The organism is Parabacteroides gordonii MS-1 = DSM 23371 (assembly GCF_000969825.1).
GTDB classification, from domain to species: Bacteria; Bacteroidota; Bacteroidia; order Bacteroidales; family Tannerellaceae; genus Parabacteroides; species Parabacteroides gordonii.
Genome location: NZ_KQ033919.1, coordinates 3,401,106 through 3,458,776, shown reverse-complemented (window position 1 = coordinate 3,458,776; position 57,671 = coordinate 3,401,106). Strand labels below are relative to the sequence as shown.

48 protein-coding genes, 3 tRNA genes and 1 pseudogene (1 of these 52 only partly in view) are annotated in these 57,671 nt (G+C 41.7%); 30 read left to right on the top strand and 22 right to left on the bottom strand.

Features of this window, described 5'->3' with window-relative positions:
• Positions 1–166: 166 nt before the first annotated feature.
• Entirely contained in the window at positions 167–1,189 is a 1,023-nt protein-coding gene (locus HMPREF1536_RS13025) for a DUF4468 domain-containing protein (RefSeq protein ID WP_028729767.1), read from the top strand.
• The gene (locus HMPREF1536_RS13020) at positions 1,177–1,746 is read left to right on the top strand and encodes a DUF4468 domain-containing protein (protein ID WP_028729768.1); all 570 of its coding nucleotides are present in this window, start codon (positions 1,177–1,179) and stop codon (positions 1,744–1,746) included. The genes HMPREF1536_RS13025 and HMPREF1536_RS13020 overlap by 13 nt, the downstream gene beginning before the upstream one ends.
• A gap of 55 nt (positions 1,747–1,801) precedes the next feature.
• Here the strand turns inward: HMPREF1536_RS13020 and HMPREF1536_RS13015 are convergent, their stop codons facing one another.
• Genes HMPREF1536_RS13015 through HMPREF1536_RS13005 form a run of 3 tightly spaced genes read right to left on the bottom strand, consistent with a single transcriptional unit; the run spans position 1,802 to position 4,483 of the window.
• Positions 1,802–2,917 (bottom strand): endonuclease/exonuclease/phosphatase family protein, encoded by a 1,116-nt coding sequence (locus tag HMPREF1536_RS13015; protein WP_044193352.1) that lies wholly within the window; start codon positions 2,915–2,917, stop codon positions 1,802–1,804.
• Positions 2,914–3,792 carry a rhomboid family intramembrane serine protease gene (locus HMPREF1536_RS13010; RefSeq protein WP_028729770.1) on the bottom strand — a complete coding sequence of 293 codons (879 nt, stop codon included), beginning with the start codon at positions 3,790–3,792 and terminating at the stop codon, positions 2,914–2,916. Before HMPREF1536_RS13010 ends, HMPREF1536_RS13015 begins: the two co-directional genes overlap by 4 nt.
• Positions 3,773–4,483 (bottom strand): rhomboid family intramembrane serine protease, encoded by a 711-nt coding sequence (locus HMPREF1536_RS13005; RefSeq protein WP_028729771.1) that lies wholly within the window; start codon positions 4,481–4,483, stop codon positions 3,773–3,775. Before HMPREF1536_RS13005 ends, HMPREF1536_RS13010 begins: the two co-directional genes overlap by 20 nt.
• A 184-nt stretch (positions 4,484–4,667) precedes the next feature.
• Between HMPREF1536_RS13005 and HMPREF1536_RS13000 the strand changes: the two genes are divergently transcribed.
• Positions 4,668–4,940 (top strand): HU family DNA-binding protein, encoded by a 273-nt coding sequence (locus HMPREF1536_RS13000; protein WP_028729772.1) that lies wholly within the window; start codon positions 4,668–4,670, stop codon positions 4,938–4,940.
• 544 nt (positions 4,941–5,484) lie between these two features.
• Here HMPREF1536_RS13000 and HMPREF1536_RS12995 read toward each other — a convergent pair.
• The 4 genes from HMPREF1536_RS12995 to HMPREF1536_RS12980 all read right to left on the bottom strand — a co-directional run bounded on the left by HMPREF1536_RS12995 (position 5,485) and on the right by HMPREF1536_RS12980 (position 10,620).
• Positions 5,485–6,450, bottom strand: a complete 966-nt coding sequence (locus HMPREF1536_RS12995) for a FimB/Mfa2 family fimbrial subunit (protein WP_028729773.1) — start codon at positions 6,448–6,450, stop codon at positions 5,485–5,487.
• A gap of 256 nt (positions 6,451–6,706) precedes the next feature.
• The gene (locus HMPREF1536_RS12990; protein ID WP_028729774.1) at positions 6,707–8,500 is read right to left on the bottom strand and encodes an Mfa1 family fimbria major subunit; all 1,794 of its coding nucleotides are present in this window, start codon (positions 8,498–8,500) and stop codon (positions 6,707–6,709) included.
• Positions 8,501–8,537: 37 nt separating this feature from the next.
• A complete protein-coding gene (locus HMPREF1536_RS12985) occupies positions 8,538–10,046 on the bottom strand; it encodes a DUF3868 domain-containing protein (protein WP_028729775.1) in 1,509 nt (502 codons plus the stop codon).
• Positions 10,047–10,053: 7 nt separating this feature from the next.
• A complete protein-coding gene (locus tag HMPREF1536_RS12980; RefSeq protein WP_028729776.1) occupies positions 10,054–10,620 on the bottom strand; it encodes a DUF3575 domain-containing protein in 567 nt (188 codons plus the stop codon).
• Positions 10,621–11,212: 592 nt separating this feature from the next.
• Here HMPREF1536_RS12980 and argS point away from each other — a divergent pair.
• The gene (argS, locus tag HMPREF1536_RS12975; RefSeq protein WP_028729777.1) at positions 11,213–13,006 is read left to right on the top strand and encodes an arginine--tRNA ligase; all 1,794 of its coding nucleotides are present in this window, start codon (positions 11,213–11,215) and stop codon (positions 13,004–13,006) included.
• Positions 13,007–13,084: 78 nt separating this feature from the next.
• Here argS and topA read toward each other — a convergent pair whose 3' ends face one another.
• On the bottom strand, positions 13,085–15,439 hold the full coding sequence (gene topA, locus HMPREF1536_RS12970; RefSeq protein WP_028729778.1) for a type I DNA topoisomerase: 2,355 nt from the start codon (positions 15,437–15,439) through the stop codon (positions 13,085–13,087).
• A 157-nt stretch (positions 15,440–15,596) separates the two neighbouring features.
• Here topA and HMPREF1536_RS12965 point away from each other — a divergent pair, with 157 nt between their 5' ends.
• Positions 15,597–15,860 carry a tetratricopeptide repeat protein gene (locus tag HMPREF1536_RS12965; RefSeq protein ID WP_028729779.1) on the top strand — a complete coding sequence of 88 codons (264 nt, stop codon included), beginning with the start codon at positions 15,597–15,599 and terminating at the stop codon, positions 15,858–15,860.
• On the opposite strand, the gene HMPREF1536_RS12960 is transcribed toward HMPREF1536_RS12965, so the two are convergent.
• Both HMPREF1536_RS12960 and HMPREF1536_RS12955 read right to left on the bottom strand, forming a co-directional pair.
• Positions 15,850–16,893, bottom strand: a complete 1,044-nt coding sequence (locus HMPREF1536_RS12960; RefSeq protein ID WP_028729780.1) for an alpha-L-fucosidase — start codon at positions 16,891–16,893, stop codon at positions 15,850–15,852. The two genes, HMPREF1536_RS12965 and HMPREF1536_RS12960, sit on opposite strands and share 11 nt — an antisense overlap.
• A 96-nt stretch (positions 16,894–16,989) precedes the next feature.
• Positions 16,990–17,589: a porin family protein gene (locus HMPREF1536_RS12955; protein WP_028729781.1), complete on the bottom strand. Its 600-nt coding sequence runs from the start codon at positions 17,587–17,589 to the stop codon at positions 16,990–16,992.
• A 245-nt stretch (positions 17,590–17,834) separates the two neighbouring features.
• On the opposite strand from HMPREF1536_RS12955, the gene HMPREF1536_RS12950 reads away from it, so the two are divergent.
• The gene (locus HMPREF1536_RS12950) at positions 17,835–19,952 is read left to right on the top strand and encodes a TonB-dependent receptor plug domain-containing protein (protein WP_167331522.1); all 2,118 of its coding nucleotides are present in this window, start codon (positions 17,835–17,837) and stop codon (positions 19,950–19,952) included.
• Between the two features lie 62 nt (positions 19,953–20,014).
• On the opposite strand, the gene nagB is transcribed toward HMPREF1536_RS12950, so the two are convergent.
• From nagB to HMPREF1536_RS12920, 6 genes are all read right to left on the bottom strand, one after another.
• Positions 20,015–20,827 (bottom strand): glucosamine-6-phosphate deaminase, encoded by an 813-nt coding sequence (nagB, locus tag HMPREF1536_RS12945; RefSeq protein WP_028729783.1) that lies wholly within the window; start codon positions 20,825–20,827, stop codon positions 20,015–20,017.
• Positions 20,828–20,851: 24 nt separating this feature from the next.
• A complete protein-coding gene (locus HMPREF1536_RS12940) occupies positions 20,852–22,045 on the bottom strand; it encodes an FprA family A-type flavoprotein (protein ID WP_028729784.1) in 1,194 nt (397 codons plus the stop codon).
• Complete coding sequence (gene lgt / locus HMPREF1536_RS12935) at positions 22,045–22,890, bottom strand: prolipoprotein diacylglyceryl transferase (protein WP_028729785.1); 846 nt, start codon at positions 22,888–22,890, stop codon at positions 22,045–22,047. The genes HMPREF1536_RS12940 and lgt overlap by 1 nt, the downstream gene beginning before the upstream one ends.
• Positions 22,891–22,900: 10 nt before the next feature.
• Complete coding sequence (locus HMPREF1536_RS12930; protein WP_028729786.1) at positions 22,901–23,797, bottom strand: diaminopimelate dehydrogenase; 897 nt, start codon at positions 23,795–23,797, stop codon at positions 22,901–22,903.
• 306 nt (positions 23,798–24,103) lie between these two features.
• Positions 24,104–28,960: a DUF6383 domain-containing protein gene (locus HMPREF1536_RS12925; RefSeq protein WP_046151790.1), complete on the bottom strand. Its 4,857-nt coding sequence runs from the start codon at positions 28,958–28,960 to the stop codon at positions 24,104–24,106.
• Positions 28,961–29,427: 467 nt separating this feature from the next.
• On the bottom strand, positions 29,428–29,652 hold the full coding sequence (locus HMPREF1536_RS12920) for a DUF4248 domain-containing protein (protein ID WP_052349926.1): 225 nt from the start codon (positions 29,650–29,652) through the stop codon (positions 29,428–29,430).
• Between the two features lie 548 nt (positions 29,653–30,200).
• Here HMPREF1536_RS12920 and HMPREF1536_RS12915 point away from each other — a divergent pair.
• The gene (locus tag HMPREF1536_RS12915; RefSeq protein ID WP_028729789.1) at positions 30,201–30,506 is read left to right on the top strand and encodes a hypothetical protein; all 306 of its coding nucleotides are present in this window, start codon (positions 30,201–30,203) and stop codon (positions 30,504–30,506) included.
• The gene (locus tag HMPREF1536_RS12910; RefSeq protein ID WP_028729790.1) at positions 30,503–30,778 is read left to right on the top strand and encodes a Txe/YoeB family addiction module toxin; all 276 of its coding nucleotides are present in this window, start codon (positions 30,503–30,505) and stop codon (positions 30,776–30,778) included. Before HMPREF1536_RS12915 ends, HMPREF1536_RS12910 begins: the two co-directional genes overlap by 4 nt.
• 56 nt (positions 30,779–30,834) lie before the next feature.
• Here HMPREF1536_RS12910 and HMPREF1536_RS12905 read toward each other — a convergent pair whose 3' ends face one another.
• Positions 30,835–31,827: a sugar phosphate isomerase/epimerase family protein gene (locus HMPREF1536_RS12905; protein ID WP_028729791.1), complete on the bottom strand. Its 993-nt coding sequence runs from the start codon at positions 31,825–31,827 to the stop codon at positions 30,835–30,837.
• A 152-nt stretch (positions 31,828–31,979) separates the two neighbouring features.
• Between HMPREF1536_RS12905 and HMPREF1536_RS12900 the strand changes: the two genes are divergently transcribed.
• The 10 genes and pseudogenes from HMPREF1536_RS12900 (at position 31,980) to HMPREF1536_RS26630 (ending at position 44,381) form a co-directional block, all read left to right on the top strand.
• Positions 31,980–32,927: a hypothetical protein gene (locus HMPREF1536_RS12900; protein WP_028729792.1), complete on the top strand. Its 948-nt coding sequence runs from the start codon at positions 31,980–31,982 to the stop codon at positions 32,925–32,927.
• A 62-nt stretch (positions 32,928–32,989) separates the two neighbouring features.
• Positions 32,990–33,292, top strand: a complete 303-nt coding sequence (locus tag HMPREF1536_RS12895) for a helix-turn-helix domain-containing protein (protein ID WP_028729793.1) — start codon at positions 32,990–32,992, stop codon at positions 33,290–33,292.
• Positions 33,293–33,418: 126 nt separating this feature from the next.
• The gene (locus tag HMPREF1536_RS12890) at positions 33,419–33,832 is read left to right on the top strand and encodes a hypothetical protein (RefSeq protein WP_028729794.1); all 414 of its coding nucleotides are present in this window, start codon (positions 33,419–33,421) and stop codon (positions 33,830–33,832) included.
• A gap of 197 nt (positions 33,833–34,029) precedes the next feature.
• The gene (locus HMPREF1536_RS12885; protein ID WP_028729795.1) at positions 34,030–34,611 is read left to right on the top strand and encodes a DUF3575 domain-containing protein; all 582 of its coding nucleotides are present in this window, start codon (positions 34,030–34,032) and stop codon (positions 34,609–34,611) included.
• A 154-nt stretch (positions 34,612–34,765) separates the two neighbouring features.
• The gene (locus tag HMPREF1536_RS12880; protein WP_028729796.1) at positions 34,766–35,980 is read left to right on the top strand and encodes a hypothetical protein; all 1,215 of its coding nucleotides are present in this window, start codon (positions 34,766–34,768) and stop codon (positions 35,978–35,980) included.
• A gap of 36 nt (positions 35,981–36,016) precedes the next feature.
• Positions 36,017–36,895 (top strand): FimB/Mfa2 family fimbrial subunit, encoded by an 879-nt coding sequence (locus tag HMPREF1536_RS12875; RefSeq protein ID WP_028729797.1) that lies wholly within the window; start codon positions 36,017–36,019, stop codon positions 36,893–36,895.
• Between the two features lie 13 nt (positions 36,896–36,908).
• The gene (locus HMPREF1536_RS12870; protein WP_028729798.1) at positions 36,909–38,354 is read left to right on the top strand and encodes a DUF4906 domain-containing protein; all 1,446 of its coding nucleotides are present in this window, start codon (positions 36,909–36,911) and stop codon (positions 38,352–38,354) included.
• A gap of 15 nt (positions 38,355–38,369) precedes the next feature.
• Positions 38,370–40,364, top strand: a pseudogene (gene fimD, locus HMPREF1536_RS12865) (fimbrial tip adhesin FimD).
• 12 nt (positions 40,365–40,376) lie between these two features.
• On the top strand, positions 40,377–42,518 hold the full coding sequence (locus tag HMPREF1536_RS12860) for a hypothetical protein (protein ID WP_028729799.1): 2,142 nt from the start codon (positions 40,377–40,379) through the stop codon (positions 42,516–42,518).
• A gap of 618 nt (positions 42,519–43,136) precedes the next feature.
• On the top strand, positions 43,137–44,381 hold the full coding sequence (locus HMPREF1536_RS26630) for a tyrosine-type recombinase/integrase (protein ID WP_028729800.1): 1,245 nt from the start codon (positions 43,137–43,139) through the stop codon (positions 44,379–44,381).
• On the opposite strand, the gene HMPREF1536_RS12850 is transcribed toward HMPREF1536_RS26630, so the two are convergent.
• The gene (locus HMPREF1536_RS12850; RefSeq protein ID WP_044193484.1) at positions 44,378–44,623 is read right to left on the bottom strand and encodes a transcriptional regulator; all 246 of its coding nucleotides are present in this window, start codon (positions 44,621–44,623) and stop codon (positions 44,378–44,380) included. The two genes, HMPREF1536_RS26630 and HMPREF1536_RS12850, sit on opposite strands and share 4 nt — an antisense overlap.
• 233 nt (positions 44,624–44,856) lie before the next feature.
• On the opposite strand from HMPREF1536_RS12850, the gene HMPREF1536_RS12845 reads away from it, so the two are divergent.
• From HMPREF1536_RS12845 to HMPREF1536_RS12830, 4 genes are all read left to right on the top strand, one after another.
• Positions 44,857–45,114, top strand: coding sequence for a hypothetical protein (locus HMPREF1536_RS12845; RefSeq protein WP_147337573.1), 258 nt, complete (start codon positions 44,857–44,859; stop codon positions 45,112–45,114).
• A gap of 23 nt (positions 45,115–45,137) precedes the next feature.
• Entirely contained in the window at positions 45,138–45,581 is a 444-nt protein-coding gene (locus tag HMPREF1536_RS12840) for a DUF4352 domain-containing protein (RefSeq protein ID WP_028729801.1), read from the top strand.
• A gap of 45 nt (positions 45,582–45,626) precedes the next feature.
• Positions 45,627–46,298, top strand: coding sequence for a hypothetical protein (locus HMPREF1536_RS12835; RefSeq protein WP_028729802.1), 672 nt, complete (start codon positions 45,627–45,629; stop codon positions 46,296–46,298).
• A gap of 266 nt (positions 46,299–46,564) precedes the next feature.
• Positions 46,565–47,497, top strand: coding sequence for a hypothetical protein (locus HMPREF1536_RS12830; protein WP_028729803.1), 933 nt, complete (start codon positions 46,565–46,567; stop codon positions 47,495–47,497).
• A 453-nt stretch (positions 47,498–47,950) separates the two neighbouring features.
• Here HMPREF1536_RS12830 and HMPREF1536_RS12825 read toward each other — a convergent pair whose 3' ends face one another.
• The 3 genes from HMPREF1536_RS12825 to recO all read right to left on the bottom strand — a co-directional run bounded on the left by HMPREF1536_RS12825 (position 47,951) and on the right by recO (position 49,941).
• Complete coding sequence (locus HMPREF1536_RS12825; RefSeq protein WP_150115623.1) at positions 47,951–48,697, bottom strand: hypothetical protein; 747 nt, start codon at positions 48,695–48,697, stop codon at positions 47,951–47,953.
• A gap of 375 nt (positions 48,698–49,072) precedes the next feature.
• Positions 49,073–49,144: transfer RNA gene (locus tag HMPREF1536_RS12820), tRNA-Arg, on the bottom strand.
• Between the two features lie 71 nt (positions 49,145–49,215).
• Positions 49,216–49,941 carry a DNA repair protein RecO gene (gene recO, locus HMPREF1536_RS12815; RefSeq protein ID WP_028729805.1) on the bottom strand — a complete coding sequence of 242 codons (726 nt, stop codon included), beginning with the start codon at positions 49,939–49,941 and terminating at the stop codon, positions 49,216–49,218.
• Positions 49,942–50,032: 91 nt separating this feature from the next.
• Between recO and HMPREF1536_RS12810 the strand changes: the two genes are divergently transcribed.
• The 8 genes from HMPREF1536_RS12810 (at position 50,033) to HMPREF1536_RS12775 (ending at position 56,448) form a co-directional block, all read left to right on the top strand.
• The gene (locus HMPREF1536_RS12810; protein WP_044193362.1) at positions 50,033–50,422 is read left to right on the top strand and encodes a DUF2721 domain-containing protein; all 390 of its coding nucleotides are present in this window, start codon (positions 50,033–50,035) and stop codon (positions 50,420–50,422) included.
• A gap of 132 nt (positions 50,423–50,554) precedes the next feature.
• Positions 50,555–50,626 (top strand) — tRNA-Glu (locus tag HMPREF1536_RS12805).
• 41 nt (positions 50,627–50,667) lie between these two features.
• Positions 50,668–50,922, top strand: coding sequence for a 30S ribosomal protein S20 (gene rpsT / locus HMPREF1536_RS12800; RefSeq protein WP_028729807.1), 255 nt, complete (start codon positions 50,668–50,670; stop codon positions 50,920–50,922).
• Between the two features lie 11 nt (positions 50,923–50,933).
• Positions 50,934–51,005: transfer RNA gene (locus tag HMPREF1536_RS12795), tRNA-Glu, on the top strand.
• A 172-nt stretch (positions 51,006–51,177) separates the two neighbouring features.
• On the top strand, positions 51,178–53,133 hold the full coding sequence (gene gyrB / locus HMPREF1536_RS12790) for a DNA topoisomerase (ATP-hydrolyzing) subunit B (protein ID WP_028729808.1): 1,956 nt from the start codon (positions 51,178–51,180) through the stop codon (positions 53,131–53,133).
• A gap of 82 nt (positions 53,134–53,215) precedes the next feature.
• Positions 53,216–54,988, top strand: a complete 1,773-nt coding sequence (locus HMPREF1536_RS12785) for a gamma-glutamyl-gamma-aminobutyrate hydrolase family protein (protein ID WP_028729809.1) — start codon at positions 53,216–53,218, stop codon at positions 54,986–54,988.
• A gap of 19 nt (positions 54,989–55,007) precedes the next feature.
• Positions 55,008–56,006, top strand: a complete 999-nt coding sequence (locus HMPREF1536_RS12780) for a M20 family metallopeptidase (RefSeq protein ID WP_374938068.1) — start codon at positions 55,008–55,010, stop codon at positions 56,004–56,006.
• Between the two features lie 10 nt (positions 56,007–56,016).
• Positions 56,017–56,448: a SufE family protein gene (locus HMPREF1536_RS12775; protein ID WP_028729811.1), complete on the top strand. Its 432-nt coding sequence runs from the start codon at positions 56,017–56,019 to the stop codon at positions 56,446–56,448.
• Between the two features lie 86 nt (positions 56,449–56,534).
• On the opposite strand, the gene HMPREF1536_RS12770 is transcribed toward HMPREF1536_RS12775, so the two are convergent.
• A protein-coding gene (locus HMPREF1536_RS12770) for a RagB/SusD family nutrient uptake outer membrane protein (protein WP_028729812.1) crosses the window boundary here: on the bottom strand, positions 56,535–57,671 show its 3' portion. 750 nt of this gene lie beyond the right edge of the window; 1,137 of the gene's 1,887 nt are visible here — the last part of the coding sequence; its start codon lies beyond the right edge, outside the window; the stop codon is at positions 56,535–56,537.

Sequence of the window (57,671 nt, the reverse complement as noted above, 5' to 3'; positions counted from 1 at the left end):
ATCTTGAGTTTATGTTATTACATTATTATTTTTCGTTTTTTCACAGGGTGCAAATATAGGCTTTTTTTCTTTGTCATATAGTAATTAGAATAATTATTTGTCACACTCATAGTTAATTTCGAGTACAATTATATATCTTTGCCAGTAAAAAAACACAGAATTCACCATGAAACATCTCTTATTATTCCTTTTATTTATTCCTTCTCTGCTCATGGCGCAGGAGGATCAGAAGTATTTAGCCGGTGCCGTAACTGAAGATGACGGCAAAGTAGTATTTACCAAAGAGATAAGTATACCATCCCTTTCAAAGGATCAGATTTACGACATCATGTACTCGTGGGCACAGAAATACTTTAGTGAAGACGGACGCCGCCTGGTTTATTCCGATAAAGAGAAAGGCGATATTGCCGCTATCGGCGAAGAATATCTGGTATTCCAGAGCACAGCCCTGTCGCTTGACCGTACATTGATGAACTATCGCGTAACGATCGAATGCGAGAACAATGCCGCCATAATCAAGATGTCGGGCATTCGTTACGAATACAATGTATCTTACCAGCGCGATCCGGAAAAGTACACGGCAGAAGAATGGATCACAGACAAATTTGCATTGAACAAGAAGAAAGACAAGTTGAACCGTGGCAATGGCAAGTTCCGTCGTAAAACCATCGATTTCGCAGACGATATGTTCAAGAGTGCCGATGCAGCCTTCGGTATCCAGCCGGCAGGCGTTGTCGCTCCTGCTTATGCAGTGGCTCCTGTACAGCAGCAAGCAGCTCCCGCAACAGTTCCCGCACAGCAGATAGCTAAAGCTCCCGTCAGCAACAATACCGAAGTATGCCAGGGACTTACCGCTTTTGAACCGGATAAAGTACCGTCTACCTTGCTGAATATGTTACCGGAAAGTAAGATGCAGGTTACTCCGGGCGACAATGATAAATTAGTGGAACATTATGCCACCTGGAAAGAGATGGGCAAAATGTTCGGAAAGGACATCGCTTCGATCTCCATCAGTCCGGACAGCGAAGTTTACAAAGCAGTTAAAGATAACGACTTCTATACAATCTCTTTCTCCAAGAAAGATGATCCTGAAACCTGGTTCATGATCCAGTGTATCAAACAAGGGGAATCAACCGAAGGAACACAAAAGATCATTATCGGCGAAATTCTTAACGTATGGATCAGATAAGTATGAAGATGACGAAGAATATATTATTCCTGTTGTTACTGATGTGTCCCTTGCTCTCGATGGCACAGGGACACAAAGGTTCTGTAGAATCATGCGCTCCCATGAAAAACGGGAAAGTATGCTACAGTGATGAAGTTGATGCAGAAGGCATGAAAAAGGGTGAGTTGTTCAATGCCATCGACAAGTGGGCCAGAAAAACTTACGGAAAGGATGTATTCCTGTCGAGCGTTACGTCCAGCAAATCGAAAGGGACGATCAATATAAACTCGAAAGTCGAATTACTTCTGAACGATACGGATAAAACGATCGTTAAGTACAAAATGAGAATATACTGCCACGACGAGAAATACAATATCGAACTGTCAGATATTTCTTACCAGTACGATCCTATGAATGAAAAGAAATACAAGACCTATCCGGCAGAGAATGTTATTGCGAACAATGGCAAGTCAAACACCATTGCTGTAATTAAAGATCCTCTGCTATTCTGCAATGCAACTTTCTTCTTTGCGGAGAATTTATTCGGGGAAGTATTCGACGCGACACAGGAAGATTAAACACCGCGTCCTATATAATATAATGTAAGGAGATGCCGTAAAAGGTGTCTCCTTTTTAGTTTTCCATTGTCAGATAACACCACAAAGGATAATGGTCTGAATAGCGTATCTTATCGATGGTACAATTTATTGACTTCATATTCGAAGAATGCAGGATATTGTCTATACGGAATAAAAACATATTCTGATTATAGGTTACTCCCATTCCCCGGCCGGATTCGGCAAACGAGTCAACCAATGGCCCCTGGATAGTCCGATGGGCGTAAGAGATCGGCGTATCGTTAAAGTCGCCACAAACCAATACATAATCACCTTTGGCCTTTGCTATTTCGGCAGCCACGGCTTCAGCCTGCTTGGCTCTTATCCTGAAAGCGGGCCCCAGCTTCTGCTCCAAAGCACCTTTTATTCCATCAAAAGTATCCGTACTGATATTCTTGATAAAAGCCGTATACCGGCTGCGGTCTTCCATCGTCAGCTTAAACGACTCAAGATGATTATTGATCAATGTCAGCTTCTTACCTTTCACATTCAGTTCATGCACGGAAGAACAGTTATAATCGCTTTTATAATCTACTCTCCGGGAGTTTGAAATAGGATACTTGGAAAAAACAGCTATCCCTGAGCTCAAATAGCCGGACGAATTAACCGAAATGACCGAACGATACGGATACATATCCAATGCCCGAAACAATTTATTCGGGGTCAGAAACTTATCCGATTTGCTGACTGCATATTCCTGCAAGCAAACAATATCGGCACCTGAAGATGCAATATACTGTATAATCTTATTAGGCGAATCTTTCGTATGATCTTTATAGCCAAAACCCATCACATTATACGTCAGCACCTTCAGCACATTCTCTTTGGGAATATCTTTTGTCTGACTATGATAAGGGAAATACTTTTTCACCGGCCCCCAACAAAGAAGAAAGGCACTCAACCCGATCAACAGGAAACGCCACTCCCACAGGAATAACCAATAAATAATAAAACAAAGGTTCAGGACACACAGAATAGGGAAAGCCAGTCCCAAATAAGAAAAGACAAGAGCTGTATCGGGAGATACACGATCCGACCAGGCCGAAGCGATAAACAGCACAACGATCAGGACATTGGTCAAAACGAACAATGACTTGAATAATAGTTTTAGTGTTTTCAGGCCCTCACTCATTTTTTACTGGCATCAAATAATTGTCTTTTTTCATCTGCTGAAAGGCTTTCATATCCCGAACGTTTCAGTTTGTCCAGAATAGCATCCAGATCGGCCGACTCACGGTTTTTACGGGCATTATACTCGTAATCAGTTTCCGCACGTTTGTATGTCACCTTCATTTTGGGTTTCCTTTTACCCAGGTTTACTACCCAATCCAACAGACGGTTCATCGGAGCAGTCAGATCCTTTCCTTTCTTGATACGCATCGCGAACCAGATACCGAACAGGGCTCCGCCAATATGAGCGATATGACCTCCGGCATTATCGGAAGTGATAGCCAGCAAATCGATCACAAAAGTGAACAACGCCAGATAGATCAATTTGACACGCCCAATCAGGAACAGATTTATCTCAAGGTCTTTCCGGTAAAACGAGACAGCAAAAACAATAGCCATCACCGATGCGGATGCTCCCATCAGATAACTGGAAGAGGCCACAGTCTGGAAATAAGGAAAAATGTTATATGCCAGCATAAACAAGACTGCTCCCGCAATCCCTCCCAACAGATATAACCCGCCCAGTTGCCGCTCGCTGAAGAAACTCAGGAACAGTCCGCCAAACCAGTACAACCACAACATATTAAAAAGAATATGCAGGAAGTCGAAATGAGTGAACATATAAGTAATAACCGTCCAGGGCCGATACAATAACAGTTCGGGCGACGAAGGCATCTGCAAATATTGCAAAAAGGATATTCCGGGAATATTGAAGAGCAAAAAGATCACTCCCATCAACCGGATCAGGATAAAAAGCCCTACATTTATATATATAAGCTTTGCCAGTATATTTCCTGCCCGGAATGTATTCTTCAGATTAGTAAAAATACTTTCCATTGTCTGCATCTTTCTTTTTCCAGTAGCGAACCATAAAATAACCGAACAGCATACCGCCTAAATGGGCAAAGTGTGCCACCGTGTCTCCACCAAAACTGGATACCCCCATAAATAGTTCAGCCAAACCGTAAAACACAACAAAATATTTCGCTTTTATAGGTATCGGAATAAACATCAGGAACAAAGGTACATTCGGGAATAACATGGCAAATGCCAACAAGATACCGAACACCGCTCCCGAAGCTCCGATCGTAACCATCATATTCAGCGACGGATCCATCTTCACCAGTTCGAAAAGCGTCAAACCGTTAGCGCTGGCAAAAGACTGAACCGAATACGCCCAAACCAATTCCTGCACAATACCGGCACCAATACCTGTCACCAGATAAAATGTAAGGAAACGTTTCGGCCCCCAAACATTTTCGAGAACACGTCCGAACATATACACCCCGAACATATTAAAGAAAACATGTCCGAAAGAGCGCGTATCGTGCATAAACATATAGGAAACAAACTGAAACGGATAAAAATCCTTCACACCCGGAAAGTGCAAACCTAAAATCTGCACCAGGTCGATCCCCATCTTCGGTAAAACCAGGCTGGCTACCCAGAAAAGGAGATTTATAATGATAAGGTTTTTTGTAACCGGCGGTATACTATTCAAGAACCCCGAGCTATTTTGATTCATCATATACATATCAATTTGCGGCAAAGGTAAATATATTTTGATTGTTTTTCCGCCAAATAGTACTAAAACATAGTAAATCAATAAAAAAAACAACGTTTTCCTTTGCAGAATATTAAAATAAAACTACATTTGACCCGACCTTTAGGCTATCACAATCATTGTTTAATATATTAATTATCAAACCATCATGAACAAAACAGATTTTATCTCAGCTGTATCGGCAAAAGCCGGTTTAAGCAAAACTGATGCAAAGAAAGCTGTCGATGCTTTCGTTGAAACAGTATCTCAGGAATTGAAGGCCGGTGGCAAAGTCGCTCTCTTAGGTTTCGGTTCTTTCTCTGTATCCGAAAAAGCAGCCCGTAAAGGTGTTAACCCGAAGACAAAACAACCCATTGAAATCGCAGCACGTAAAGCGGTTAAATTCAAAGCCGGTGCAGAATTAAACGATATGATTAAATAAGTAACGTCATATTTTACAATCGAAGAGGCTTTTCACCGGAGAAGTCTCTTTTCTGTCATACAAAAAATAATTCCAGAGAACATCACTGCCCCCTGGAACCCACACTAGTATTAATATTAAACTTACCTGATTAAACAGGTGAGTATCTTCATTACAAACAAAATATGATTACGGGACTTCGGTCCCGTTTCATTTATCACATTACAAAGATCCTGCTTTTCAGCCAATTAACAGCCTAAATTTGGTTCTGATACCACATCTAAGGTGCCTCCGAATACTCTATTTCAACCATTATTCGGCGACCTCTTGTGCTATTCGAAACTTACCGACCGCCATCTTCGTGCAGCTGCCGCATATCCCATATCGACGCAATACACGTTTCGAATTCCGCAACAACAGGACAGAATCACAACAACATGCCTGAATAAAAAAAGTTTCTACCTTATGAAACAGTTGTTTCACTAGGGAGAAACTTTTGTTTCATGCCGTTGAAACTATTGTTTCATCCGGAAGAAACTTTTTGAACGTTATCGAGGAAATGAGGTTATAATCCTCCTTCTGTCTGGAAATACCAGGTCCAACCGTTGATATTAATCTGCAAAGCCAACCAGGGATCATTATCTGCAAAGAAAAAGACGATCTTATATTCACTTTCACGGTCGAGATATTCCTGCGAAGTCATATTATGACCTTCGATCTTTGTCATTACCAGGAAATCAGTCAGGTTGATATTAAGCATTTTCCTGCCTGTAGCTTTCTCTGTCACCACAAAACGAGCTGCGCGGTTATTCAGAAACCGCATTGTATTCAGCTCGATAATTCCTGCCGCCAGATTCTTTTGTTCAATATGATAAGGGCGATAACTCAAATTATCATCTTTCAGTAAAGAGTTATCATGTGCCAGATAGCCATTCGATTCGATTATTTCATACGTATAGGCATTCACATCCACTCCCCACGAATCTTCATTGCTTCCCTGAAAAACAAACCGTACTTTGTTAGTATCTTTTATCAGGTTAATCACCTCCGTCTGATCCGTCGTCCCCGTAAAATCGACTTTATTAATCTCCCCATACCAAAGCGGTTCCAGTTCTTTATCGATAATAAGTGTTTCTTCACGTTTCAATTGTAGTTTCAAATCTTCAATAGAAGATACGCCGGTTTGTAATGAAGCTATATCATAAGAATCGTGTGCACCAGCCCAGGCCATAAACTGATATTCGCCAACAGGAAGCATAACACTCATCAGATAACTACCCGTACCAAGCGCACTCCCTTCTTCCGCTTGTTTGAACAGGAACTTACCGTCTTTATCAAATACATAAAGCTCCACTTTATCCACCTGCGAATGGAATGCGTCTGTAAATTCCATATTGTAATCGTACTTAAACTTAACAAATAGACGGCACTCCGGCAGATCTTCGTTAAAGCTATCGCATGCGGTCATTATCAGGGAGCCGATAAGGAGAATCCACATGGTAATATGACGTAATAGGTTTTTTAGCCTCATATCTTTTAGTTTTCTAATTGTTCTATATATAAAGGAAAAGAGCAATCTCTTTTCTCGTTATTTCCAATTCGGTGGACAGAACTGCCTGTTCCGTCAAAACATTAATCCCAAAGTTTTATCAAGTCTCCGGAAACTTCTTTGTTAAAAGTAAAGGGGCTGTGTCAAAAAGTATCTTTTCCCCGTGCTTAACACAGAGCGGAACACTTTTGACACACCCTCTTTTATATTAAAATGATCTCGAATTTATCATTAGGAATTATAAATCCACTTCTTGTCTATACCAGGTCCAAGGATTGATATCAATCTGTACAGAAATATAACTTTCATCTACCTCATCCGGCTTTTCTGGATCAGGCTCAGGAATAATCGGATAACCCGGAGTCTTTATATCCTTAATAGCAATGTCATATACGGAATTACGTACCACACCAAATTCACCATACATATTGTTTGTGTTATCCGTATCATTATCATGCTTAATCATAATAACATGATAACCTTCTCCACCTTCGTAATAAGATACATTTCCATAAGCGGCTGCTCCATATGCTATAACTCCAGCTTGATAGAATTCTGCTGCAATTTGCTTCGCTCCATCTTCCACTGAAGAATAGGTTAAATCAGTAATTTTAGCCTTAAAGGCTTCTGCTGTAGGAAGAGTAACAGGAGTCACACCTGATACATTATATTTCACTAAAGAATCAATGTAAGCACCAAATGAATTGGTAACTGAAGTTTGAAGGTAATTATCCGGGTCTTTATCCTTATATTTTGAAGTTAATTCCGCCTCAATGTACTTCTGAACCAATTTGTAAGAATAATACCCATTAGTACCAATCTGAATCCAGTCACTTCCTGATTTAACATTTCCTGAAGCATCCACATCGGCATCGCTATTGGCATCTCCGTCGTAAGCTCCACCAGTATAATTATCTTTATTATCCGGAAGTTTCAATCCTTTAGGCTGACTTTCCACCTTCAACAAAACATGTGTAGTGTAGGCCTGGTAGTTATCAGCTGCTACCTGGGTATTTTCCAAACAATACAAAGCCGGCGTCTTAGAGGCATTAGGACCAGTAGAATCAGCTGTAGCATTCTGCCATGTCGGAGCCGTTGCATGCGTATAGTAATGATAATCTGCAATATAAGAAGCATCAGTGATAGCCGTACCTTTCTGTCCTGTATAGTTCGGGTCTTTTCTATAAGAACCGAATTTCCAGATATCAAACGGAGTGATACAACCACGCACAGTACCTTCCAACCATGTTTTATCTCTTTCAGACATCGGGTAGTATTTTCTATTCGTTACATTCAAAGTCCATCCTACGGTATTAATATTCATACTATTTCCCGGATAGTTGGTATCTGCAAACAAACGAACTTTTGCCGCAACACGATCTACGGAAACAGAATAATAGTTTGTTTCCGCTTCAGCTGCAGTTGCATAAGTAACCAAATCATCATCAACTACCGTAGTTGAATTACCAGAAGTTGTAATTGTTGTCGGCTCTAATTTTCCTTTGGCATTTGTCATCATAAAGCTATTTTGACTTGAACCTCCAATAACCGAACTCACATCAGTACCAGTAATTGCCTGATTTACAGTAGTAAAATCACTAGCTGAAGCTACATTTGCTTCAAAAGCTGCAGATGGATTTAATACAATCAAAAATGCTTTCGAAGTCTTATCCACCTTAAATGCTTTTGTAGGTTTTCCGACAGGCTGTCCCGGATCACCTATTTCTGCATCTCCGGTATCCCATGACACAACACTTACCAGATTAGGATTATTTGAATTAGCTACCGTAAGATGATCATCAAAGAAAATAGCCATTATCTTATCGACTTTTGTTTCTTCAGCCGTACCATTTTCCTGATCAGGATCATGCAAAGCCTTGGTAGTTCCCGCTGTCTGAATATTCAGCGAAACCCAGGCGTCTCCACCTGTATTACCACCGCCACCATCATCTCCACCATCCGGTAGACTTTCACTACACGATGCAAACATAAAGCCTGCCAGTGCACACATTAAAAAATACTTCTTTTTCATTTCACTCAAATTTAATTACTAATTTTTACTCATTTATTTATCTCATTTTCTCCTTTATCTCAGCAATATTCACCTTTTTCTTCGCCAACTCATTCAGATTATCTTTGGCTGTTTCCAACCCTGAATCGGCGGCTGCTTTCAAATATTTTTCAGCCTGGTTATAATCTCCTTTCAATAAAGCGACTACACCCAGCGAATTGGTATATTCCGGTTCTTTTGAATTTACCTTATTCAGATAACGTTCGGCTGCAACCAGATCATTACGCAGGATAGCTGCTGCTGCCGCATTCATATTGGCTATCTCATTTTCCGGATACATCCGTACAGCTACTTCGAACACATCGACAAACTCCTGCGAACCGGCCGGATAACTATTGGCCACCATAAACATTTCGTTCAGGCTCAGGTTCTGCGGACGCGTTTTGATTACCACCTTCGCTTCTTCCACATCAAAATTCTTTACATTAAAGTTTACTTTACAAACAGCAACACGCAGACGCGGATATACATTTCTCAGCAAAGACTGATAAGGCACTCCTCCACGAAGCTGCTTTAACTTTGCTTTTCTTTCTGTATCGACCGGATTATTCTCGATGATCGCCAGTATTTCGTTTCTATATTCTATATCACCGGTATTAAGCGCTTTCACCAAACCTTCCCAGTTCTCACCACCGAAGACAGTATGATACTGGCTGCGTGAGAAATCGTAGCGGGACAACAGATAATCGCGCAATGCCACGGCACGCCCTTCGGACAAACGTTTATTGTTTGCCAGTGAGCCTTCGGGTGATGCGTAACCGATAATATCCAGATCTTTCACTTCGATACTCGGATCGGACTTCAGTTCGTCGATCATCGAACGGATCTTTGCCAATTCCTGCGGGTTGTTCATATACTCGGGACGGATATCCATCTTGTTCACTTCGAAATCGAGGAAACTTTCCACCTGTATGTCACGCCGCTTGATCTCTTCCACCACCGGTTTAATAAAAGCCATATGAGGAACAATGACGTAGGGCTCCGGTATATATTCCAGCGTTACCCGATCTACAACCGGTTCCACCTTCATCAATAACGTCTCGCCACACCCGCATTCATCCCGCTGCATCTCCAGATGAGCGTCAGCCATCCACGATTCATAAGGAAGGATATAGCGATACCGGATGGTTTCGTTTGTCGGTTTATTTACTTTCTTAACGATATAAGGTCTTTCATAACCTGCCTTCTCTGCCGCATTCATGAGAGAAAGCGAACGTTCGTAAACGCGGTATTCATCCCTCCCTTTCATTGTTACTTTAGGCAGATTACAGCCTTTCTCCGTAGAAACCAACTGCGGGATCAAGTCCACTCCACGGGTTGATTTGACTTTTACGCCATTCAGGACAATATCCATATCTATATAAAGAGAGTCACCTACCTGTTCCAACCTTACGGGATTCACTGTAATATTTCCCTCATAAGAACGTGACTGTGCTTTTACCTGAAGAATATTCAGACAGATAAAAGCCAACAGGCATATAATGAATTGTATATTTCTTTTCATCATTCTGCTTTTATTTAATCAGATAAATAATAGACAAAGCCGCTTTCGTCGGACCGAAATAGTTCCGTCCCGTATCTTTCAGTTTGGAACCACATTCCGCACAAGGATATTTTTCATATTCTATACGAGCATATCCCAGACCGATAGAAGCTTCGATGCTCCATCGTTTTTTTAATATCCAGGAATGACCAACCGAAAGACCTCCTCCATACAAATGTCCCTGATAACGGTTCTTTTGCATGTTCTCACTAAAAATACCGGGTAATTTACCGACATTGAAATCGGCATAATGGGCATGCAGCCCGACAAACGTACGGTTGAAACTTTCGCAGAACCAGTAGCGAACTTCCGGTTGTATTCCCCAATGACGCAAACGTCTGCCGTTATCAGGTTTCCACGGATTATAGTTGACAGGAATATCTAATGTCCATTTACGGGCCAATCCAAACTCCACACCCAGGTTCATAGTCGTAGTGGCATCGTACAAAAGATTGCTTTTAAGCGCTATTTTCTGCGCTTTACTCTCGATGGCCAGACACCCGAGTATGAAAAATAGGAGTATAAATGCTCTTTTCATCTATAAGACTTTATATTTAACGGAATATGTATCCCAAAACTGGTTTTATGAATACTATTACATTGCCTGCCCAAATTGAAGCAGTTAATGATTTTAGCACTCATTATTATCTAAAAGAAAAAGGATTTTGATACTCATAGAGTTTTAGCGCGTTCTATTCAACACTAACTTTTCACCTAATTTAGATATAACCGCAATATCCGATAATAAGCGACCTCCCAAATAACACTCTTTCTTTCAGTCACAAAGATCGTTTTTCTCAAACAAATTACTATTCTATTGTTGTTTCTGATATTATGCGTTAACACTCACTATTACAACCTATAACAAATGGACGAATACTGGCATTTGCGTTTTTCGAAACACTTGCCAGCCATCACGACTTTATTTGCAATTTATGAAAAAAACAACATCGCGAAACTGTATGATTTGTAAATATTATCAACAAATAGGTAAACAATATATTCCTCTTTCGGGAAGACGGATTAAGGGCAAACAAACAGTTAATTCAAAAACCCCATACGCAGGTTTTTAGAAAATAATCACGTACCTTTGCACACAAAATAAAATCAGAATATTATATAGTAAGAATATGGTTATTGAACAGCAGATTACCGGTGCAATCATTGCCGGCATAAAAGAACTGTATGGAGCTGAAGTTTCAGTGAGCCAGATACAGTTGCAGAAAACAAAGAAAGAGTTTAAAGGACATCTTACCCTGGTTGTATTCCCATTTCTTCGTGCATCGAAGAAATCACCGGAACAAACGGCCCAGGAAATCGGCGAATACCTGCATAAGAACGAACCGGCTATCGCTGAATTCAATGTAATAAAAGGCTTCCTTAACCTGACTGTTGCCGGTCCTTGCTGGATCGATCTGTTGAATACAGTTAATGCACAGCCTTCTTACGGTATCATTCCGGTGACGGAACAGTCCCCGCTCGTTATGATCGAATATTCTTCTCCTAATACAAACAAACCGTTGCATTTAGGCCATGTTCGCAACAACCTGCTTGGTTATAGTCTGGCAGAGATCATGAAAGCAAACGGCAACAAGGTAGTAAAGACCAATATCGTAAACGACCGTGGTATCCATATCTGTAAATCCATGCTTGCCTGGCAGAAATGGGGTGAAGGCATTACTCCCGAATCATCCGGCAAGAAAGGCGACCACCTGATCGGCGACTTTTACGTCTTATTCGACAAACATTACAAACAGGAACTAAAAGAGCTGGAAGCCAAAGGCCTAACCAAAGAAGAAGCCGAAGCACAATCAACCTTGATGGCAGAAGCCCGCGAAATGCTTCGCAAATGGGAAGCCGGCGATGCAGAAGTACGCGCCCTGTGGGAAAAGATGAACAGTTGGGTATACGCAGGTTTCGATGAAACCTACAAAATGATGGGCGTAGACTTCGATAAGATTTACTACGAATCACAAACCTATCTGGAAGGAAAAGGCAAAGTGATGGAAGGACTTGAAAAAGGCATCTTCTACCGCCGCGAAGACGGTTCTGTCTGGGCCGACCTGACCAAAGACGGACTGGACGAGAAACTGCTGCTCCGTGCCGACGGTACTTCCGTATATATGACACAAGACATAGGTACAGCCAAACTTCGTTTCGACGATTTCCCAATCAATAAAATGATCTATGTAGTCGGTAACGAACAGAACTATCATTTCCAGGTATTATCTATCCTGCTCGATAAACTGGGCTTCGAATTCGGAAAGGGCCTGGTACACTTCTCTTACGGTATGGTCGAACTGCCGGAAGGAAAGATGAAGAGCCGCGAAGGAACTGTAGTCGATGCAGACGACCTGATGGACGAAATGATCAATACAGCTCACGAAATATCCCAGGAACTCGGCAAACTGGATGAAATGACAGAGGAAGAGGCAGCCAATATTTCCCGTATTGTCGGTCTGGGTTCTCTCAAATATTTCATACTGAAAGTCGATCCGCGTAAGAACATGACCTTCAACCCGAAAGAATCAATCGATTTCAATGGAAATACAGGCCCGTTCATTCAGTACACTTACGCCCGAATCTGTTCCGTTTTACGCAAAGCTGCCGAACAAGGCATTGTATTACCGGAACAACTGCCTGCCAATACTCCTATTTCTGAGAAAGAAGAAGGACTGGTACAGATGATTGCCGACTATGCCACTACGGTAAAAGAAGCAGGTAAAGAATATAGCCCGGCTTTCATTGCCAATTATATCTACGACCTGGTAAAAGAATACAACCAGTTCTATCACGACTTCTCTATCCTTCGTGAAGAGAATGCCGAGATCAAACAATTCCGCCTGGTATTATCTGCCAACGTTGCTAAGATTGTAAAATCAGGTATGTCGTTGCTGGGTATCGAAGTTCCTGAAAGAATGTAAGAACGAAAATATCACCTATAAAAAAAGGTTCCTGCTGATCAATTCAACAGGAACCTTTTTTATATATTGCACTTTCTATTATGCTTTCTTCTTTGTTGTTCGCTTTTTCGGTGTTGCCGGCTTCTCTGCCGCTTCAGCGATGATCTTCATACAATCTTCCAAAGTGAGTTTTTCCGGTTCGGTAACAGTCTTCGGTATCCGGTAATTAGCCTTTTTATAGGTAATATAAGGGCCATAACGACCATTCAATATTTCCAGATCAGGATCTTCCTCAAACTTCTTCAGGAAGCGCTGTTCATCTTTCTTACGTTTCTCATCGATCAACACTATCGCTTCTTCCACTGTGATAGAAAGAGGATTCAGGTCTTTCGGGATAGAGATGAATTTACCGTCATGACGGATAAATGGCCCGAAACGGCCAACAGCCGCCACCATTTCTTTTCCTTCATATTCACCGATCGTGCGGGGAAGATCGAATAACTTCAAGGCTTCTTCCAATGTGATAGTCTCGATCGACTGTCCTTTCATCAAAGTGGCAAATTGAGGCTTCGGAGCTTCTTTGTCTTCAGTATGTGCCTGGCCGATCTGTACAACCGGACCATAACGACCGATCTTTACAAATACAGGGTTACCACTTTTCGGATCGATACCCAACTCACGTTCACCGACCTTATGTGCAGTCTTTAAAGCGGCTGTTTCTTCCACGATCGGATGGAACATCTTATAAAACTTGTCTATCGCTTTTGTCCAGATCATATCGCCTTCAGCCACAGCATCGAATTCTTTTTCAACACTGGCTGTAAAATTATAATCCATTACAGACGGGAAGTATTCCATCAGAAAGTCGTTGACAACTGTACCGATATCCGTAGGCATCAACTTATTGCGGTCTGCCCCTACTACCTCTTTCTTTTCAGCATCTTTGATCTTTCCTTTAGCCAGTGTTACGACACTATATGTACGTTCCGTACCTTCCTTGTCACCTTTTACCACATATTCGCGATTCTGGATCGTCTGAATAGTCGGAGCATAAGTAGAAGGACGACCGATACCAAGTTCTTCCAGGCGGCGTACAAGGCTGGCTTCCGTATAACGCGGCGGACGCTGTGTGAAACGTTCCGTAGCCACGATATCATTCAATGTCAGCACTTCGTGCAGTTCTACAGGAGGCAACAAACCGTTTTCCTTATCCTGTTCTTTGTCGTTATCATCGTCGTAGCTTTCGCGATATACCTGAAGGAAACCGTCGAAGGTGATAACTTCACCCACCGCCACGAATTTTTCTTTCTTATTATTGATACAAACGGAGATCGTTGTACGTTCCAGTTCGGCATCAGCCATCTGAGACGCAATTGTCCGTTTACGGATCAGCTCATACAATTTCTTTTCCTGTGCGGAACCGCTTATCTCTACATTACTTATATAGGTAGGACGGATTGCCTCGTGCGCTTCCTGTGCCCCCTTACTCTTGGTATGGTACTGGCGGAACTTATGATACTTTTCTCCGTACGTTTCCAGGATCGCTTCTTTAGCCGTTCCCAGAGCCAAGTCACTCAGGTTCACCGAGTCGGTACGCATATAGGTTATCAATCCTGATTCATACAGACGTTGTGCGATCATCATAGTCTGCGATACGGAATAACCCAGTTTACGGGCCGCTTCCTGTTGCAAAGTAGATGTCGTAAAAGGAGGTGCCGGTGATTTCTTAACAGGTTTCTTAGTGATCTCGTCGATAGTGAAAGAAGCGGCCTTACAGGATTCAAGGAACTCCATAACCTCTTTCTTATCTTTCAAACGCTTATTCAGTTCCGCTTTCAATATTGTTGTTCCGTCCGGAAGGATGAAATTGGCAATTACACGGTAAGCCGCTTCCGAAACGAAATCGTTGATCTCACGTTCGCGTTCAACAATCAGGCGGACAGCCACCGACTGTACACGACCGGCGGATAAAGCCGGCTTCACCTTCCTCCATAGAATGGGGGACAGCTCGAAACCCACGATACGGTCTAATACACGACGTGCCTGCTGAGCATTTACCAGATCGATGTTTATATCGCGCGGCGTTTCAATAGCGTGCAAAATGGCATTCTTGGTAATTTCGTGGAAGACAATACGTTTTGTATTTTCCGGCTTCAATCCCAAAACTTCGTACAGATGCCAGGATATAGCTTCTCCTTCACGGTCCTCATCGGATGCGAGCCATACCTGCTCGGCTGCTTTTGCTTCGGATTTTAATTCGGAAACCAGCTTCTTCTTATCAGCCGGAACCACATATTGAGGAGCATAATTGTTCTCAATATCTATACTAAAATCTTTTGTCTTCAAATCGCGGATGTGCCCGTAACTCGACATAACCTTAAAATCTTTTCCGAGGAACTTTTCAATGGTTTTTGCCTTGGCGGGTGACTCCACTATTACCAGATTCTTTTGCATAATCACTTTTCACTTTTTAGAAATCGAGTGCAAACATACACAAATAATTAACGTAACCGTATATCAGTAACAAAAAAACAGTTTTTTAAACCGTGATTATTATGTATGTAACCTCTTCAGAATTATCTTTGTCCACAAAATATCACATTATTTCAACATGGAAACAATCAGACAACTTATCAACGATAATAAAACAGACGAAGCATTGCGTTTGTTGAATGAGTACATTAAAAAAAACGCTTCAGACGATGAAGCGTTTTATCTGCGTGGAAATGTCTACCGCAAAATGGGAGATATCCGTCAGGCCCTGAACAACTATCTGACAGCTATGGAACTAAATCCGGATAGCCCGGCTCAGACAGCCTATAATGCTCAGATCAAAATATTAGATTTTTATAACAAAGATATGTTTAATCATTGATAACCTTACGCAAATCCTTCAACAACCGGATATCCGAGTCACGGATCTTACCGTCGCGTGCCGGAGGGCAATTCAGAATAAGGATATTATCATTCTTTGTGCACTGACGGTATAAGCGGGCTAATTCATCGACCGGCTTATACTTCTTATCCGTGGTGTTATAGAACCAGCGTTCGCTGATACAGATAGTAGACTCCCAGGGCATATAATACTCTTTACCGTCATGTGTAAAAACCTTCGGATCATCATCTACCGGCAGATACGGGTCACCTAAGCGGAAGTCGCTCGGAAAATAACGGATCGGATAACCTGCTTTCTGGTTTTCCGGCAATACAGGATGTGCATCCGGGTTATCCGGTAAACCGATGCTCCAGTTTATACCGACCTGGCAGTCAGGCTCTCTTGATTTGATCGTCTGGTAGATTTCTTTCACCGGCCAGCGATCGTTTTCTTTTTCCCATCCTCCATCGAACCAGAACTCTACGATATTGGTATAAGGCTGCACGATGTCGATCAACTCATCCAGTTGGCGCAACAGATATTTATTATATTCCGCATCCAGACTCCTGTCTTTCACATCGGCATTTACTTTCCTATCCCACAAAGAATAATACAATCCCAAGCCAATATCATATTTCTTACATGCTTTGGCAATTGCTTCTATTACATTCGTTTTGTTTCCGGAATTTGCTACATCATATTCTGTATATTTGCTGTCCCACAGACAGAATCCTTCATGATGTTTTGCAGTGAGGATCACATATTTCATACCAGCCTCCTTAGCGACCCTGATCCATTGATCTGCATCGACGGCGGTTGGCTGATAAGAAGAAGCCGGTTTCGAACCATCCGTCCATTCCTGATCATGAAAAGTATTGATTCCGAAATGAATGAACATACCGTATTTGCGGGCAATCTGTTTTTGCTGCGCCGGACTTGGCTGCGTGGAAGGCACCGGCAAGATCTGCTCTTGTCCCCAAAGGATTTGCAGAGACAAAGTTAAAAGTAGAAAGGTTACAATCGTTTTTTTCATGGTAGTAAATATTTATACCACAAAAATAGAGATTCTTTAAGAGCCGGATTATCCAAATTTCGCTCTAAAGTTTGCATAATCCGGCTTTAAATTATTTTAGAAACGCCAGCCTACGTTTAGCTGAAGTACACCGTTACGGCATGTTTCATCAACAGTTGTTCCCAAAAGAGAGGAGAACTTATCTTTATTGATCGTATTTGTCAAACCGATATTATAATTCAGAGAAACAAGGAAACCCATAGGTGACTGATATCCGGCTCCCAATACAATGGAGAAGTCAACGGTTTTAAATAAATCACTACCTTCACTTGTAGAAACTGAAGTTCCCGACTGAGACGCTTTTATCTTAGAAGATACCTTAAATCCCAGCTGCGGGCCGGCAAACAGGTTAAATCCTTCATAGACATAGCCTTTAAACAAAACAGGTATGTTCAGATAATCATTTTTGATTTTCATTGTCGTACCACTCTCTTTGTCTTTTGTTCCCTGCATCGAATAGAATACTCCCGGTTCAATGGCAAAACGTTCAGTCATCATCACTTCACCAGCAACCCCAATATTCAGCCCCGGCTTCATACTTCCATCAGAATTTGTTATATTGGCCATATTCAGACCAATCTTCGGAATAAAATGAAATTCTTGTGCACTTACCTGAAATGCCACGAAAAGAAGTAATAATAATAAGCTCTTTTTCATACTACATAATTGTTTTAGATATTAAACACAAAATACTATCTCAATAAACTTAAACGATTTTATTTCCGCAATGTCTGCTTTTACTCATAAACACAGACCAAAGATACATACTTAAATTAAAATACAAAGATTTTCACTTTTAAAATATTCTTTCCGGTCATTCGTCACAGATAGTAGATAGCTATCAAAATCAGTACAAGTTTAATTTACAACAAACCGGATGAACGGAACAAGAAATGAATCGTATGAAGACAAAAACAATTTTATCACTTATTGCAACTATATTTTTAATATTTCCGCCAGTGTCGGCCCAACAGGTCATAATGCAGGCGGATTCTACATTTGTTACTTCCTCTTCTTTTTCTTTGGAGGAAGTAACCATAACAGCCAAGTCTGTTATTAATAAAGGAGACAAATTATCGATACTACCTTCCGGAACACAGAAAAAAACTGCAACCGACGGTGTCGACCTGTTGAATAAAATGCAGTTATCCCGTATTATGGTAGACGTAATGTCCGGAGAAATAACAACTTCCGGCAACGGAGAAGTACAATTAAGGATCAACGGAATACTCGTTACCTATCCCGAAATAGCCGCCCTGAACCCGGAAGATATCGTCCGGATTGAATATCACGACAGTCCGGGAGTACGTTATGGAAATGCCGCTGTAGTGATCGATTACATCACACGCAAAAAAGAATCGGGAGGTAATATCCGTGGCGGTGCCTTTCATAACATTGGAGGCGGCCGGACTTCTATAGACGATATGCTTTCTGCCAAATATAACAACGGGCAGTCTGAGTTTTCAGCAAATGTCCGTTTTATTCAGCGTAAAGGTGACTGGACACGCGAATATGATGAAAAATTCTTCTTCCCCGATCATGTATTACACCGGCAGGAAATAGGAGAACCCACTCTTTTCAATAAAAAAGTCCTGTATTCAAATCTGAACTACAGCCTGCAGGAGAAGGATAAATATATCTTCAATGCACAATTCCGCTATAGCTTCAACGATTTCCCGGCAGGATACGAAGACCGCAAAAGCAAATTATATTCTTCCGGATCCGAGACGCCCCTGTCTATTTACGATCATACGGTAGAAAAGAACCGCATCCCGGCACTGGATCTTTACTTTCAACGCAATTTAAGAAATGACCAATCGCTGATATTCAACCTGGTAGGCACTTATATCAGGACAGAGAACACCCGCATCTATCAAGAGACGAGAGAAAACGATCTTGAAACGGATATACTATCCGACATTTCAGGAAAGAAATACTCCCTGATAGCAGAGGGTATCTATGAAAAAAGAATAGGGAAAAGCCAGTTTACCGGTGGGTTGAAACATACACAGTCTTATACGGATAATACATATACGGGAACAACCGTTACCGACGTATCCATGAAACAAAGCGAAAGCTTTGCTTATGCAGAATATTTGTTGAAGACAGGTAAATGGAGTTACATGGCAAACCTCGCCTTTTCCCGTTTTTACTACAGCCAGCGCAATAACAAAAATGAAAAGTATGCCTTACAACCTTCCTTACGTATCACCTACAATCCCAATCAGAACCTATCTTTTCGCTATAGTGCCGCTCTAAAGAACAACACTCCCTCTATCGCTTACCTCAACGATGTGGAACAACCCATCGATATACTGCAGGTACGAAGGGGTAATCCGGCATTGAAATCATACCAAAGCATCAACCAGTCCTTTAATGCGGGGTACAACCAAAAGCTATTCGGAATAGACGCCCTTATTACTTATGACTATGAGCATAAACCGATCATGGAGTCTGTTTTCTACGAAGACGGTCTGTTTATCCGGACTTACGACAACCAGAAATCCTTCCAGAACCTAGCCTTCGAGGTTGCCTTCCATATAAAGCCGTGGAAAGATCATATCAATATATCGGTCATTCCCGGACTAAACCGGTATATCAGTCATGGCAACAACTATTTACACACCTACACGATGAAATCGCTCCGTGTCAATATCGATTTTTCTTATCGCAACTGGATCGCAAATTTTACCACTATCACTCCCCCCAACAGGTATGTTTACGGGGAACAACTGATGAAAGGCGATCTGATGCACACACTTATGGTAGACTATAAAATGCCGGCCTGGTCGGTCATGGCCGGATTATATAATCCATTCATCAAGACTTACAGGTCAGAAAATGAAAACTGGTCGGCGCTTAATCCGGTAAAATCGGATATCCACAGTAATAATATGGCCAGGACGGTTGTCGTCAAGTTTAACTTCAACCTCAATTTCGGCAAACAATTTAAAAGCATCCGCAAAGCCGTCCAGAATATGGACGATGATCCGGGAATTATATCAGGTAATAAGGACTAAACAAAAAACGGAGCTATTCCATTCAGGTACAGCTCCGTTTTTTTATTTAATAACAGATCGTCTTACTTCAGCAAGCTACAAGGACAAAGGTTATCTTTTTCGATATCTTTGAAGTAGTTATAAGTTCCGACTTTGATGTCGGCGCAAGCAGCTTCGTCGGCAACGATAATACCTTTCGGGTGCATCTGCAAAGCTGTGATTGTCCACATCTGGTTAACAGATCCCTCAACAGCCTGCTGCAAAGCGCGTGCTTTGTTATGGCCATTTACCATGATCAATACTTCTTTTGCATCCAGTACGGTACCAACGCCTACAGTTACAGAAGTCTTCGGCACTTTGTTTACATCGTTATCGAAGAAACGAGAGTTAGCGATGATCGTGTCTGTAGTCAGCGATTTTACACGTGTGCGTGAAGACAAGGAAGAACCCGGTTCGTTAAATGCGATATGACCGTCAGGGCCGATACCACCCAAGAACAAGTCTACACCACCAACCGCTTTCATCTTAGCTTCGTAAGCAGCACATTCAGCTTCCAGGTCGGGAGCGTTACCGTTCAGGATATTAACATTCTCCGGCTTGATGTCTACATGGCTGAAGAAGTTGTTCCACATGAACGAATGATAGCTTTCAGGATGATCTTTCGGCAATCCTACATATTCATCCATATTGAAAGTGATGATATTCTGGAAAGAGATAACCCCTTGTTTGTTCAGTTCGATCAGGTTCTTGTACATACCCAGAGGAGACGATCCCGTAGGCAATCCCAGTACAAAAGGTTTTTCTGCAGTCGGATTAGCTTTCTTAATCTTTGCAGCTACATAATTGGCAGCCCACTTTGAGAGTTGCTCGTAATCAGGTTCAATAATTAGTCTCATAACGTTTGTATTTTAAACAGGTTATTATATGTTTTTTAGTTTAGTAGCCATCGCTTCGCCCAAGGCCCAGCACTCTTCGTATTTATCGGCTTTCATTCCTTGCTTTTGTTCAACGGGGGCACCAACGGTTTCCCATTTCATCTTTTCACCGAAAGCAGTCAGGCGTTTAACAGCCGCTCCCGCCCAGGTAAAGGAACCGAAATAGCCATACAAGCGGTTTTTCACCTCGCGCATTTCGATCTTGCTCAACACCGCTTCCACTTCAGGGAACAGGCTGTTTGAATAAGTCGGGCTACCGATAATAAGACCTTTATATTTGAATACATCCTTCAGGATATACGATGCAGGACTCTTGCTGACATTATGTAATACGATATTCTTCACACCATGAGCCGATAATGACGAAGCGATCGCTTCCGCCATCTGTTCCGTATTGCCATACATACTGCCATAGATAACGACTACACCGTCTTCCCCTTCATAACGGCTCATACGATCGTAGATATCGATCGCTTTCTTTGCATACTTACGCCACACAGGGCCATGAGTAGAACAGATCGTATTGATCTCGAGCGCAGAAAGCTTCTGCAAAGCACGCTGTACCGGATTTCCGTATTTACCTACAATATTAGAATAATAACGGATCATCTCTTCCCAGAAATGATCAACATTCATTTCTTCATCGATCACGCCACCATCCAAGGTTCCGTATGTACCGAACGCATCAGCAGAGAATAACAGTTTATCTGTCGAGTCGTAAGTGACCATCACTTCAGGCCAGTGTACCATCGGAGCCATGTAGAAAGTCAGGTGGTGATGTCCGATATTCAGCGTATCGCCCTCTTTTACCTCATGAAGTCCGGTCGTGATGCCATGATATCCGTCCAGCATGCCGAAGGTCTGTTTGTTACCGACAATCTGCACATCCGGATATTGCTGGCGCAGTAGGCGGATGCTACCGGCATGATCGGGTTCCATATGGTTGACGATCAGGTAGTCGAGCGTACGGCCATCGAGCGCATCAGCTATTTTTTTCAAAAATATATCGGAGTAGCAAACATCCACTGTATCTATCAATACAGTTTTCTCATCTACAATCAAATACGAATTATAGGAAACACCATACGGTAAAGGCCACATATTTTCGAAGAGGGCCTTCTGACGGTCGTTTACTCCTACATAATATACTTTATCTGCTATTTCTTTTAATTTGTACATTACTTTATTTTTAATTCTTCGTAGTTATTGGGCTTTCTTGTCAAAGCTCTCCAGACAAACCAACAGCCCGCCAAAACAAATGGTATACTGAGCCACTGCCCCATATTCAATACCATATTATCCTCAAAAGCTTCCTGGTTATTCTTTAAGAACTCGATGAAGATACGCGAGCCGAATATACAGATCATAAAGACCCCGAATATAAGACCTTCACGCTTCCATTCTTTCTTTATAAAGTAAAGCCACATACAGATCGCGAACGTGACTAAATAACACAGTGCTTCATACAACTGGGTCGGATGACTGGGAACCGTAAAGATCGGCTCCGCCCCCATTTTCCAGGCATGCAGGTTCTCAATAAAACGAAATCCCCAGGGAAGATCGGTCGGATGACCGTAAATCTCATGGTTCATCAAATTACCTAAACGGATCATAGCCGCAACCAAACCGGTTGGGACAACCAGTTTATCAAATGTCCAAAGCATACTTTTGTGGGTGATGCGCTTGGAATAGAAATAAATGGCAATAACGATACCTAATGTACCGCCGTGGCTGGCTAATCCACCTTCCCATACTTTCAATATTTCGATCGGATTGGCCAGATAATATCCGGGGTCGTAGAACAGGCAATGTCCTAAACGGGCTCCGATCACAGTACCCAACATGGTGTAGATCAACAAAGAGTCGATCCATGCGGGAGGAAGTTTTTCATTTTTCCACATCCGGCTCACGATGGAATAACCAATCCAGAAACCGATTGCGAAAGCAAGTCCGTACCAGCGTATTTCGCGTGAACCTATGGAAAATATGGCGGGGTCAGCCGTCCAGGTAATAAAATCGAGCATATTTATTGTATTAAACAAGTCGTCTGATCAGGTCTTCTCTTTCTCCGCAGATCATATCGATCACCGGCAGTTCAATCATTGTATAAGCACCCGGCTGCTGTTTGAAGCTTGCACGGGCTACAGCTACAAGGATCTGGGCTGTAAGAGCCGGATTGTTGATCTTCATATCGAATTCAACCAACTGGTTCTGCGTTTTACCGGAAACACCTTTGCGAACCAGGTTCACACCGTGTCCCATATCCAGCAGGTTGTCTACACATTCCACCTGCATTACATGTGTTTCGTCATGTGCAAAATAATCATCAGCTTTGATAGCAGCAGCTACCTGCTTGAAATCGTAACCGTCTTTCACTTCGATATATACCATACGACGGTGAACGCCTGTACCCATCGGGATAGTCATTGACAACGCGGCTTTCACGCCTTCGATCGCTTTCACAGCAACCGTATGTCCCATACTCATACCCGGGCCAAAGTTTGTATAAGTAATACCTTTCGGAACCATTGCTTCCAGCAGGGCACGTACAACAGAGTCGCTTCCCGGATCCCATCCGGCAGAAATTACAGCTACTGTATTATGTGCTTTGGCTACGGCATCCAACGAACGGCGCAGGTCTACGATACCGCCGTGAATATCGAAGCTATCCACTGTATTGATACCTAATGCAAGAATTTCCTTTGCGTACGTTTCAACGCTGCGTGTAGGAGTTGCAAGGATGGCAACGTCTACTTTATCTAACTTTGTAATGCTGTCTGTTACAACATAAGCTTTCAATTCGTCCGGTACGTCATTCGGATTACGACGTACAACACCTGCCACTTCAAAATCAGAAGCAGCTTCCAGGGCCTCTAACACATACTTTCCAATGTTGCCATATCCAACGATGGCGGCTCTAATTTTCTTCATACTTTAGTTTTTACTTTTCAACCAACCGCAAAGTTAATTATAATTGCTGAAAATCCAGCCGTAGCTTATAAAGAAAAGTTATGAGGTCATAAACGAAGTAAAGCCGCCCCAACCAATTAGTTGGAACGGCTTACCTTTTTGTCTGTTTTTGCTCTTCACAGAGGTAGAACAGAAGAACTTTATTTCATTACTTTAGTATTAATATCGACCGCTTGTTCGCCCTCACGGGGTAATTAGTTGATTGATTAAAAATGCATAGAAACAACCGCGCAGTCAAATTTAAATTTATTGATTATAAATAGTTACTTATTTTACGATTGCTTTTACAGCTGCTTCACCTTCTACGGCTACTACAACTACACCTGCAGGAGCAGAGATAGTAGCGTTGTCGGAAGAAAGAACTGTGCTGGCGATTGTCTGACCAAGAACATTCGTGATCACTACTGTCTTGCCGGCTGCACCGTTGATAACAACTTCACCTTCCTTAGCAATTACTGATACTTCAGATGTGTTGATACCTTCGTTAGCTGTCGGGTTTGAGTGTTCTGCAGCCAGATCAAACTTGTCACCTGCTTCGTAACCATTAGCTACAACTACTACACCGTTGATGTTCTTCAGGTAACCATTGTTTGCTACTTCCGGCTGTTTGTTCTTAGCAATGTAAGCGTTATAGTCGTAGTAACCTGTCTGGATCTTGAATGAACCGTCGGCTTCGTGGTTGATCGGATCGATGTAACGGAAGGCGAACTTAGCGGTGTTGAAGTCGCTTGTGCCCAGGTCGATTACATCAGATGCTTTCGCACTCTTCTTATAGTTCTTGTCGGTGATATACAGTTTGTCGGCTGTGCGGAAACCATATACGAAACCTAACTTAGCATATGTTTCACCTGCTTCAGTATCGTTGATATACTTGTTAGCATGGATAGCACCGTTCTGGTAAGCTACATTTGCTGTGTCAACCAGGTTCACCAGGAAACGACCGTACATTGTATCCGGTTTCAACAGGTGGTTTGCATTGTCGTAAACAGCTGCCTTATATTCCGGATTAACAACCAACAGATACTGATAACGGTTGTTGTTACCACGTTTCACATAAGCAGTGTCAACATACAGGGCCGGAGCCATAGTTGTCAACTGAGCCTTGTTACCCAGGTTCAGGAATTCACCGTTTTCATACATCTGATCGTAATCATTTTCCTGACGGAAGATGCGGATCGTGTCACCCATGCTCTGCAGACGATATTCAGGAGCACCTAACTTCTGTACTTTGAACAGGTCGTTAGAGTTGATCTGAGCATAAGCACCTACTACTTCTACAGCACCCTGTTTTGTCAGCGTGGTAGCACCGTACAGCTTGCTACTCAAATCCAGAGTTGCATGAGTTGTTTCATCTTCTACGAGACCATTTTTATATGTAGGATAGTCAACGCCGATGATGTTGTACAGGTCTGTTCCCTTTTCTTTCAATACGAAACGATAAGCTTCAGAGATATTCTTAGTCGTTGTGTAAGATTTGAAATTAGGATCGCAAATCATAGACAATCTATCTGTTGTCTGCGGATTTTCGTAAGTCAGGAATTCATCGTTAGCCGTGTTCTGCAAAGCATAACCGATGATAGCCAATGTATCGTTGTACTGATAGAACTTCTTGTCGGAAGCTTTATAATACTGCGGATGATTGAATACATATACAGAGTCTGAAGCCTGAGTCAGTTCTTTGTCTGCATTGTAAGCTCTGGCAGCTGTCAGCGGAACGATTCTCCAGTTTACAGCAGCGTCTGCATCATGAGACAAGCCCAGGAAGTGACTCTTAGCTGTATGGTTTTCACCTACATAGTAATCTTCTTCAGAAGAAGCCAGCAACAGGTTGAACAATTGATCCTGTACTTCTTCAGCTGTCAGGTTCTTGTAACCGTCGCGTTGGATTGTGTTATTCTTCAATCCTTCTACCGGAGTGATTGCCAAAGTATCGCGAAGTGTACCTGCATTTTCAGCAAATTTAGAAGAGCTGGCAACCGCATACTTGTTGTTACCCAGATAATACATCTTGTCAACTGAATACTTTTTGCCACTTTCACGGTTTACGAAAGTAAAGCCATAAACATTATCCAATGCTTCGCCTTTAGCTACAGCAGCAGTTGCGGCAGACATCTGAACAGCCCATTGGCCTTCCGGTTTTGAGAACAGGAAGTTGTCTGCATCAGCAGGTTTTACTTCTGCACCCAGCACTTTGTCATTCAGCTTGATGTTATTCCAGGTTATGCTTGCATGGTTTACGAATGTAATGTTTACATACTTCATGTTCAGCGGGTTGTAATCCTTGTCGGAGTCACCGCGAACTGCGTTGTTTGCACTGAATTCTGCGTATACCCAGTAAGCAGCCTCTGAAGAAGTTGTCAGATAAGTACCGGCCTGTGCACCTGTTTTGATAGTGAATGTAGAGATTTTACTTGCATTCGCTTTATCCTTATCAGATACTTCGATCGTATAGATTGGAGTCTTGGCAGTTGCCACGCCAGCATCTACACTATTCTGATCGAAGTTGAATGTAAAGTACGGAGCATAAGAGCCGTCTTTCCATTCACCGGTCGTCATTACATCAGCCATTGCCTTTTCGCTCAAAGTGACAAACTTGTAGCCACCCTTAACCAGTTCGGTGTTGATGTTACTCCATTCAGAGTCTTTTGTTGTTTCAACAACGATATAGCTGCTGCCTTTCTTCAATAAGAAAGTACTAGGATTAGTAAGTGTAGAAGCGTTATCGGCTGTGATCGGAGTGAATGTTTTCTTTGCAGCATCATAATATACCGGAACCAGGTCAGCATTTTCAAACGGGTTCTGAACCAAAGTTGAAGTACCATCCTTTTTATCCCACAAAGACAGGTTGAAGCTTGTCAGTGTACCGTGGTCTGAAAGGATTTCTTTAGCTGTGAATGGTTTTGCACTGGCAGGAATACCGAACAGGGCAGAAGATGTTGATTCACTAACCAAAGAAGCTACTCCTTTATTGGAAATTGAAACGTACTGACCATTCGGAGCCTTTAATGCAAAACCTCCATTATAGTCTTCTGCAGTAAACTCGTTTACGTCCCCTACTTCAAAATAAGTCTCAGTATCTTTCTGTTTGAAAGAGTAACGATATGTGCCGACAGTAGTTGTAGCAGTCTTGCTAACAACCCAAAGAGTAGCGTTGTCTTTTGATCCTGTTCCGTCTGTTCCAACAAATTGAGTACCATTACCCAAAAGAACTGTATTGCCAGTTGCAACAGAAGTCAAATGGATACCCTTATTGGCATCAGCAATAGTTGCTGCGGTAGCTTCACCGGTTGCAGTCAAAACGACGTCATTGAATTCTTTTGTATTTCCACCATCAGTAATAGCCAATTTACCTTCCGGCTTAGCTATAAAAGTAGAAGCAGCAGTAGTATTTTCTACTAATGTAAAAGGAGCAGCTGTCGATTTGAACAGGCCTTCAGCTGCTTTCAGCCAAATCTTTGTTTCACCTGCTTTTTCAAGATCTACATTCTTATATTTACCATCTACCAATACCCAAGAGTCAGCTTTAGCTGCTTCTTTAGCCGGTAAATAAACTACTTTGCCTGATACAACAGAAAGAACATTCTCTCCAATTGCAACAGTGGCAGGTGCAGGGATATTCTTTGTTTCTTCACTAGAGACAGTAATCTCTCCACTTTCTCCATCGACACTTAAGCCATTTTCAGCCATGCCCGGTATATCTGCACCAGGGGCACCCGGAGTTTGCTTAACAACGGTAACATTTACCATTTCAGTGGCAGTCGTAGTTGCTTTCTTTTCTGCGATAAGATAGCTAGTAGCCGGATCGATCTTTGTCGCATCAGTTACTAATACTCCTGCTTCGGTAAAGAGATAGAGTTTTTTTCCTGTTCCCCCATCGTTAGTTTTAATGCCACTATTATTCATAAGGAAGAGGGCTCCGCTCTTCAAAGCACCGTCAGCACCATCAAATGTTAATGGAGTAGCCTCGGTTTCTTTACCCAATACAACATCGTTATCACTAGTAGGAGCATTCAAGAAATAGTTGGCGCTTTTAACAGTTAACTCATTATTGTCAGCAGTAACCGTCCATTTTTCACCTACTTCGACAGCTGTACTGCTATAGGTGTTTTGTGCAAGGGTAGCTGAGGCGGGTTTAATGGCCTGGTTAATTACAAGCTCTTCCCAGTTGGTGACAGTGTTTCCTAATTCTGTGCTTTGGACACTAACAACATTATAATTACCTGCCGCAATGCCTGATTCTGCACTAGGCATAGAAGTGTTAGGATTTTTCACCAAATAGAACCCAGTTGCCGCATCCTCACCATCTCCCAAAGTCAAATTTGCAGATAAATATTTACCACCTATCTGAAGGCCGTGATTAACTCCTGCAACAGACACTACAGAAGCGTCATCTGTAGGACAAGCAGAAACAAGTATTAATCCGCCATCTACATTCTTCAAATAAGAAGAACCTTGCCTTAGATAGAAATTACCACTACTTTTTTCAATACTCCACTCAGTTTCTGCGCTGCTTACCGAACTAGAAAGCTTTACCGTCCCTTCCTTTTCTGGAGTTTCCTCCCACTTTACATCATTTGTACCAACAGTCTGAGTAGTCACGTTTGTTGCCAAAGCGAGACTACCGCTTGTCGAGCCAATAGCTTCTGGTGCAACCTGTGTTGTCTTGTCACTAAACAAGTACGCATTACCGGCTTTGGTATCACCTAAAGAAACAGCACCTGTTTTCGTGTCAATTACAAGAAAGTCACTACCTGACATAAGTCTATTGTCAGCAGCAATAGTGATTTCAATAGCTTTTTGTGCAGCGAAAGCTACATTATCACCTGTAATCTTCTGAATCTTACCTTCACATAAGATCCAGTCAGAGGCGCTAGCATCTGCTACTTCCAGATAGTAATGAGGGCCCGAAACCGTTTTGACTCTCCAGGCAGCAACAAATTTCCCTTTTGCAATAGAAGAGTTGCAAGCCACAACCTCAGCCGTAGCTTCATTGTCAGCCGTTCTTACCCCTACAAATGTTTGAGCCACCCCGTCACCTGCAGGCAGGATCATTGCGTCTACAGCGTAGAACAATCCACCCGAAGCTAACAGTGCAGCTACTAACGTAGAAAACTTTTTGTTCATAATTCTTTAATTTAATATTAATAATAGTGTTACTTAAAAGCCTACCCATACCGATCGCAAGTGTTACCATTTGTTAAATGGCGAGCTAAAAGGATCGTTTTTTCTAGTCATTTTGTTTTGGTCATGATCTGTTCGTAACTCGAAACGGGATTTTTGTACAGACTTTCGTATTCTATTGATAAGAAAGAAGATAGGAAGGAGAATAATTTTATTGATTTCTTTGGCGGTTTGGAAACTATAAGTAACTTTGCTGACGAATTAAAACGATCGTTTTTCCTAGTCACTCCATTTTTCAGTTCTACCTTTTGTTTTATATACCTTCAATGCGATTACATACGCCTTGTACCGATTTTTTCTCTAGTTTCTATACATATATAATGTACGCGCACGTACATCTGTTAAAATAGAGTTAAACCACGGCCTTTTTTACCATTGCCCTAAATGCTTCGTTAATTATTGTTTCTATTTTAACATCCTTTCCATGTTTCGGGATCACCTAAGTGATCTCTCAGGATAGCCACCTGACGGGGTGTATACATACGCTGGCCTTTTTTGTAACCCGCTTTCTTCAACTCTGCCAATAGGTCTTCATCACGATTGATCCATGAAGACAACTGCGAAGATGCCGATTTTGCTAATATCCCAGGAAAATACAGTATGGCCAGTTCTGTATGGCCGTATACTCGATTCATAATTATGCTCATATGCTTATTTTTTATTTATTTGTTATGATTGATAAAACTGTTATGATCTGCAACACCGCCGGATAAGAAGTACATATCGCTGCTTACCGACGCATATATTCCGAATTTGATTATTCTATACTCCATGAGTCTTTCTTTTTTTAAGTTGTTTTACACTTGAAGCACCGAAGGTTAACAGCACGGTGCACAAGCAATGAAGATGTATCGATGTAAGGTTAACTGATTGATGTAAACAAAAAGGCCCGGCCACCGGATATTGTTATCCGATAGTCGAGCCACCTTTTTCTGTTGTTTCACAAAGTTACTATTTGTTTCTTATTTCGCCTTAACGCTTTCCTTTTAGTATGTTAAAAAATATTAGTCGCGATACTAATTCAATTTACCCGCTATATTAATCCCGATTAGTCGCTATACTAGTGTCATTTTGTCAAATAGAAAAACAGCTTGACATTTGAGTTAAAATAATATTATATGCATAATAATCATATTGCATATTATGCATATAATACATATATTTGTATCAAAACATTTTGAATATGGAAACAACAGAATTTTTAAAACAAAGGAAGGCAGTTGATCTTCCGGTCGAAGCTGTTCGTAGTCTGGCTATGGCTGCTGCTGCAAAAGGTATTAGTTTGAAAAAGTATATGGAAAATATAATCTTAGAACAAGCAAATACTATTGATGCGGCTTTGAACAACCCTAGTCCATCTGGAGACAATTATTTTTCTGACGCTCGTAATATCAAACGTATCCAACACTCTCGAGAAGAAGCAATGCAAGGGAAAGTAACTACAGTCAGTGGAAAGGATGAATTATTCAAACTCCTGGAAAAGCTATGAGCTATGATTTAAGTTACACAGATGATGCAACAGAAGATATTCGTTTGTTAAAAAGGAATGAACCGTCTGCGTATAAGAAGTTGGTAAAGTTACTTGTAGAACTTATGGAGCATCCGGAAACAGGAACAGGAAAACCGGAGCAATTACGAGGTAATCTTTCTGGAATATGGTCTCGCAGGATAACAGACAAACACCGTCTGGTATATGAAATACGTGAAGACAGAATAGATGTACTTGTTGTTAATGCCTATGGTCATTACAACGACAAATAATAATTCTTGCATCTGGCCTGCTACCTACGAAATCCACATCCGTTAAAAATCATCTACTATTTCTTATCAAAGAAAGCATCGAACGCATGTCCTGAAGGTTGAAAATCGACCTGTTTAACGAACTCGCAGGATTCGCGCGCACCATGTTCGCGATCCATCGCGCTATCTTCCCATTCTACCGATAACGGCCCCTGGTAGTTGATATCATTCAGGGCACGGATAATTTCTTCGAAACAAATCCTACCACGTCCCATGCTGCGGAAATTCCAATAGCGGCGGGAGTCTCCAAAGGTTGAGTGACCGCCAAATACGCCGATCTGTTTCGGGGTATCGCTCCAGTAAACATCTTTCATGTGAACATGGAAAATACGGTCGGGGAACTGGTTGATAAAATCTACATAATCTACCCCCTGATACCCCATGTGGCTCGGATCGTAATTGAAACCGAACGCAGGATGGTTATTCAACGCATCCAACGCCTTACGGGCTGAATAGGTGTCGAAAGCGATTTCCGTAGGGTGCACTTCCAGACCGTAGCGAACACCCAGCTTCTGGTATTCATCCATGATCGGGGTAAAACGACGGGCGAAGTCGGCATAACCATCTTCAATCATCTGATCCGTTACCGGGGGGAACGAATAAAGCCATTGCCAGATAGGACTACCGGTAAATCCGGCAACCACATCGATACCCAAAGCTTTTGCAGCCCGGGCTGTCTGCACCATATATTCGGCTGCACGCTGGCGTACACCTTCCGGTTCGCCGTCTCCCCAGATACAATCGGGAAGTACCGCTTTATGCCGTTGGTCGATCTTATCGCAAACCGCCTGGCTGATCAAATGGATCGAGATACAGAAAAGCTTCAGGTCATATTTGGCCAACAGTTCTTTTATACCGTCATAGTAAGCCTGATCCGTGCGACGAACATCCAGATGATTGGGCAAACCCAATTCCAATCCGTCATATCCGAAAGCTTTCGCTTTTTCACAAACTGTTTCCAGAGGTAAGTCACCCCATTGCAGGGTGCATAATGTTACAGGACGTGCCATTTTCTTTTAATTTTAAGGTTATTACATTGAGTCTGTTTTCTACAAAACTAGAAAAGTTCCCTGCAAATCCATAAGTTATCTACTTAATATTTTTTAATTTCCAAAATAAGTATTTTCTTTGTGTAGATTTTATCATTAACAATTCCTTCACTATGAAAAAGAAAGACTTGTATGCATTAGCCTGCATATTCTGGTTTGCAGGTTGTAGTAGTCCGGTTTCGGACGAAATTGAAATTGTACAGAATTTATTTCCGGTACAATTTAGTGTTCAACTACAAAAGGAGGTGCTTCCCTTCTCCCCTACACGCAGTATGCCGCCTAACACGGTTCCCGAACCGGTTGTTCCCGGTGAAGATAATCCCGAAAAGGAATTAAAAGAATTATGTTCTGCAATCGAATACCTGGTTTACAAAGATGGTGACCAACTTCAGTTGGTAAAACACAGAACATACCATGTAGACACAGAACCTGACTTCGGTATTGTTTACGATACACTGCCTGCCGGTAATTATCAGGTTTACCTGTTAGCACATCAATCGAAACTGGCTACGTTTTCTAAAGATGTATTTAGCTTTGATGAGCCATCCGACTCCTTCTATAAAAACCAGGCACTCCATTTGAAAGAAGGAGAGGAGACAAATGTAGATATAAGCCTGCAACGGATTGTCAGCCGAATAGAGTTCAAGGCAGCCGACAAAATACCGGAAGATATTGCCCGGTTTGAACTGACTGTCAGTCATTATCCGAACCAGCTTGAGATCCTGACCGGAAAAGGGGATATATCCTCAGTAACCAATAATTTCTCTTATGAGTTTCGAACAGAAGAGAAAGGCCAATCCGGTAAAATCCATTCCTTTTACTCCTTTATTCCGGCAACCGATGAAAAGATATCCGTCACACTTACTTCTATTGGCCCGGATAACCAGATCATGCGAAAACGGACAGTGACCGGTATTACCCCTATCGCCAACAAAATAATCCGTTACACAGGTATCTTATATACACCTCCCAAACCAGATGAAACAGAAAACACATTCAATCTGATCATCGGAAACAACGGCAAATGGGATGAGCTGGAAGATAATGAATTGCCGGAATAACCTACATATAATAAAGCGACCCATCAGTTGCATAATTATACAACTTTAATTATCTTTGTCATATGCAGACAAACGATCATAAAATCAGGGATTACAGCACAGTACTTAGTGCTCAATATGGGGAACCGGGTACTCCCGAACGAACTAAGTTCGATGAAGAAGCATACGCTTTTTACACGAGTCAGATTATACTTGATGCCCGAAAAAAAGCACAGCTCACTCAGGAGGAACTTGCAAAACGTATCGGAACAGATAAATCCTATATTTCTCGAATAGAAAAAGGGATTACTATTCCAAGCGTTGCCACCTTCTACCGGATCATGAACGCTCTGGGATTAACTATTGAACTGACTCCTACGTTATAAAGAACCTTTTGAATCAGGGTAATTACATCAGAATAATATTCAAATGTTGAAAGAAGTTCTCTTGGTGTAATTACCCTCATTTCAAAAACAAAGGTTATATTTGTGCTATTATTAAATATAACCGTCATGAAAAAGACAAATATACTCAGTCTGATATTCCTGTTAACTATACTTTGCGGATTTAATAGCTGTGTAGACAAACCATTCGATCATATAGACGATCCAGAATATATTCTTTGCAATGGCGCCGGATGGTATGACGACTATTATGATGTTGACGGACTTTACTGCGAACAAAGACTTATTTTCCATTCCAATGGCAGAGGGGAAGAAAGAATCATACGTTATTTCAGCGATTACCCTGGTGATTTCAAAGAATTTAAATATAAATTCTATTGGGAATGGCATGATGATTACTTTGATTCTATTTATATGGAATATGACAATGGGGACTATATTTACTTTGACGAACTACATATATATAATGACGAACTATCCGGTTATTTAGGCGACGACTATGTAAGTTTTGACCCCTTTTAACCTTAAATAGTATCATCGAAGTTAAATTTTATGTCAAAATATATTATTCTACACACTTTCCAAAACTTATCTGAATCACGCTTGTTTTAATTCAAAAGAGAGCAAGAATCTTAAAGGGTAAACATTAGATTTTTAGAAGGTTATCAAAAAAGGGAGATTCTTCAGAGAGTTTTAACAATTAGTGAGTAAAAAGTACGATGAGAAGAGGATTATTGATAATATGCATTATTTATGCATTTGTCAGTGGTATAGCAGCACAAGTAAAAGAGAATAAGAACCATTTACCAGTTTTCGCTATCAAGACAAACGCATTATATTGGGCGACTACAACCCCGAACCTGGGGATTGAAATAGGACTATCCGATAAATTTACACTCGACCTGTCGGGAAATTACAATCCGTGGACATTTTCCGATAGCAGAAAGCTCAAACACTGGCTGGTTCAACCCGAACTACGCTACTGGACTTGCGAGCGGTTTAACGGACACTTTTTCGGACTTCATGCACATTATGCCGAATACAACGTTGGCGGCATCAAGATGCTGGGGTTGAAAGACCACCGTTATCAAGGCAACCTCTATGGTGCCGGAGTTTCATACGGTTACCACTGGATACTAAGTAAACGGCTAAGTGTGGAAGCAACGATCGGCGTTGGCTATGCTTATCTGGATTATGATAAATATCCTTGCGGTAAATGTGGTTCTAAAATCAAAGACGGCCACAGGAACTACTTCGGGCCAACCAAAGCAGGTTTAAGCCTCATCTACATCCTTAAATAGAAAGGAAATATCAAGAAATATATCATAAACAATATACATATACTTTTATATGTACGGCCATTCTTATGCTTTGCCGGGGCAATAGAGACCACTAATGACAGGCAGGGAGGAAAGACTTCCACACAGAGTATCAATCATTAATTTCAAAAAAGTTATGAAAATCAAGAATTTATTTATAGCATTATTTGCAGCTTCCGCATTATTCGCTTGTAACGACGACGAATCACTCGTTCCGGATAATAATCAAGGGACAAAATCAATATCTGTATCACTGGCAGGAATGTCGGGAGTAAAAACCAGGGCTACAGAAGCCGGAAACTTCCTCACCAAAGATACGATGAACGTAAACAGTGTGCTTATCAACCTGACAGATGCCAGCGGAGCCGTTGTTAAATCTGAAACCATCACTAAAGATGCAACTGTAAATTCTAACTGGGATAAACTGGTAAATCCGGATAAAGGATACAAGTTTATCAACGTGCCACAAACCATATCCAAAGTATATGTTTACGGTAATCCGGGCACAGCCGTTACAGATAATCAAATAACGACCACGCTCGCGCAGCAGCAGGGTTCCGAAGTGCTGTATTTTGGTGTTGATGAGGATCTTACACCAATCGAAAGCGAACCGATAGACCCGGATCCCACTTCAGGTAAAACGTATACGGCGAATGTGACTATTAAGCCGATCGTAGCCCGTTTACAGATCACGAAAGTTATTGTTAAACCAAGCGGTTCCTTTGAATTTACGCGTGTAATTAGCGGTAGCCAGAAACAAGCAACCGTTAGCTGGACTGGATTCGATCCGAAACTGAAAGGTATTTATCTGAATAACTTTTATACCACCTATCATGATTCAACCAGCGTTGCAGACTTGTACAACAATGCATCTTCCGTAAATAATATTCTGGAAGGCAAATGGCTCTTCAACCAGCCTACAGCCGTAGATGCAGCAGCTTATGCCAACTACAGTAAATACACAGGCGGTAGCTATGAAGATCTACCTCTTACACTTCCGGCAGATAAGAGTTATGCATTCAATATTTTCCCGAGTGATCAATTACCTAAAATCCATCTCGATCTGGCCGATCTAAATATAGCCAATCTGGCATCTACCGATTTAGCCGTATTCAACCCGGCACTGGCTAACACGGCTCGTTTCGCCAACATCGTGAAGTATTTAAGAAATGTGAACACCGAAATGACAGCAGCCGATTTTAAAGCGGGTACTATCTATAATATGGAAGTCGAGTTGATCCCGATGCTGGACAACGACCTGGAAAATATTCAATTCAACGTATTGGTTCATGTAACCATTGCTCCCTGGACAGAAGAAACTATCACTCCGGGATTCGACCTGGATCAATAATATCCGATTTCATCATAAATTCAACATACAGAACATATGAGACGAATTAAATATTTCAGCATCATGCTATTGGTTGTCCTGGCAACCGGTTGTATCAAAGAAGATTTGGACAGTTGCGACACAAACCTGATCTTCAGATACTTCGGAGACGGAACAAAGGATATTTTCCCTGAAAAAATAGAAAAAGTGGATCTGTATGTATATAGCGAAAACGGAGCACTTATAGAAACAATAGGATTGAATCAGGGTGATTTAAGACGTTACCAGGGAACTCCACTCAACCTCCCGACCGGCAAATACCGGGTGGTTTGTTGGGGAAACACGAAGAACGATACCCGGATCGATCAGCCTATGGCACTGAACACAGCTTTGGTTGCTGCCCCTCACTATTTTACAAGAGAAATAATTACCACTAATGATAGCCTGTACATAGGTAGCAGGGATATTGAGATTTTTCAGGATGCATCGAACGCAGATACTGTTTATTTCAGCAGTTCACATATCAAAATGTATCTTGAACTGGACGGACTGGAAGATGCTGCCTGGACTGACGGTACATCCCCGATCGAAATCGAGGTCGGAAACCTGAGCCCTACAGTCGACTTTGCGAAAACATTCTCTTCGGAGAATGTTTCGTACAGGCCGATTGCAAAGAAAGAGGAGGACACTCCTGTTTATAAATCGAGGTTCAACGTACTACGGTTCAACGACAACAACAGTATTTATATCAATTTAGTCAGCAAAAAGACGAGTAAAACAATCTACACATTGAATCTGAAGGATTTCATGAAATACAACCAGATCTCGGTCGACGGGATCAACGAAGTTACGATCGGAATCCGTTTCCGCTTCAATGGAACCTCGGTCACAGTTCAACCCTGGGACGAAGAGGTGATAAAACCGGGCCTCGGATAAGCCCACAAACAACATGAAAAGGTATAACAATTATATAGCGTCAATAGGGTTCCTCATTGTCGCCCTGCTGGTTACATCCTGTAGCGACGAGGAAGAGATCGAAGAAACAAGCCTGGAGATGAATGCCCGGCTGAACCTGACAATCTCTACTCGCGCTACCACGGATGACCTGATAAAAGGAGGCGACGGCAAGTTCTCGAGCGTGGCTCTTTACATATTCAATAAAGAGAACAAAATTTGCGAGTATGCCGAATTAATACCGGTTATCACCCCGCAATATGTGGACAAATTAACCCGGTCGATCCAGATCTCGCCGCAGGATAAAATTATTTATGCAATCGGAAATTACAACGATGAAGACAAGGAGTATTCCATCATACCCGACGTATCAAAATCTTTACATGAGTTGGATACGATGAGCATTACGAACAAGAACGGGTTTATGGATACCAACCTGTTAATGGTAGGAAGACAGGAAGTGGCGGTGAATGGCCTTGTGACGGAAACGACGATCCCAATGGAAAGACTTGTTTCACGACTGGATGTTTATATGTTCAAGAGTAGGAAACTGGAGAATAAAAATGTCGTTGTCAAGTCTATCGAACTGGTCAACCAGGTAGTCAACACACGGGGTGAATATCAAAATACAATTATGGTATCCCCTGTTAAGAAAAGAAATGACCTGAGAACGATCAGCAATAACAACGTACTGGATATCATGCCGGAAGAAATGTCCGGCATCACTCCCGGCAATGCGATGGAATCATTTTACAGTTACCAAAATATTGCCGCATCAGCAACACCTGATTCAAGTATCACTCCTTACCTGCTGATTTCAGCGGAAATAGACGGTGAACCCCATCGATACAAAGGATATATCACCGACGGCGGACAGACCACCGACAAATATACGCTGAAACGCAACACGGTATATCGTATCATGGCGATGCTCGACAATCCGGATAATATGCTGGTACTTAAAACAACCACTTTACCCTGGACGAAATCGTCATCACAGATCGGCCATGTGGTAAATGAGGGAGATTACAGCTTCAGTGCCAACAACACGGAAGCGGCGACAGGGATCGTACAATATCCTTATGTACTGAACGGCGAATCGCAAAACAAAACATCGTATGCCAGTTACAACTTCAGACTGACTGCTCCGGCAGGAGCCATCTGGACGGCTACACTGACAAACGGACTGGAATTCACATTCGGCACAGAGGGTTCTACTGATGGCAAACTGGCTATATCGAAGGGGATTGCCGGCGACAATACCTACGAAATAAAAGTGGGAGCCTCCCGCCCCTGGAACAGTACGGAAAGGAAAGTCTATCTGTACATCACTGCCGAAGGGAAAAAGTTAAAGATCAATCCGGTTCAGGGTAACGGACAACGGGCGCTTCCGGGCAATAACGACACGGATATTCTGATCACACAAACGGAATATAAATAAAAGGAGAAAAGGGTTATGAAACTAAATAATATCTACATCATTCAATTTATATCGGCACTGGTACTGCTGCTCTCTTCCTGTAGCCAGGAGGAACTGATAGACCAGCCGGATACCGGCACCGGTTCAGGCAAAATAGCGATACGGCTATCTTTGTCGCAACCGGGCATTACCCGGGCCGATACGGAAGTTGGAGAGGATGATCTGAATGAAAACCTGATCAAGACACTGGACGTTTTCATTTACAGGGAAGGCCAGGAGTCCTGTTCTTTCTACGAGCATATCACCCCTTCTCCGGAGCAGACAGGAAGCGGGGAATATACCGTTACACTGGGTGCTACGCAAGATCAGTTTGTCCAGAATGCAACTTATAATACGTATGTGGTAACCAACTATTCCGGAAGCATATCGGGCGGGGGACTTACCCGTTCCGATCTGTAGGCATTGAACGTTACAACATTGGATCCCGATAAAATACAGGACAGTTTTCTCATGGATGGCACTGCGGCAAATATCCTGAACGACGGACGTATCGTTAACAAGGAAATAGCCGTAGCATTAAAAAGGGCTGCGGCAAAAATCAGGGTATCGACAGCTTACACGAATGGTTTCTCGGCTTCTACCGGCGGAACTATGACTAAAAAATTGTTCCAGTATGTAACAAACGCATCCGTACTGGAAAACGGCAGTCCGGTTGTTCCTCAATTACAGAGTATGTCCGGTTTTACAGGCATCACCCCCGGCACAGGAACAGATAAGATTATAGTCTACTCCTATCCGAACGACTGGAGCCTGCGGAAACAGAATGAGACTTACCTGATCGTCAATATTCCGGCAACAGGCCCCGACGGTACGGAATATGCACAGAACTACTACAAAGTGCCGGTCAATTTCCGCCTTCCGGCTGACGATACGGCAAATCCATCGGAAGAACAGGAAGCTGAGCGTAACGCGATATACAGGCTGGAACGCAACCACCTGTACGACATAACTGTCCTGATTGACCAGCCCGGATCACCGACACCTGAAACGGCAAAGGAGATCAGTGCCAATTACACAATAGAGGATTGGACAACCAAAGAGATACTTGTTTCAGTGGAAGGTTTCAATTTTATCTATGTAGAGGATACCGATATCAAATTGCCTAACAGTACGAAGTTTACGACAACGTTCCAATCGTCTACCCCGGATGTTGAAATATCAGATATTACTGTCAACGGACAGGCGATCGAAAATGGAAATGCAGGAGTTTTTATCAACAACACGCAGGGAGTGAAAACCGGTGATATAATCATCATCAGTGCGCTTCCGGAAAACTTCGTTGCAAAAGAGATCGCTTTTACCGTGAAGAACGGCGTAGGTCTGACACAAGAAGTAAAAGTTCTGCAATATCCGGCTTTATATATCGGCTCCGATATATCTGCCGATGCACCGGGCGGAAGCCAGGGACAGAACAATAACAAGATGTTTGTCATCGGTTCTTTCGTCGCCGACTTCTCTTCCTTACCCGACCCTGATGAGTTTGACGAAGACTTCGGAGCAGGATATACCCACTATGCCGCCAATCCGGCACTGGGTAAGTCGTATGCCGAATATATCAGGAACAATGCCGTTTTAGGTAATCCCCTGACAGACAGTAATGGCCAGACGATAGATACGGAAGAAAATAACCGCCGTATCTCTCCCCGCCTTATGCTGGCTTCCCAGCACGGGGTAACGACAGCCGACAGCTATCTGAATTCCAGAGCTAAATGTGAATCATATGTGGAAAACGATGCGACCACTAACGAAACTTATTCAGATTGGCGTATGCCGACACTGGCTGAAGTTTACCTGATCGATGTTCTTCAAAACATCAAGGTGGCCGAGGTTAAGAAAATCCTGGAAGGTAGCTGGTATTGGAGTGCCCGGGCCAGCTCTACCGTACAGTTCATGGACCCCAGAGTGGGTAATACAGCATCTTTCAATCCGAAACACTCGTCTGTACGCTGTGTGAGGGATGTTAAATTCTAAAATAGAAATGTTATGAAAAATATTATCATATATTTAATTGCTTCACTTGCATTATTCGCCTGTCAGGATGATCTTGAAGTGGAGAAGACGGTGAAGCCCGTCAAAACGGCCCTGCAGATAGCGGTTAATATACCGGAATACAGGATCGCCACACGTGCCGCTTCATTTGAAAACAACCTGTCGGATGTCTGGTTACTGGCTTTCGACCGGAGCGGGCTGTTCCTTGAACGTGTTCAGGCTACTGAACTCAACAGCGGGGAAACAGACGGTGTAGGGAGCGGTTCTTTCAAAGCGGAAGTACCTGAAGAAACAGGAATTGTCCATGTAGTGGCTAACTACGACAACTGGTCGTCTTTCGATGATAATGCATTCCTGCAGAAAGACGAAAAGGAAGTAATGCCCTCATTATACGGCAACAAGATGGTTTTCTGGGGAAGAAGCGAGGTTTCCTCTTCTTCCCTGTCGGTTACGCTGTTCCGCAACCAGGCAAAAGTGACGGTACAAAACGAAGCAGCCAACTTTACTGTTACCGGGTATGCGCTCGGCAATATGACGACTAAAGGCACTGTTGTGCCGTTTATACCGGATATGACTCCCAACCCGTTTATTATTCAGGACGATATCACCACATTACCTCCGGGCACTTTGTCTAAAACAAGCCAAAGCGACGGGGATTGTAATATGGAACCCAAATATATGTTTGAGAATCCTAACTACTTCAATGACCAGTCTTATATTATTATTAAAGGCCAGTTGGATAATGGGCCGGAACTGTATTACAAAATACAGTTCCTGGACATTGACAAAAAACCTTATACGATAGTCAGAAACTTCCAGTATAAGGTCACGATCAAATCGTTCAGTGATAAAGCAAACGGTAGCACGAGTTTTGCAGATGCCAAAAACTCGGAAGTATCCAACAATATCTATGCTGAGATATTCAAAGATTCGCCTTCTATTTCCGACAGTGATAACAACCGGCTGACCGTGAGTAGGCTTAACTTCCTGTTCACACAGGGGGGAACATTGGATGTAACGGCACATTACACGGAAAACGAAGTTCCGAACGACGCGAAGATCAGTGTCTCGGTACAGGAAGACAGAGGTAGTATTATCAGTGGCTTGTCATACGACGGCAACGGGAATATTACAGCCCGTATAGCCAGGGTTTACGCCGGACAGAACGAAGCGACCATATCGGTGAAAGCCGGGGAACTATCCCGTGTGATCACAGTTACATCCAGTACACTATATAGTTTCGATCCGGCAACATTGTCTCCGGAATTATATACAGGCAAGGATCAGGATATGACTTTATCTTTCCGTATACCGGACGTTATACCCAACTACCTGTTTCCGCTGAAATGCGAAGTGACTACAAAGTATTTGTACCCAACCGATCCGAATAAGAATCTGGAAATCGCATTCGAGGACGGTGTATATAAATATGTATACTGGGTGTATAGTCCCGGAATCAAACAACTGAACTTTAAAACAAGCCTGGACAACAGTAACGAGACGATTACGATAGAGAACGACTATTTCAAAACAGCCGCGATCAACCTGATCTCACGCCAGTTTGAAGGGGTATCTGTCAATAACAATAATATGGTAGCTTATGGAGCCGGGAGTTCTGCGACACTGATGTTCACTATCCCCGAATATCCGGATTATCCTCCGACGTATCCGTTGACGGTGTTTGTTGCAACAAAGAACCTGACCACATCGCAGGCCGGATGGAACGCCGTAAACGGCGGGTATAGCTATACTTACGATACAGCGCCATCGGGAGAACAAACGGTTGAATTCACATCCAGCCAGGACAATAGCAGCGAACAGCTGATCATCAGTGCTCCGGGATTCAGTAACACAACTGTTACCGTTGATAATTACCTGACAGAAAACACGTATACTTCGGGAGAGTTACGTGCGATATACAACGGGCTGACTTACACACTTCAGAACCGCTCTGCGACCTCTTCGAATACGAGTATAATCGCTAATTTCACAACGAACAGGAACAGTATGTACGGCTTTTACATAAAAGCCGGAAACAAGCTTTCGGATACGGTAACAATTACATGTTACGGTTATACCGGATCATTTACAGTCGGTGAATTACTAACAGGAATACGCTTGAATTTGTATCAATAAAAGGGGAGAAAGTCCGTGACGGATTTTCATTAAGGTTGAGTATGAGAAGGGCTGCGTCCGAAGCATTAGCTTAAGACACAGCCCTTTGATATTTTTACTGGTAGTCTCGCCGGGACTACTTACTCCTAGCAAAGATTGGGTATAACATGCTCTAGGCTGTCTCAGAAAGGTCTTTTTTCCCTAGAGAAACATTAGGGGAACTCAATTTAACCCTTATTTTAACCCTTATGCCTTTTTCATGCTAGGTTATAACTAATCTTCTTTTTTGAGATTTTCTTACAATTTTGAATTTACTATGCTCTAAATAAAAAATTACTACTCTGCACTTCATATCACATTCTTCACAACATCAATAATTACGAAAATGAAGTTCCCCGATTGCAAAAATACAAGGGATTAGGAATTGGCAGATTTCCAAGATTTTTCCATAAAATAAATAATTTTTGTTAATTAATTATTATTAAAAAACCACCATCAGCATGATTATTATTTTAAATATCAGCACATTAAGACTATCTTAGTGTTGACGATATAAAATATACCCTCAAAAAACACTTTCTTCAGTGATATAGGGTATAAAAAAGCAATAGTACGCTTTTTAATTCAAATTTTTAAATTATGATCAGTAAACTTAAAGCAATCCTAAGAACAGACTTAGGTAAAAAAGAAAGTGACAGAGAGTACCGTATCGATTTACGTGTATATTTCGAAGGCAAACAGTACAAACTATCTACAAACCAATACTGTAGAGAAATGTATTGGGATAAAAGCATTGGTGCTCCAGTAAAAAACATCCAAAATGATCTATATCAGAAAAAAGCTCTACAGCTTGAAAAGTTCATATCAAATAAGAAAAAAGATTTTGAAGATTATTGTAGAGACAGGCAGTATAATAATAAACCATTATTACTCGATGAAATAAAATTAATATTAAAAGGTGGAAAGGCTAATCCTTTAAAATCAGATAAAGAAATAACAGTAGAAGAGCTTTTTGACTTATATCTAAAAACGCTTGAGGCTAACAATAAAAAAAAGAACTCAATAATCAACATTGAATCTTCGAAAAGGATAGTATTAGCTTTCATTCGGAATGAATACAAACGAAAGGTTCTTGCCAGTGAAGTTGATAGAACATTTCTTTTAAGCTTTAAAACATTCATGAAAAACAATCTCAAGAACCAAAAAGGGACTATCAATAAAAGGTTACGAAATATACGGTCAGCATTTCTTGAAGCAATCAGACAAGGCTTTCCACTCATTAATCATGTAAGTGAAAAAGGAATTATTACTAAAGACGAATCGGACATAATAGTGTTGACAGAAGAAGAATATGCAAGATTCAAAAATGTCGTACTATCCTCCAAAGCAAGAAAGGGATTAATTTTAGCAAAAGACCTTTTTATCTTCGCTTGTGAAACTGGATTACGCATATCTGATGTACGAAAACTCAAATGGGACGAAATTATGATAAAGAACAATACACTTTCTTTAATCCAAAAAAAGACTGAAAATCCTGTAGAAACAGCACTTAGCAATCAAGCTAAAGCCATTATCATCAAATATCAAAGAAAGAATAGAGATAAAGAATTAGTCTTTGATCATTTGAGTGAGAACACAATAAGAAAAGGAGTCAAAGAGATAGCAAACATGGCAAATATTAAAAAAAATATCAAATTTCACACATCTCGACATACCTTCGCAACCAACCTTGCTAAAAATGGCATGCAAGAAAGCGATATTATCAATCTTTTAGGAGATAGTGATGCTAGAATGGCTAGAGTCTACATTAATATAACACGAAAAGATTCAGTAAACAAACACAAGGAACTACTCAAGAAAAAAAGAAAAGAAAGGGAGAATTAATCAAAATCGCTAAAAAAATCTTTAAGCGAAATTTTATGGACATCCAAAACCGAGAGAAGGGTTTTCAACGTTATGTTGGAGCCCTTTTCTATTCTCCAGTACTGAACCCGGTTTAAATCATTATCCCATGCAAAGTTTTCATGGCTTGAATAACCAGCATCAATTCTGAGCTGCTTTAACTTAGCAGCTATCTTCAGAATCCTTTCATCCACTTCTTTCGGCTTCTCTTGTAACTTTTTCATATCCAAAATATTTTATGCGAATGTACAGGACTACAACATTTTTCATTACCTATTTATTTGTCCTTATTTTTTTTTCCTTATTTTATGCAGTTTTTTATATCTTTGCGACTATAATAAACAAATTAAAAACGATTATGGACACAAAGAGCTCATTATTAACACTATTGATTATCATTCTAGTAATTACACTAATACTGGTATTGTATATACAACTATGCAGAATACCAGCTAAAATGGCTAAAAACAAAGGTAGAAGCTTCAATGGCTGGTTTTGGTTTTCTTTCTTGACCAGCCCCTTCTTAGGCATTATAATCGTAGCTTGCTTATCAGAAACTGAAAAGAAAAGGTTACAAAGAATTATCGAAGAGGAAGAGATAAGGCAAAAAATAGCCAAAGGAGATATTAATACTAATAATATCAGCAATTACAAGAGCGTACATGACATGTATAGAAAAACAAGCTCAAGCGTTATTGACAAATACAAAGAATAGGAATCACCGTAAAATCAAAGAACATGAAAACAAATACAAAGATTTTAGCCATCTTGCTATTCATTTCAGTACTAGGTAATATTTTACTTGTGATCAACCCGGAGAACGCCTCCAAAGTGCATAATCTAGCGCAAATTGAGAATATCAGCAAAGGAGAAAGCAAAAAAGTCTTTGAAATAAAATTATTAGACACTAAGATAACAGGAAATGATCGTGAAAACGTGTCTTACGAAACTTGGACAATAAAAGTGTCAAATGTATCAAACGAAGAACAAACCTTTCTTACAAGAGATTTTGTCTTAATTGATCAAGATGGAAGAAAATTTAGTCCGATGGAGGTAAGAGGTGCTGAAGGTTTTAACATAAATCCAGGGCTTGAAACAGAGTATGCAATAATGTTCATGACCCCATCGGATGTACTTGAATCATATTTAGAAGACACAACAGGTAAATCAAAAGTATTATAGACATAGAGACAATATCAAATCAACAATATCTAAAGACTAAAAAAAATGAACACATTAACTTACTATAAACAAACAATATTCTTATTAATTCTAGTATTGAATATTTGGACGTGCAAGAGTCAAGAAACGGACAATGCTCTAACAAAGTACTCCATTGAATATCAGGAATACTCCGATTGGGGTGAAAGCATTGATGAAGAGACATCAGACAAGATACTTCTTTCCTGCTTAATAAATCGAATTTACATCATAACTCATTACTCATGGACATCAGATAATGCAGAAACCCGCCAAATGTTAGTGGATGAAGCAAACTCTTTGAAAGAAAAAATAGGCTACTCCAAAGATTTTTATTCAAAATTGGGACGAAAGATTAATGATTCCTCTTGGAACGACTATTCAGAAATTCAAAAATCTCAGATAATCTTTATTGAATTTCACAATAGATTAAGGGATGATTATGCGTATCAGCCAGATAATACCACAAATTATAGAGTCAATATCGTTCAGAGTGTAAAGAAAGAGATAGATCGCATCATGAATTTCCCACGTCAACACGACTGGATAAAAATTCAAGAGCGAAATATAAAATCACTATCAGATTATTGTAACACGACCCTCACGCCGGAAGAATGGGGAGACGTAAAAACTTACATGGAAAAAGTCGATTATATTAACTGGACGATGAACAACGTTGTTCTACCAGGATTAAAATGAAACAAAACAACGATTCATACAGGAAGTTCGTTCTTTTCTAATTATAGTATTAGTCGGACGAACTTTCATTTTTAATACGGAAGTAGCTGTCTCATCTGAAGAAACAAATTGTTAAACTTTTGAAAATCGCAATAGACACATAACCAGCCAATTAAATTCGTCAATCCTGCAAAATCATTTTTTTTGACTCTTTCTTGGCCATTTTTTCACATATCTTCACATACTATTTTTTCTTTCCTAAGTTATTACATAGAAAAGAAAACAAAATGACAGACAAAATCGACGCAAAGTCATATGACATGGTTATATACTATGCAATTTTAAGTAAAAGAGAGTCCAGTAACTTTAGCCCAATGAAAGAAAACTGGAAATACAAAATCTTTAATCCGAACATGAGCACCCAGCATAGCTACATGACGGTATTATTTAATGAATATGTAAATAAAGAAACCGGAGTAGTAACCAACTCAATTGGCATCATAGGCAGTTTAAGAAAATGGTATTTCGGAGAACTCTCATTAGAGGATTTTACCGAAAGAACCTATTATAAAGCTCTCAATCTATTTGCTCAGACAATAGGTATTTCTACTGAGGAGTTATACTCATTCACGTTATCAATGATCGAGGTCGGTATTAACTGTCGGCTGGATGTAGATGTAAATGTCATAAAAAAAGATGTGTACCAATTCAGGGATAGCAGATACCGTCCAAGACTTGATGAGTTCTCCATCTATTTCAAGACTAAAAAGAAAATATTATCATTAAAAATATATGATAAGTATCAGGAAATATATGATAAGTGCATTCCAAAAAGAATTAAAAGTCACGAAGAAGAAGAGTTCGTTAGAATGCATCAGCATAAAAATAATATAAGAATTGAGTTTAGTGTAAGAGGAGGGCAAGACCTCATTAACAAAAATATATTTCATTTGAAAAAAGGGAGTATAATCACTATTGCAACTACAGTTGAACATTTTAATGCCTTATATACTTTCTTTTGGAACGAAGTTCAAAAAATTACTATACTATCAATAGAACACTTAAAGGAGCCTCAAAGTAAAAGTCGTGTAGATTGGACAAATTATATGCTAGCTGAATACATAAAAGAGAAAGGAATGAACGAAGTTTGCAGAATAGCAAAAAAAACAAAGATAGAGGTTTCAAAAATCAATTACTTCAAAGAATATCGCCATACATAGATAAAACGGAGGCATACGATAAAAAACGATTCCTGCAAAACATAAGATGTCGACTTTATTGCTTGCTAGGAAAAGACGGGAAAATTTCTATACATAAGGAGTTAGTTCACGAACTTCCTCTTAGTAACAAATTATAGAATACTACTAAACGTATAAAAAATTATACTTCTACTCTGTAAATAAGAACCTCTATTATTAAATAACGGGAGTAAGCTATAAATAATAATAATCTCCTGTTATTAGTAATAGAGGATTATAAAACCCTCAAAGACTATAATATTAATGTAGGATAAAGAACTTATCTAAGCAAGCACCTACCAGAAATAGATTAGCACCGGAATGTATAATATGCTTTGCCATCCATTTTTCTGACTTGTAGAAAGCTACTTCAGACTTCCGAAGTAGCTTCTTACCGGAAATAAAAGATATGATTGGAAAACGGCTTATTTTGATTCATACATATTGTTCCAGTAAATCGTCACAAAGGAAGTCTATATATTTAGCTTTCTTGCTTAATTGTAAGTAATTTGGATGGCTAGTCCTATAAGCTGATACTCCATTTTCAAATTGAAATTTAGAGAGTTCTTCTTGTCTAATAGAAGAAACCAAAGGAATCGATGATACAATAGGGAATATTTTTTTCACTCTATTCTCATAATTTGGACCAGTAAGAAATATGATGACATCAGGTTTCAAAATTTCAATTTCTTCTCGAATAAGATTGAAATACTCATTTTCAAAATCTCTAATCAGTTTGACTGGTCTGTTTTTGCCTTTTTCTTTATTACCGATCTTGTAAATATTATTCCAGACGATTTCAATGGTTTTATCTGGAAGAGATACTGATAATGTACTTTGAATCCTTTTCAGATAGTGCCAAAATGGACTATTAATTCCCCAGCCATCAAGAAATTTTCGATAATAGTCCATAAACCCCTTTACAGTAATATCTATAATCTCTGAAGATTGCTCTACTGGTGTAACTATCGGACAAACCTGATGCTCCCAGCCATTAGTCTCTTGACCGAACACCATGACCTTTAAATCTGCATTATTATATCGCTTTTCATTTACTTTTAGCAATAAAGGATATGCAGGAGGATTACCTTCACGACGCATCTGACGAAGTTGTTGGAGGACACAAGGAGAACCGGCATTCAACCTATTATAATATAATGTATATAGTTTTTCGTTGATCATATGAAAATGTATTACTATCATGCAGGATAATCAAGATAAAGCTCCGCGCTCATAAAATAATGTTATCTGCGAATCCTATGCAAATATAAGAAAACCTATTAAATAGAAGTAAAGAGTATACGGTTGCAAAGAATATGCCTCACGTCATATTGAGACATTTGTTGCTTCATAGAAGGCTTATTCAGGTTACTGATATAACCTAACTACCGAAATAAAAAATTTGATTGTAGAACTCTTAATCAGCGATCGATCCAGAAAAGCAATTTGCCCCTTATAACAGTTAGTTGAAGCAACTGTAACCCTTATTTTAACCCTTCCTCAAAATTTTCACCTACATACAGGCATCATTATCAATTGAATACATTTACATATAAGTAGTCTCGCCGGGAATCGAACCCGGATCTAAAGTTTAGGAAACTTCTATTCTATCCATTGAACTACAAGACCGACTTTTATACAAGGTGCGGCAAAAGTATAATCTTTTCCTCAAACTGGCAAGTATTCAGGCGGTAATCTGTCTAATCAAAAAGACTTTGCATGACGGACAGGGATTTTATCTCCGGAAACTCCGGTAAATGCAAGCGATAATATTCAACAATACGGTTAATAACTCCTACCCTGTCCTGGCGGGAAAAAGAATAGAGCGACATATTTTCGAAACTTATTTTCAACAGGCGGGCAAACACCATACTCTCTTCCTGGTTGAGATAATGCCGGTGCATAGGGATACGGTCGATAAAGACACCGTTCTGCATATCGAAATAACAACCCGAAGAAAAAGAATCGGCATTCGGATAAATTCCTAAATAATGAAGCAGGCGAAGCAGGAATACCAGATGGAAGTTGGCAACTCCTTTATCAGCATATTCCAGCAAATGGATCGATTCATATAAATAATTGAACAGCCGGGAATCAGGTTCCGTATCCTTCACGACCCGGAACAATACCTCGGACAGGAACAAGGCCAGCACATTCTTCACCGGATTGCAGAACAGTTCGGTCAGAGGATAACATAACTTCGTTTCACGGATACGGTGCAGGTCGCGTTTATTCAGATGTTCCACCTCCATCTCCAGGACAGACAGCGGCATAAACAGAGCTTTCGACACGGTCGAGCGCTTCCCCCGGTTGCGTGCCACCAGATAAGAAGCACGCCCGAAAGCCTCCGTATACATATATATAATAGAATATTTATCGTTGTATGGAATAGCATGCAGGACAATCCCGCGCGTTTTACATAACATAATCTTCACCTCTTTATAAGAGACAAAGATACAAAACAACAAACTATTTACGATATTTGTAGGTTATAATAGTATAAATACAATATTAATTATGTTAGATCTTACTACCCCGTCGCTTTTATTTTCAGCCATATCATTAATATTGCTGGCCTATACCAACCGCTTCCTGTCGTATGCCAGTGTAGTCCGGGCTCTGAAAGAAAAGCACCAGCAATCACACGATCCGAAGGATTACGCACAGATCGCGAACCTCCGGAAACGACTTTATCTGACCCGCTCCATGCAGATACTCGGGATACTCAGCCTGCTGCTTTGCGTCATTTCCATGTTCTTTATCTATATTTCATGGCAAATTATAGCGGCATGGATATTCGGGGTCGCTTTACTGCTTTTAGCAGCTTCGCTATGCGTATGTATCTGGGAAATAAACATTTCTGTTAAAGCGCTGGAAATACACCTGCAGGATCTAGGTTCTAAATAGAAGTTAAAACAGTACGTACTGTCAAATTTTCCCTTGAAATGTTTTGGTAGTTCAGAGAGAACATCTATCTTTGCACTCGCAATCGGGAAATCAACTATCCCAGAGCGCTGAAAGTGAGAACTTTGACATGATGGCCCATTCGTCTATCGGTTAGGACGCAAGATTTTCATTCTTGAAAGAGGGGTTCGATTCCCCTATGGGCTACAATAAATAAAATTAAAAATTCAATAAAGAATAGCTAAGAAATGGCAAATCACAAGTCATCAATCAAAAGGATCAGACAAACTAACGCAAGACGTTTGCAGAACAGATATCATGCTAAAACAGCTAGAAATGCAATGCGTGTTTTGCGTGCTACTGAAGACAAGAACGAAGCTCAAGTTTTGTTACCTAAGGTGTGCTCTATGTTGGATAAGCTTGCAAAGAAAAACGTTATTCACAAGAATAAGGCTAGCAACTTGAAATCCAAATTAACAAAGCACGTCAACAAGCTTGCATAAGGAATAATTGCGGCCCATTCGTCTATCGGTTAGGACGCAAGATTTTCATTCTTGAAAGAGGGGTTCGATTCCCCTATGGGCTACTTTAGAAGCGGTCGGATTATAATTAATCCGACCGCTTTGTCATGTCTGTTTGACACCCCTGTTTTTTTGCTATTTTCACACTACATTTACCTGCTAAGTCAATTATTTTCACTACATTTGTTAGCATTTTTAGAGATATAGAAATTTAGTGATTTAAAAGGATAGAAACTCATGAGTGAAGAAATGAAGAATACTTCCGGGGAATACTCTGCGGACAGTATTCAGGTACTTGAAGGGTTAGAAGCAGTACGAAAAAGACCTGCCATGTATATTGGCGATATCAGTGAAAAAGGTCTACATCACCTGGTATATGAAGTTGTCGACAACTCTATTGACGAAGCACTAGCCGGATTTTGTTCCCAGATCGACGTAGTTATAAACGAAGACAATTCTATCACAGTAACAGACGACGGCCGTGGTATTCCGGTAGATATTCATGAGAAAGAAGGCAAATCTGCCCTGGAAGTAGTATTAACCGTTCTGCATGCCGGAGGTAAATTTGACAAAGGTACTTACAAAGTATCCGGAGGTTTGCATGGTGTAGGTGTTTCCTGCGTGAATGCTCTTTCTACTTATCTGAAAGCCGAAGTTCGCCGTGACGGGAAAATACACATGCAGGAATTTTCTTGCGGTAAGCCGTTGCACGACGTTGAAGTGATCGGTACAGCCGATACGACCGGTACAACGATCTCATTCAAGCCGGACGGTAGTATTTTCACAGTCCTGGAATACAAATACGATATCCTGGCTACCCGCTTGCGCGAACTAGCTTTCCTGAATGCAGGAATCAGCCTGACGCTGACCGACAAGCGTGTAACAAAGGAAGACGGCAGCTACAAATCAGAACTTTTCCGTTCGGAAGAAGGTCTGAAGGAATTCGTTCGTTACGTAGACCGCTCCAAAGAGTCCCTGATCCCGGACGTGATCCACATTGTAACGGAAAAGCAGGGTATCCCTGTTGAAGTAGCAATGACATACAACACTTCTTTCAACGAAAGCGTGTTCTCGTATGTAAATGATATCAACACAATTGAAGGAGGTACGCACCTGGCTGGTTTCCGCCGTGGTCTGACACGTACCCTGAAGAAATATGCTGAAGACTCAAAATTGCTGGAAAAAGCAAAAGTAGAGATCCAGGGAGATGACTTCCGTGAAGGTCTGACCGCTGTTATCTCTATCAAGGTGGCCGAACCGCAGTTTGAAGGACAGACAAAGACAAAGCTGGGTAACAGCGAAGTGACCGGTGCCGTAGACCAGGCCATCGGTGAAGCACTTTCGTATTATCTGGAAGAGCATCCGAAAGAAGCCAAGATCATCGTAGAAAAGGTTGTGCTGGCAGCACAGGCTCGTCAGGCTGCCCGTAAGGCACGCGAACTGGTGCAGCGCAAATCGCCGATGACCGGTGGTGGCCTACCCGGTAAGTTGGCCGACTGTTCTTCGAAAGACGCTTCCATCTGCGAATTGTTCCTTGTCGAAGGGGACTCTGCAGGCGGTACGGCTAAACAGGGCCGCGACCGTGTGTTCCAGGCTATCCTTCCGCTTCGCGGTAAAATCCTGAACGTGGAGAAAGCGATGGATCATAAAATCTTCGAAAGTGAAGAAATTCAGAACATCTTCCGTGCTATGGGTGTTACTATAGGTACAGAGGAAGATCCGAAAGAGTTGAACCTGAGCAAGCTTCGTTACCACAAGGTGATCATCATGACCGATGCCGACGTGGACGGAAGCCACATTGCCACTTTGATCCTGACTTTCTTCTTCCGCAGAATGCGTGCACTGATCGATAACGGATATGTTTACCTGGCAACTCCTCCTCTTTACCTCTGTAAGAAAGGAAAAGTAGAAGAATACTGCTGGACAGAACAGCAACGTCAGGCATTTATCGACAGATATGCCGCAGGTAATGAAAATCAGATCCATACTCAGAGATACAAAGGTTTGGGAGAAATGAACGATCACCAGTTATGGGATACGACAATGAACCCTGACAACCGTACACTGAAACAGATTACTATCGATAGCGCAGCCGAGGCAGACCAGATATTCGCGATGTTAATGGGCGAAGAAGTAGGCCCGCGCCGTGAGTTTATCGAAGAGAATGCCACTTATGCCAATATCGACGCATAAGTTTCCGGTAATTGGCAAGTAACCGTTTGTCGTTGCTTGCCTGTTATTAATTATTAATTGATAATTATTCATTCCTATGAATATGCAAGTCCGTCGTCCGAGTTTAGAAGCCTTATACAGGGAAGTTGACAACTTTACACCAAAGAAAGAAAAACCTCAACCTCCCCGCATAGGAATATCTTCAAACCGGAAAGACGGACTTTCCTGTATAGCCGAGACATACGTACAATCCGTACTGCAGGCCGGAGGTGCTCCGGTGCTGATCCCGGTAATCACAGATATAGAGGCGATTACAGCCATCGTATCCGGACTGGACGGATTACTGATAAGCGGCGGCGGCGATATGAATCCGCTTTATGTATCGGAAGAGCCGGTTCCTCAACTACAGGACGTGGATACTTTCCGCGATGAGTTCGACCTGATACTTCTTCGTTTGGCTACCAACCGCCAGTTACCGGTCATGGGTATTTGCCGTGGCCACCAGATCATCAATGTGGCATTCGGCGGTTCCGTTTATCAGGATATTTATTCGCAACATGAAGGCAAGCTGATCAAACACAGCCAGACATTATCACGTGAATATGCTTCCCACTCCGTCCGGATCACCGATCCGACCTCCCGCCTGTTTGAGATTTTAAAGAAGGAAACAAATGTACTTGTCAACTCTTTCCATCACCAGGCAATAAAAGAGGTTGCCCCCGAATTCAGGGAGACGGCTGTAGCCCCCGATGGTATCAACGAAGCTATGGAACATCCGGAAAAGGAAATATTCAGCGTTCAATGGCATCCGGAAGCAATGGCTTCCAACGGAGACGAATTAATGCAGGAGTTGTTCAAACATCATGTGGAAGCTGCCCGCCTGTTCAAAGAAGCCAAACGCATTCATCAGCGAAACGTAATACTTGATTCGCATACGGATACCCCGATGATCTTCCCCGGCCAGTTCAATCTCGGAGAGAAAGAAGGTGGCAAAGTAAATCTTCCGCTCATGGAAGAAGGCTTGGTCGATGCAGCCATCATGGTTGCCTATATTCCGCAAGGGAAACGGGACGATGCTTCATTGCACCAGGCTACAGATTTCGCCATAAACCGGTTGAATGAGATTCACCGCCAGATGGAGATAAACCGGGGCCGGATGAACATTGCCCATACTCCGCAGGAAGTATGGGTAACGAAAGATGCCGGGAAGAAAGCGATCATGCTCGGAATAGAAAACGGGTACGCCATTGGTAAGGATCTTGGTAACATTGCTCGCTTCAAGAAGCTTGGAGTCAGCTATATCACGCTCTGCCACAACGGTAGCAACGATATATGCGACTCTGCCCGCGGAGAAGCGGAATGGGGCGGTCTGAGTCCTTTCGGCAAAGAAGTGGTAGCGGAAATGAATCGGTTGGGTATTATGGTAGACGTATCGCATGCTGCCGAAAGCACATTTTACGATGCGCTGGAACTCAGCCAACTGCCGATCATCGCCTCCCACTCTTCCGCCCGTGCCTTGTGCAACCATCCGCGCAATCTGACCGACGATCAGTTGAAAGCGCTGGCTGCCAAACAAGGCGTCGTGCAAATCTGCCTGTACAAGGGCTTTATCAACGAAGATGCAGAAAAGGCATCTCTTACCGACGCTGTCCGCCACATCAATCATATTGTAAACCTGATCGGGATCAACCATGTAGGCATCGGTTCCGATTTTGACGGCGACGGCGAGCTGATCGGCTGCCGGGCAAGTAACGAACTGATAAATATCACTGTAAGGCTTCTGAAAGAGGGATATAGTGAGAATGATATAGCAAAGATATGGGGAGGAAATTTGCTGCGGGTCATGTCGCGCGTGCAAACTGCCTATAATGGATAAATAGATAATCTAAACAGTAATGATGCATATTTTGTATATAACACTACTAGCCTGTTCACTTTTGGCATGCAGCCAGGCAAAGAATCAGCAACAGGAGAAAACGACAGTCAGCCAGGCCGTACCTGTTACAAGCACACCTTCTTTTAACGCCGACAGTGCTTACACATACGTAGAAAATCAGGTAAAGTTCGGCCCACGTGTTCCGAATTCCCAAGCACACAAAGCTTGCGGCAACTACCTGGCCTCCGAACTGAAACGCTTCGGTGCCAAAGTCTACGAACAGGAAGCGACTCTTACCGCATACGACAATACGGGGCTGGAAGCCAAGAACATCATAGGGTCTTTCAATCCGGACAATAATAAACGTATTTTACTCTTCGCCCATTGGGATTCGCGTCCTTATTCAGACCACGATCCCGACCCTGCGAACTACCGTAAACCGATCGACGGTGCCGACGACGGTGGTAGCGGCGTAGGTGCATTGCTCGAGATCGCCCGCCAGATCGGACAAAAAGATCCGGGAATAGGCGTCGACATCATCTTCTTCGATGCCGAAGATTATGGTACTCCCGAATTTGTGAACGATTACAAACCTGATACCTGGTGTCTGGGTACGCAGTTCTGGGCTAAGAACCCGCACGTTCCGAACTACCGGGCCGACTTCGGTATCCTGCTCGACATGGTAGGCGCCAAAAACGCTACCTTTTTTAAAGAACAACTCTCACTGAGTAAAGCAGGTAATATTGTAGAAATGGTTTGGAGCACAGCCCGCAACCTGGGATACGGCAAGTACTTTATCAATGCAACAGGCGGTGCCATTACCGACGACCACGAGTATGTGATCAAAGGCCGTAACATCCCTTGCATCGACATTATCAATTACGATCCGGAGAGCGATCACGGCTTCGGTTGGTACTGGCATACCCAGAAAGACAATATGGAGAATATCGACCGCGAAACCCTCAAAGCCGTAGGGCAAACGGTACTGGAAGTAGTATATAACAGACAAAAGAAATAATAATACAACGATGACTATCAACGAACTTCAGGACAATGTTATTGAAGAGTTCTCAGCCTTCGACGACTGGATGGACAAGTATGCGTTGCTGATCGATTTAGGCAACTCCCTTCCCGCGCTGGAAGACAAGTATAAAACAGAAAGCAACCTGATCGAGGGATGCCAGAGCCGCGTATGGCTTCAGGCAGACTATGAGGACGGTAAGATTATATTCAAAGGTGAAAGCGATGCCGTTATAGTAAAAGGGATCGTATCGCTGCTGATCAATGTCCTGTCAGGCCACACACCACAGGAGATCCTGGATACCGACCTCTATTTTATCGAACAGATCGGCCTGAAAGAGCATCTTTCGCCTACCCGTTCGAACGGGCTGGTTGCCATGGTTAAACAGATGCGTATGTATGCGCTGGCTTACAAGACAAAAGAAGAAGCAGGTAAATAATAACCGGTAAACGAACAGTTTCCGGCAAGAGACAAAAAAGGTATGCCACACCCGTGACATACCTTTTTCTTTTCAATCAAATCCCTTTATTTTATTTCTGTACCATAATAAGGTCTGAAATCGTCATTAGACTTATAGATATAATAAGTCGTCGGATTTGTATAAGGATTATTGTAATGGAAGATAGCCGGATTGGCATTCAGTTCCGCCTGGTTCCATCCCGGAGTCCATCCCACAAATACGCCGTCCATATCCAGACAATGCTGGTAACGTTCGCAGTTCGTACCGAAGTATGCACGATGAATACCCACTTCCAGACGTTTGGCATCGAAATAGTTGACACCCTCACCCCAGAATTCCACGCCTTTCTGGAAGATATATTCATCCAGGAATGCATCGGCAGTAGTTGCTGTACAGGTATATGAAGGATTACGCGTTTTTACTATTGTTTCCAGAGCTGCCGCTGCTGCAGGAACACCGGAAGTATGAAGTGCCGCTTCCGCTTTCAGGAAATACATTTCTTCGATACGCATGATGGGATAATCGATAGCACCACCAATCGAATGTGTACGGTAATCGCCATTATGCGGACGGAACTTAATGTTTACATATACCCACGGCCACGACTGGAAGCCATAAGACGAGTTGATACGTGAACGGATCCATGACGGACTGCTGTTCAACTGATACTGATACTTGTCAGGGCCATATCCGGAATAGCTGTCTGTCCAATCGCTCTGAACCGAACTCGTACTCTCATCATTTACTGCCCATTTATTATTGATAAACTTACCGTCGGCATTTCTTTCCACCAGATAAGGTTCACCCTCTTTCTGATTGGTCGATTCATAGAGGAAGTTAGGAGCCAACCACGATTTCTTACGGAAATCGTTATCGGACAGACGTTCGTACCACTTACGATCGAGCGAACGCCCTACACGCCAACCGTAAGAACTGAAATTGGTTTCAGTCCCGAAGATCATAGCGAAAGAGAACGACTGGTCGTTTCCTGTTGCCGCAGTCGTGTTGCCTTCTGAAATAGAAGTCGCCCACATCCACGAATTCTGAGAGTTACGGTTATTGAAGCCGTTCGTAGGATCCGTCCATTGCGCCTCCGTCAACGGTGTACAACCGGCAACAGAAATAGCCTTATCCGCATATTCACCGGATTTCTGCCAGTAAGAAGCTTCATCTTTGTAAGAAGCGGAAGTATTTACACGCGA

Excerpts from the sequence above, each read along its gene's own strand:
- gyrB (WP_028729808.1), top strand. The coding sequence starts at position 51,178 with ATGAGTGAAGAAATGAAGAATACTTCCGGGGAATACTCTGCGGACAGT.
- argS (WP_028729777.1), top strand. The coding sequence starts at position 11,213 with ATGGTTATTGAACAGCAGATTACCGGTGCAATCATTGCCGGCATAAAA.
- HMPREF1536_RS12960 (WP_028729780.1), bottom strand. The coding sequence starts at position 16,893 with ATGAAAAAAACGATTGTAACCTTTCTACTTTTAACTTTGTCTCTGCAA.
- HMPREF1536_RS12845 (WP_147337573.1), top strand. The coding sequence starts at position 44,857 with ATGGCTAAAAACAAAGGTAGAAGCTTCAATGGCTGGTTTTGGTTTTCT.
- HMPREF1536_RS12830 (WP_028729803.1), top strand. The coding sequence starts at position 46,565 with ATGACAGACAAAATCGACGCAAAGTCATATGACATGGTTATATACTAT.
- HMPREF1536_RS12955 (WP_028729781.1), bottom strand. The coding sequence starts at position 17,589 with ATGAAAAAGAGCTTATTATTATTACTTCTTTTCGTGGCATTTCAGGTA.
- HMPREF1536_RS13010 (WP_028729770.1), bottom strand. The coding sequence starts at position 3,792 with ATGGAAAGTATTTTTACTAATCTGAAGAATACATTCCGGGCAGGAAAT.
- HMPREF1536_RS13015 (WP_044193352.1), bottom strand. The coding sequence starts at position 2,917 with ATGAGTGAGGGCCTGAAAACACTAAAACTATTATTCAAGTCATTGTTC.
- HMPREF1536_RS13005 (WP_028729771.1), bottom strand. The coding sequence starts at position 4,483 with ATGATGAATCAAAATAGCTCGGGGTTCTTGAATAGTATACCGCCGGTT.
- HMPREF1536_RS12785 (WP_028729809.1), top strand. The coding sequence starts at position 53,216 with ATGCAAGTCCGTCGTCCGAGTTTAGAAGCCTTATACAGGGAAGTTGAC.
- HMPREF1536_RS12995 (WP_028729773.1), bottom strand. The coding sequence starts at position 6,450 with ATGAGGCTAAAAAACCTATTACGTCATATTACCATGTGGATTCTCCTT.
- HMPREF1536_RS12905 (WP_028729791.1), bottom strand. The coding sequence starts at position 31,827 with ATGGCACGTCCTGTAACATTATGCACCCTGCAATGGGGTGACTTACCT.
- lgt (WP_028729785.1), bottom strand. The coding sequence starts at position 22,890 with ATGCTCGATTTTATTACCTGGACGGCTGACCCCGCCATATTTTCCATA.
- HMPREF1536_RS12875 (WP_028729797.1), top strand. The coding sequence starts at position 36,017 with ATGAGACGAATTAAATATTTCAGCATCATGCTATTGGTTGTCCTGGCA.
- HMPREF1536_RS12890 (WP_028729794.1), top strand. The coding sequence starts at position 33,419 with ATGAAAAAGACAAATATACTCAGTCTGATATTCCTGTTAACTATACTT.
- HMPREF1536_RS12990 (WP_028729774.1), bottom strand. The coding sequence starts at position 8,500 with ATGAAAAAGAAGTATTTTTTAATGTGTGCACTGGCAGGCTTTATGTTT.
- HMPREF1536_RS12895 (WP_028729793.1), top strand. The coding sequence starts at position 32,990 with ATGCAGACAAACGATCATAAAATCAGGGATTACAGCACAGTACTTAGT.
- HMPREF1536_RS12880 (WP_028729796.1), top strand. The coding sequence starts at position 34,766 with ATGAAAATCAAGAATTTATTTATAGCATTATTTGCAGCTTCCGCATTA.
- recO (WP_028729805.1), bottom strand. The coding sequence starts at position 49,941 with ATGTTATGTAAAACGCGCGGGATTGTCCTGCATGCTATTCCATACAAC.
- HMPREF1536_RS12860 (WP_028729799.1), top strand. The coding sequence starts at position 40,377 with ATGAAAAATATTATCATATATTTAATTGCTTCACTTGCATTATTCGCC.
- HMPREF1536_RS12930 (WP_028729786.1), bottom strand. The coding sequence starts at position 23,797 with ATGAAGAAAATTAGAGCCGCCATCGTTGGATATGGCAACATTGGAAAG.
- HMPREF1536_RS12900 (WP_028729792.1), top strand. The coding sequence starts at position 31,980 with ATGAAAAAGAAAGACTTGTATGCATTAGCCTGCATATTCTGGTTTGCA.
- HMPREF1536_RS12775 (WP_028729811.1), top strand. The coding sequence starts at position 56,017 with ATGACTATCAACGAACTTCAGGACAATGTTATTGAAGAGTTCTCAGCC.
- HMPREF1536_RS12780 (WP_374938068.1), top strand. The coding sequence starts at position 55,008 with ATGATGCATATTTTGTATATAACACTACTAGCCTGTTCACTTTTGGCA.
- HMPREF1536_RS12885 (WP_028729795.1), top strand. The coding sequence starts at position 34,030 with ATGAGAAGAGGATTATTGATAATATGCATTATTTATGCATTTGTCAGT.
- HMPREF1536_RS13020 (WP_028729768.1), top strand. The coding sequence starts at position 1,177 with ATGGATCAGATAAGTATGAAGATGACGAAGAATATATTATTCCTGTTG.
- topA (WP_028729778.1), bottom strand. The coding sequence starts at position 15,439 with ATGCAAAAGAATCTGGTAATAGTGGAGTCACCCGCCAAGGCAAAAACC.
- HMPREF1536_RS12940 (WP_028729784.1), bottom strand. The coding sequence starts at position 22,045 with ATGTACAAATTAAAAGAAATAGCAGATAAAGTATATTATGTAGGAGTA.
- HMPREF1536_RS12825 (WP_150115623.1), bottom strand. The coding sequence starts at position 48,697 with ATGATCAACGAAAAACTATATACATTATATTATAATAGGTTGAATGCC.
- HMPREF1536_RS12980 (WP_028729776.1), bottom strand. The coding sequence starts at position 10,620 with ATGAAAAGAGCATTTATACTCCTATTTTTCATACTCGGGTGTCTGGCC.
- HMPREF1536_RS13000 (WP_028729772.1), top strand. The coding sequence starts at position 4,668 with ATGAACAAAACAGATTTTATCTCAGCTGTATCGGCAAAAGCCGGTTTA.
- HMPREF1536_RS12920 (WP_052349926.1), bottom strand. The coding sequence starts at position 29,652 with ATGAATCGAGTATACGGCCATACAGAACTGGCCATACTGTATTTTCCT.
- HMPREF1536_RS12810 (WP_044193362.1), top strand. The coding sequence starts at position 50,033 with ATGTTAGATCTTACTACCCCGTCGCTTTTATTTTCAGCCATATCATTA.
- HMPREF1536_RS12870 (WP_028729798.1), top strand. The coding sequence starts at position 36,909 with ATGAAAAGGTATAACAATTATATAGCGTCAATAGGGTTCCTCATTGTC.
- HMPREF1536_RS26630 (WP_028729800.1), top strand. The coding sequence starts at position 43,137 with ATGATCAGTAAACTTAAAGCAATCCTAAGAACAGACTTAGGTAAAAAA.
- HMPREF1536_RS12915 (WP_028729789.1), top strand. The coding sequence starts at position 30,201 with ATGGAAACAACAGAATTTTTAAAACAAAGGAAGGCAGTTGATCTTCCG.
- HMPREF1536_RS12835 (WP_028729802.1), top strand. The coding sequence starts at position 45,627 with ATGAACACATTAACTTACTATAAACAAACAATATTCTTATTAATTCTA.
- HMPREF1536_RS12985 (WP_028729775.1), bottom strand. The coding sequence starts at position 10,046 with ATGATGAAAAGAAATATACAATTCATTATATGCCTGTTGGCTTTTATC.
- HMPREF1536_RS12910 (WP_028729790.1), top strand. The coding sequence starts at position 30,503 with ATGAGCTATGATTTAAGTTACACAGATGATGCAACAGAAGATATTCGT.
- HMPREF1536_RS13025 (WP_028729767.1), top strand. The coding sequence starts at position 167 with ATGAAACATCTCTTATTATTCCTTTTATTTATTCCTTCTCTGCTCATG.
- HMPREF1536_RS12840 (WP_028729801.1), top strand. The coding sequence starts at position 45,138 with ATGAAAACAAATACAAAGATTTTAGCCATCTTGCTATTCATTTCAGTA.
- HMPREF1536_RS12925 (WP_046151790.1), bottom strand. The coding sequence starts at position 28,960 with ATGAACAAAAAGTTTTCTACGTTAGTAGCTGCACTGTTAGCTTCGGGT.
- rpsT (WP_028729807.1), top strand. The coding sequence starts at position 50,668 with ATGGCAAATCACAAGTCATCAATCAAAAGGATCAGACAAACTAACGCA.
- HMPREF1536_RS12950 (WP_167331522.1), top strand. The coding sequence starts at position 17,835 with ATGAAGACAAAAACAATTTTATCACTTATTGCAACTATATTTTTAATA.
- HMPREF1536_RS12965 (WP_028729779.1), top strand. The coding sequence starts at position 15,597 with ATGGAAACAATCAGACAACTTATCAACGATAATAAAACAGACGAAGCA.
- HMPREF1536_RS12850 (WP_044193484.1), bottom strand. The coding sequence starts at position 44,623 with ATGAAAAAGTTACAAGAGAAGCCGAAAGAAGTGGATGAAAGGATTCTG.
- nagB (WP_028729783.1), bottom strand. The coding sequence starts at position 20,827 with ATGAGACTAATTATTGAACCTGATTACGAGCAACTCTCAAAGTGGGCT.